This is a genomic window from Olegusella sp. (assembly GCF_057238325.1).
Window position 1 is genome coordinate 115,344 of record NZ_DBHHGF010000001.1, and the last position, 56,383, is coordinate 171,726.

The window sequence follows — 56,383 nt, forward strand, 5'->3', positions numbered from 1 at the left end:
CCTGGAGACCAAGTCAAACCAGGCATTAATTTGCATGTACGCGGAGCACTTTCCTATGTGTCACGTGGTGGTCTCAAGCTGGAGCATGGTCTTGCTTATTTTGGCATTGATCCTACGGGGTTTGCTTGTCTTGATGTGGGCTGCTCTACAGGCGGTTTTACTGATTGCTTATTGCAGCATGGTGCGGCAACGGTGCTTTCGGTGGATGTAGGTCGTGCTAAGTTTTCTTGGGCGTTGCGCAACGACCCGCGCGTGACCCTGCTTGAGGGTACTAATATCGTGGATGTAGCGACTCCTGAGCGTTGTTCCACCATTGACCTTGCTGTATGCGATGTGTCCTTTACCTCTATCGAGACAATCTTGCCTGCCGTGATGGTCCTGCTTAAACCTACAGCTGCTTTTTTGACCTTGGTGAAGCCACAATTTGAGGCTGCACGCGAAGATGTAGGTGAAGGCGGTATTGTCCGAGACCCCGCTGTTCGTCTTGCCGCTGTGCAAAAAATTTCTGATGCCTTTAGCCAAGCGGGCCTTCGTGTGCAGGGAAGCTGTGAAAGTCCCATTACTGGGCGTAAAGGCAACATCGAGTATCTCCTGTACGGTACTCGTAGCCGCTAGTATCTTGCGTTTGATGTCGCCTTTCATTTCCGAAAAAACTCCCAAGCTTTCACGCTGAGTTTCGGTGCGCTGCGAACCCAGCCCGAAAAGGTCCCAATTTTCTCGTTCAATGAATCGTGAATCCTTTTCTGTTGGCAGCAGAGAATTGGAAACCTTTAAGGCGGCGGCGATGGAGGCGGGGAGGGAAATCTTGCGCCCTTTTAGGTGGCGGTACCCAGCATTGGAAGCAGGATCAAAAAGACACTTTTGCGAAAGAGGGTAGGGTGCGGGACGTGGAAAGGCTGGTGGGTGATACACTGCAAATAAGTTGAAACGTTTTCGCAGAACGGTGAAAACGAGTGCGCACTACTCGCTTGTTGCCAAAACTGCGTTGAATGGAGCCGATGTGAAAGTCCTTTTTGTCCCCAATTATTCACGGGAAGCCGCAGTGGAGGGTGCTCGTCAACTCGCCGAGTGGCTGGAAGAGCAGAACGTTGAGGTTGCATGGGCTCCTGATAAAAAGCTCTTCCCCAATGCACCGGCTGATACAGAAGATGTCAACCTTGTAGTCTCGTTGGGTGGCGATGGCACGCTTCTGCGTGCGGCGCGTCTCGTAGGCTATCAGGAGATCCCTATCATGGGTATTTCCTACGGTCACTTGGGTTTTCTTACTTGCGGTGAGCCAGACGAGATGTTCAAACTGGTGGAAGCAGCACTGGTGGGAGAACTGCACGCTTCCAAACGAGCAACTCTCGACATCGAAGTTGAGTTTGAGCAGGAAGATGACTCTACATGTATGGAACATCATTTTGCGCTTAATGATATGGCGCTCACGCATGGCGCGCGTGGTGACATGATTGTCTTTGATGTGGCGGTCTCAGGTCACCATATCGACCGCCTACGTGGCGACGGTTTTGTTGTGTCAACAGCGACGGGTTCGACAGGCTATGCGCTCGCGGCGGGTGGTCCCATCGTAACGCCCGAGTTCAAAGGCATGGTTTGTGTGCCAGTTGCTCCTCATACGCTGATGGCGCGTGCATTTCTTACCTCGCCGTCTGATGTTGTTGAGATTACTATCAGTGATGAGCGCAACGCAGACCGTCTCTTTTATGCTGACGGTCAGCCTATTGGTGATGGTAAACATCGCGGCATCAAAGCGACTGTGCGCCGCGGTCCTTCGGATATTATTCTTCTTGACCATAGTTCTAGGAGTTTTTACGAGTCGGTTTCACGCGTTTTTTATGGTAAAGCAGGACAATAAACATGATTGATGAGTTGCGTGCGCGTGATGTGGCGCTAATAAAAGATGCAACAATCAACCCGGCTGCAACAGGGCTTACGGTACTTACTGGCGAGACGGGTACAGGTAAGTCTGCTCTACTTTCTTCAATAAAGTTGCTGATGGGTGAGCGCGCCGATGCGGGAGCAGTACGTGAAGGCGCGGATGCCCTTGTTGTAGAAGCTCGTCTTTTTCTTGCCGATGGTGATCCTGATGGCATGATTGTGCGTCGGCGTGTTGAGGCTGGAGGCCGGGGTCGTGTAGATATTGATGGGCATATGGCTTCGGTGCGTGAGCTTGCTGAGCAAGTTGGTAGTTCAATTGATTTGTGTGGGCAGCATGAGCATCAACGGCTTATTAGTCAGTCAAGTCACGCCGCAATGCTTGATGGCTGGATTGGGAACGCAGCGTATGAAGCTCGGGATGCATATGGTGAGGCATTAGCACATGCGCGCGCGGTGTCGCGCGAGCTCGAGCGTGTGCGCGAAGATGGGCGCAACGCGACTGAGCGATTAGATGAAGCGCAGTTTACGCTTAATCGCATCAATGCGGTTGACCCTCACGAGGGTGAGTACGAGGAGCTCGAAGAGCAGTTGCCGCGCTTTGAGCATGCTGAAGCGTTGATGGGCGCCGCTTCGACGGCACATCGGGCGCTGACGGGCGATAATGGTGCGGAAGATCAGCTTTCTGATGCCATATCAAATCTGCGCGAGGGTGCGCGCTATGACAAGCAGCTCGCCCAGCTCGCAGACACTCTTGAAAACGCACTGATCGAAATTGAGGATGCGTCGCGTGAGTTGCGTGATTATCGCGATTCGGTGGACTTTAATCCTGTCGAGCTTGATCAAATGCAAAGTCGTATGGCAAGTCTGCGTGGTCTCATGCGCAGCTATGGCCCTGGTATACAAGACGTGCTTGAACGTCGCGAACGCGCGTCGCGTATTGTGGCGGCAGCAGCTGATGGAGGAGAAGCTCTGCGTAGAGCGGAGGCGGCGTTGGCTGCAGCTGAGGCCACACTTGCTCAAAAGGCAGACGCGCTCGATGCGTTGCGCCAGGAGGCAGGACCTCGCTTTGCTCGAGAAGTAAGCGAGCAAATGACCTTTTTACAGATGGGCAGTGCCTCAATAGAGTTGGCTGTAGAACGCTTGCCGCGCTCGCAGTGGAGTAGCGAAGGGCCTAGCCGCGTAACATTGATGTATCGCCCTGCTGCAGGTCTTACCGCGCGACCCCTTAGGCGTATTGCTTCGGGTGGTGAGGTAAGTCGCGTGATGCTTGCCATCAAGGTGGTACAAGGTGAGACGGACGTTAGCGACACGCTTGTCTTTGATGAGGTGGATGCTGGTGTTGGCGGTGCTACTGCCGTAGCACTGGCACAGATGCTTGCGCGCTTGGGCAAAAGCCATCAGGTAATTGTTGTGACTCACCTCGCACAAGTGGCAGTCCTTGCTACACGTCATTATTTGGTGTCCAAGTCCGATGGGAATGTGCCCGAGACGACCATCGAACAAATCACTGGCGAAGAGCGCGTTTATGAGATTGCCCGTATGCTTTCGGGTGATGAAACAGCAGCGTCTCTTGCGCATGCCCGCGAAATGCTTGAGGAAGCAGCGCGCTAGCGCAATGTAGCGATAAGTGTGGGATTGCTTGAAACTTTATAAAGGAAGGAAGCAGCGCACTAACGCAGCGTTGCAATAAGTTGCTGACTACGCTTGGAAACTTGCTCTGCCAATATAGTAGGTTCAACTTTACGTATATTTGCAAGCTGCAGTAGCGCTTGATGTAGTGCATCAGACATGCTCTGTGCAATATGTACTGCGTCTGCCGCATTGTCTCTCGGAGGATAATCAGTTTCAAGTAACAGTCGCTCAGCAGGCAACTGGCGTGCATATTCGCGCCCGCGCTTGGAGGCGAGCATAAGTTTGCCTATTGAAAAAAGACAACCTGCGCGTACGGCTCGTGTGAGTTCGGGACTGCTTGCAGAAAACCAGTGCATGATGCAAACACAACTGCGTACTACATTTGTCTCTTCCAAAATATCTAACACGGTATCTACCGAACGAACCCCATGAATAGACAAGATTGAACCTGGCTGGATATGGTGTGCAAGACGGTTAAATGCTGCAATCTGAGCATCCTTAGAACCCAGGTGAGCGGCCCCAAAATCCAACCCCACCTCTGCGACCAAACACGGTTTTTTTGTAAGCAGATCTTCTGCGGCGCGTAGCTCTGCTTCCTTGCATTGACTAACCCACCACGGATGGAGACCTACGCCCACAGACCAATCGGTTCCTGCAAGTATCTGGGTGACCTCTGTGTGGCGCTCGGGCGTAACCATGCAGCAGAAGCCTCCTGCTATGTTGCGCTGTTTAAGTTTGCGTGTGGTATCTGGGATATTGGCGCAAAAATCTAGATGGCAATGCATGTCATACAAAGGGATAGGCAAATCGAATATGTCGGCAGAAGAACTCTTCATCTTTTTTACTTTCCCGCACCTGCGCCGCCGACTCCAGCATCAGGTCCACCCTTAATACTAGCAATACGACAAATCACATGTCCCGCGAGCATCTGACCCATGATGGGTGGCATAAATGATGCGGTTCCTAGAGGAGAACGCTCACCTGCGGCAGTACCTTTTACACGATTGAGCGGCACTTCAGTTGAGAAAAGCACCTCAAGCTTTTTGACTCCGCGTTTGCGACAAAGCTTGCGCAAGTCTTTACAGAGCGGGCAGGTATGTGTCTGGCTAATATCGGCAAATTGCAGCAGCTCAGGGCGGACTTTGTTGGCAGCTCCCGTGGCGGCTACCAGGGGAAAGCCCCGTCCTTCACGTTCGAGTTTTTGCACAAGATACGCTAGCTCGAGTTTTTGCGAGATGGTATCAATTGCGTCGATAACATAATCGAGCTTGCCGAGGCAGGGTTCAAAAAGCTCGGGCAGATTATCCCGTGTGACAAAAAGATGGTGGGTCTCAACCTTGCAGGCAGGGTTGATGTCGGCAATCATTTGACGCATTGCGTCGGTCTTGGCCATGCCAATTGTGGAATGGAAAGCGAGCGCTTGTCGATTGATATTGCTGGGTTCAACAACGTCGCGGTCGACCAAAATAAGATGTCCGATGCCACCACGCGCAAGTGCTTCCACGCAGCTGGAACCCACGCCACCCAGTCCTATCACCATTACACAGGCGCTGCTAAGTTTTGCGAGTCCGTCTGCACCAAAGACAGGCAGCAGGCGATCTTGTGCTGAACTATTATTTTGCGAACTAAGAAGCTGGCTGGTGGTTATGGCTGTCATGTATATCCTCGATAAACTATTCCGGCAGTTGCAGGCCGCCTACCATTTAAATAGGAAATACCAGCCTGCTGTTTGTAAATATAACTAAAACGATTTGTAATTATTAGCCTAGAGCTGAGTGTTAGGCGAAAACCTTGATTACGTGAACGAAATATTAATAAAAAGTTAGGCCTAGATTTAATAACTTGTATCAATATATAGCTATTACAAGCGGTGCATACACGCTTTAGGTTTGCTCAAAAGTAAAGGCACGCTATGACTGCTCAAGATGTAGAAGCAAAAAAGAGAATTTTTTCATGGCCCGTAGTCATTGTCGTTGATACCGTGATACTCCTTATTGTGGGATATTTGACTTGGAGAGGTATCGTAGACTCTAATCTATTCGGTCTTGTTATAGGAACATTATTTGCCCTCTCAGTCTTTGAAGACGCATGGATGAAAAATGCTGAGGGGGAGCGTGGCACAGCCAAGCTTTTTGTTTGCTTAGGACTCATTGTCTTTGCTGCTGATGTTATCTCCTATATTGTGTTGTCTGGCAGATAGGTTCGTCTGACGATGTAGAACGATGACATGGGATCGGGGTCATCATTAATTTTATAAAGACTTACATCAGAGATTAGCCACTACCATTGTAGGGAGGTAGTAATCCAGCAATGAATCTTGATCAAGCTCGAGATGATTTTTTGGGCTATCTCACTATTGAGCAGGGAAGCTCACGCAATACTACTGCCTCCTATGGTCGTGACTTGCAGCGCTATGTCGACTATCTTGCCAAGCAAAACATCACGGCTCCGGATTCTGTTAAACGTGCAGATGTGGAGACCTATATTGCTACGCTTTCAGATGAGGGCTATGCAGCGCGTTCCATTGATCGAGCCGTATCGGCCATCCGTAGCTTTCACCGCTTTATGGTGGCTGATCAAATTTGTGAAACATTGCCGACAGCAGATCTACCTGCACCTAAGGCTCCACTTCACCTACCCGATGTGGTGTCGCGCGAGCGCATGGCACGTCTTTTAGATGAGCAAAACTTTAAGGTGACACCACGTCCAGGCGAGAAGGAAGAGTCTTTGCGTTTCCGCAAACGAGTTGCCTGTGGTCTGCGTGACAAAGCAATGCTTGAGCTGCTGTATGGCTGTGGTTTGCGTGTCTCGGAGCTCTGCGGACTCGACCGGCGGACAGTCTTTCTGGATGATGAGCTGCTGCGTGTCTTTGGCAAGGGTTCAAAGGAACGCGTTGTTCCCATTATGGGAGCAGCTGCACGAGCGCTTGTGCGCTATTTGCAGGATGGACGTCCCGTGCTGGAGGGTAGTCGCAGTGGAGATGCCATTTTTCTCTCTACAAGAGGAACGCGCATTACGCGCCAGGCGGTGTTTTCGATAGTGGCAGAGGCGGGGGAGCGCGCAGGTATTCCGACTCCCGAAGGTGCTGATGGAAAGCGTCATGGTTTGCATCCGCATACATTGCGTCACAGCTTTGCAACGCATTTGTTGGAAGGTGGTGCGGACTTGCGCGTTGTGCAGGAGTTGCTGGGACATGCGTCGGTTTCGACGACGCAGCTATATACCCATGTCGACCGTACTCATCTGCGCGAAGTGTATCTTGAGGCTCATCCTCGAGCGCATATTAGCTAGTTTTTTGAGCTGTATTATGGCTTTATGGCGGTGCAATAGCGCCGCTTCGCTTCACACAATTTCTGCTTCACAAAAGCGCACTCAAAAAACGTGCTCATCATTCGACAAAGGGTGCTTTATGAACCCGTTGTCTTCCCTTTAATGCAGACGGTTCAAAACCGTACCAAACAGCTCGAGAAAGTGCAGGTAAATTTTCTTCCGAGGGTGCTTCTTGAACCCGATGCATAACGTTTTCCACAGAAGGTTCAAAAGCGTACCAAGTGTGTGGAGAAACCCCAGATAAAAAATGGCGCGAGGGTGTTTATTGAACCGCCTGCAGGGAAAAGGGCGCTTATTGAACCCGTTGTGGGCAAAAGGGTGTTTTGTGAACCGCCTATGGGAAGGTACAGCTGGAAGGGTGCACGGCGGAGCTGGCTGCGACGGTGCATAATGCGTGGCTGGGCACAAAATGTGAGAACGGTTACAGGTACACCATTAAATCTCCACATTGAGAAAAATAAATTTTGCATTGAATTTCTTGTGGTTATCGCAAATATATTCCACTACATATAGTGGTTTAAAAAATTGAAAGTACTTTCTTTTTAAGAAAGTGCAGGATGTGACTGACGCTAATTCTCAATTTCCTGACGGCATTTTTGCCGTTCGGGGCGCTTTAGTAGCTTTCGGCATAAAAATGTCTAATTGTGTCGGAAAGTGTCGGTAATTCCCTCTATAGTATTGCCACGGCCCTTTTTGGGGCGAGTGTTTGTTGTTGAGAAGAACAGCGACGTGTTAGAAGGGAGGCTCAGATGTATCTCACTGGTTCCAAGCGTGCAAACCTTGATTCCAAGTGCCGTCTGACCCTCCAGGCTGACTATCGTCGTGATTTTCCTGACGGCAAAATCAAGCTCGTTCCCGTTCAGGGCGCGTTGTACGGATTCACTCTTGAGGGCTATGTCAGCTGGGTTACCGGCGTCTGCCCCAACGCGAGCGATCCCAAAAGCGCCGACGCCCGTCGTGCCCGTGCGCTCAATTCTCATGCTGTTGAGGTCGACATTGATGCTGCCGGCCGCATTAGCGTGGGCAAGTCGAGCGAGCAGGACCGCGAACGTCTTGGTCTAAAGCGCGAGGTTGTGATTGCTGGTAACGGCGATCACTTCGAGATTTGGGATGCTGCCCGTTGGGATCAGTTGCAGGCGGATGCAGAGGACGAGGAATTTGAAGCATATCTCTTTGGCTAATCCAAGGTTGTATGTTTTGCCGCTGAAGGAGTGAAGGTTTTGACAGAAGAATATCGACACGTACCCGTGATGCTAAACGAAGTCCTCGCCGTGCTTGATCCCAAAGCAGGGGATGTAGTTTGTGATTGCACGCTTGGGGGAGCAGGGCATAGTGTCAAGCTTGCCGAGCGTATTGCACCTGATGGACTTTCAATTGGCATCGATCAGGATGATGCAGCACTTGCTGCAGCAACCGAGCGCTTTGATACTGAGGTGCCGGAAGCTGAGCGCATCTTTCTCAAGGGCAACTTTGACGAGATGGATAGCTTGCTGCTTAAAGCTGGAGTTCCCGGAGTAGATTGTTTCCTCTTTGACTTGGGAGTTTCTTCTCCGCAACTTGACGTTCCCGAGCGTGGCTTTAGCTACCACGAGGACGCACCACTTGATATGCGCATGGATCCGGAAAACAATCCAAAAAACGCAGCAGAGGTCATCAACACTACAAACGAATCCGACCTCGCCCGGATCCTCCGCGTATATGGGGACGAACGCTTTGCCAAACGTATTGCTCACGAGATTTGCAAACGGAGGGAACAGGCGCCAATTGAGACGACGCTTCAGCTGGTAGATGTTATCAAGTCAGCAATTCCTGCAGCAGCGCGCCGCAGTGGTGGACATCCTGCGCGTAAGACCTTCCAAGCGTTGCGCATCGAGGTAAATCATGAACTGGATGCACTCGAGCAGGGCCTGCGCGCGGCAGTTCGTTGGGCTAATCCTGGTGGCCGCATCTGTGTGATTTCGTATCACTCACTTGAGGATCGTATCGTCAAGCATGTGTTTGCCGAGTACTCACATGACAACACGCCGCCTGATATTCCGATTTCGACTTACGTGCCGATACTCAAAGTCACGACCCGCAAGCCCCTCATCGCCACTGACGAGGAGGTTGCCCAGAACGCGAGGGCAAGAAGCGCGCTTCTTAGAGCCGCTCTCAAGCTCGACGAGAAGGGCAAGGTATAGCAACTCCGACCCTCGGGTCGTCTTGCAAGGTGTTATTGCACTATCGCAGCATAAATGAAGTACTACGCAACAGCACAAAGTAGAACGAAGCTTAAACGCACTACCAACGCACCACCAATGAAGTACCACCGCAACACAAACGATGGAGAGCTTAAGCTCTCAGATAGGAAGCAGAACAATGGTTTATGAGGGGGCTGAGGCACTTCGTCTCGAAGGCGCACAAGCACGTAGTGCGCGCCCCTACGGCGCACCAGTTGCTGCCCCCTCCTTCGAAGTTTACGAAGGTGGCGGTCTCGACGCTCGTGCCCGTCAGGGAGTCGATTCTACATTCATCTCTCGTGTACGCATGGTTGCCATTGTGGTGCTTGCCGTTGTTATTGTAGGAGCATTTCGTGTAGCTCTATCTGCGGCAACGGTGAATTCACTTCAGGCTAGTTTAGGCTTGCGGAGCAAAGTTGAGAGTTTGCAAAACATGAACGCTAAACTTGAGATTGAACGTTCAGTAGAGTCTTCCTCACAACGTATTATTGCGATTGCAACTCAGAATTACGGCATGGTATACGCCAGCGATGTGGATACCATCAGGCTTGATCACAAAAGCACAGATACAAGCAGCGCAATCTCTGAAGCCTCGAGTAAAGTCGAGTCCTAAGATGACCCGCTCGAGGGGTCGAGGCTTCGGGGATGTACCCGGAGCCTCTTATGATGAGGCTCGCCGCAATCGTGAAGAAATGCGTCGCCAGCGCTTTGGATCGCAAGGTCAGGGTGCGACTGATTATGGCTTTGCTATTATCTTTCGCTGGTTTTTAGCAGTGGCTATTGTAGTCGCGGCGCGTTTACTTATTTTGCAAGTGATTGATGCTCCCAAGCTTGCGGCTACGGGCAAAGCGCAGCGCACCAATACCATTGCGCTACATGCCAAGCGTGGCACTATCTACGATCGCAATGGTAATGTGCTTGCGGTGAGCGAAGACTGCAAAACCATTTATGCCAATCCTAAAGAAATATCTGATGTACGCAAAGCCGCTCGTGCGTTGGCAAAGGTGTTTGGTGGCATGTCTTCGGACTATATTCCTAAACTGCGCCAAGATGCGAGTTTTGTCTATGTGCGTCGTCAGGTTGATACCAAACTTGCAAAAGAGCTTCAGACCGAACTTGAAAAAAACAAGCTCACTGGCATTTACTTTCTTGATGACACCAAGCGTGTCTACCCCTACAAGGGGGTAGCGGGTCAGATACTTGGTGTTGTTGGTGTGGATGGGGAAGGTCTTTCAGGCCTTGAACTTTACTACGAAGACATTCTGCATGGCAGTGATGGTGAGATGATTATGGAGCGCGGCCTGTATGGCGAGCCCATTGCGGGTGCTACTGCCGAGATTACGCCTGCCAAAAACGGTGCTGACATCATGATTGGTCTTGATATCAATATCCAGCAGGTTGCCGAAGAACAAATTACTGAGGCAGTCAAGACCTATACCGCTGATTCTGGCTCGGTTATGGTGACCGATCCGACAACGGGGGAAATCCTTGCTGCTTGCTCGACACCTCTTCTTGATTTGACGGATCTTTCGGAGGCAGAAGACGCAGCCTATACTCTGCGTCCAGTTACTAGCTCATACGAGCCGGGTTCGATTTTTAAAGTTCTTACCGCTGCTATCGGTGTTGATAACAAATTAATGGAAGACACAAGTACCTGGACAGTGCCTGCTGAGGTCAAAGTAGGCGACAATTATGTTACCGATGTCGATAACCGCGACTACACAATGACCATGAGTCTTCGCGAGATTATGCGTCGTTCGTCCAATACCGGTATGGCTCTCATTGGTCAGCAGGTTATCGGTCCCAAGCGTTTCTCGCAAGGTGTTGATGATTTCCATATTGGCCATAAAACTGGTATTGACTACCCCGGCGAAACCAAAGGCATTGTAAAAACAATGAAGCAGTACGACGGCTCTACTCTGGGCAATATGGCCTTTGGCCAAGGTCTTGCCATTCCGATGGTACAAATGGTTGAGGCGGTGGGCTCTGTTGCCAATGGTGGCACGCTCTATACTCCTCATTTTCTCAAGACCAAAGATGGCAAAGAGGTGGAATGGAAGAGTCATGGCAAATCAGTCTCGTCCAAGACCTGTGCCATGGTGACCGATATCATGCGTACCGTTGTCGATGAAGGTACAGCAATGGATGGTGATGTTGAGGGTTACGATGTTGCAGCAAAAACGGGTACAGGTCAGCAGGTCACCGAAGACGGATCTGGCTACAAGCCCGATAGCTTTGTGTCTTCTCTTATCGGTTTTGCAAATGCTAGTGACCCTCGAGTTTTGGTCTATGTAGGTCTTAACGGTACGGGATATCACGGCTCCGCAGCAGGACCTGCATTCTCGGCTATCATGAGTGAAGCACTTTCTGACATGGGAGTCAGACCGGCGAGTGATGAATAGCGCAAGGAGTGCCGATGCTAGATTTGAACGTCGCAGATATTGCGGCTGCAACTGCTGCAACTATAGTGTGTGGAGATACAGACAAGCAGGTCACAGCAGTAGAAACAGATTCGCGCCGCGTAGCGGCGGGGATGCTTTTGGTTTGCTTTCCTGGTGAGCATGTTGATGGCAATGATTTTGCTGCATCTGCAGTAAAAGCAGGCGCTGCTGCTATCGCTTTGACACGTGAACCTACATTCGATCTTGTGGCTGCAGCTCAGAGTGCCTCCTGTGCGCTCCTGCGCGTTGCGGATGATGACCCTACAGAATTTATGCTACGTCTAGCCGAGGCGTGGCGTCTTCGTAACCCCCAATGGGCTGTTGTAGGCGTAACGGGCTCGGTAGGTAAAACCACCACCAAAGATTTGCTAGCAGCGGGTCTCGGTGCTTGCTGGAAGACACACGCTACTGCAGGTAATTTTAATAATCTGATTGGCCTGCCCCTCACCTTGCTTTCGGCTGATCCCAGCGATGAAGTTGTGGTTTGTGAGATGGGCATGAATCACAAAGGCGAGCTTTCGCGTCTTACCAAAGTGGCACGCCCAACCGTAGCGTTGATTACCAATGTTGGTACGAGTCACATTGGCCTGTTGGGTAGCCGCGAAAACATTGCGCGCGCTAAAGCAGAAATTATCGAAGGCCTCCAGCCCAGCGCAGTGCTGCAGCATGTATCAATCGGTGACGTGCAATCTTGTTTGGTTATGACCAGCGACAATGATTTTGCCTCCTTTATTGAAGAAGAGTTTTGCCGTCCTGCAGCAGTTGAGACGAGCTATGTTGGTGTAGGCGAGAAGAGCGCCCTGAGCTGCGGTTCCATTGCTCTTGACGAGGTGGGGCGTCCTGAGTTTGATGTGAGTTTCCCCGATGGCGCTATACGCCACAGTACGTTACAGGTCCCTGGCGCGGCGGTTGTTTCTGATTATCTCCTTGCTCTTGCTATTGCCGAGCGCTTAGGTGCCAATAGAGATAGGGTCTGCTCTGCTATGGAGCACATGTCTGCTTCTCATATGCGCCTTGAGGTAGTTGGCGGTGGCGAGCAGCCCCGTCTTATTGATGACTCCTACAATGCTAGTCCCACCTCAATGGCAGCTGCTCTCGATGTACTTGCATCTCTTCCTTGCACCGGCAGGCGTATTGCAGTGTTGGGCGAGATGGGGGAGATGGGCGTTGAATCTGCCCGTCTTCATGAGTACGTGGGCTGTTATGCAGCGGCGAAAAAACCTGACCTTATTGTGTGGGTTGGTACAAAAGATGCAGCCCTTATGCGCGAAGCGGCGCTCGTTATGGGGTTTTCTGATGACCGTATGGAATCTTTTTCTGATGCAGCAGCCGCGCTCGCCACTATCAAGCCTATCCTTAATGCCAAAGACCTTGTTTTGGTGAAAGCCTCGCGTTCGGCAGGCCTTGATGCGTTTGTGAAAGGAGTACTTGCCTAATGTTTGGCAGTCCTGCATACCCTAGTTACCGAATCTTTTTAGCAACTGCTATTGCCGCAGTAGTTTCTATAGTGCTCATGCCGTTCTTTATCAAGCTGATGCATCACGAACATGTAGGACAGCAAATTCGTGCTGACGGTCCTGGTACCCATCTTGTCAAGCAGGGCACTCCAACGATGGGTGGCATTATTATTTTGCTTGCTGCCTTAGTAGCGACAGCTATTCAGGCGCATTGGACGCCTGGTCTCAAGCTTGCTGTAATTGCAACTTTGCTTACAGGCTCTTTGGGTCTGCTTGATGATATTGAGTCAGTGGCTCACAAACGCTCACTCGGTTTGACTCCCGGCCAAAAGATGCTTGGGTTAGCTTTGATTTCACTGGGTTTTTGTACCCTTGCGGTGAATTTTTGTTATGTGCGTCCTACAGTGGAATTTCCAGGCGGTTTTACCATTGATTTAGGGGTATTGACTTCTCATTTTTTGATTTTTGGTAAATGGGTTCATTTCCCTTGGCTCTACCTTATCTTTGTATTCTTGCTTATGGCTGGTCTGTCCAATGCGGTCAATCTTACCGATGGTCTGGATGGCCTGGCTGGTGGCTGTTCGATGGTTGTTTTTTTGATTATGGCGCTGGTTGCTTTTTCATATGATGAAGCAAATCTTGCCGTTTTTGCAGGATCTCTTGCTGGCGCTATCGTTGGTTTTCTTTGGTATAACTGCTATCCTGCTCAGATTTTTATGGGTGATACAGGTTCTTTAGGTCTAGGTGCCGCTTTTGCAGCTCTTGCGGTACTTACCAAAACCGAGGTGAGCTCGCTGGTCATGGGAGGTCTCTTTATCGTTGAGGCACTTTCAGTCATGATTCAGGTTGCGTCCTTCAAACTGACGGGAAAGCGTGTCTTTTTGATGGCTCCTCTTCATCACCATTTTGAAAAGAAGGGCTGGTCGGAGACCAAAGTTGTCATTCGTTTTTGGATTGTGTCTGCTGCTTTTGCTGCGCTTGGTTTTGCTCTGTACTTCCAGCTTCGCTAGGGCAGAGTAGAGAAAAAAAGAACTTGTAAGAGACGCGGTTTTAAGCGTCTGCTAATTGCTGGGGGAGTCTTGCAAGATGACAGAAAGCCAAACTGTTCTGGGTCATGTGCTCGTCCTCGGAATGGGGATGACTGGCGAGTATGTCGCGCGTTATTGTGCGGCTTTGTTGGGCGGTCGCGTCTTGTCTGTCACACTTTATGGTGGGGCAAGTTCTGCTAAAGGTGATGCAAGTGAGGCTTTAACGGCGCAAGGTGTTCACTGCGTGCTGGGCTGCGAAGCAGTGGAGGGCAACTATGATCTCTGCATTGCTTCTCCTGGTATTTCTGAATTTTCACCTTTTTTTGTGGCAGCCAAAAACTGCAGCAAGGAGATTATTTCTGAGCCCGAGTTTGCCTGGTGTGAATCGCCACGCAATTGGATTGCTATCACAGGTACTAATGGCAAGACCACCACAACTAGCTTGACGACTGCGATTTTGCACGAAGGTCAGCTTAGGGCAACGTCGGTAGGCAATATTGGCTTTCTTGCGACCAAAGCACTTGCAGGGCGAGCTGACGATGAATGGTTTGTGGCAGAGCTTTCGAGTTTTCAATTGGCCTGTAGCAAGACTTTGCATCCTCGTGTTGCGATGCTGCTGAATGTAACGCCTGATCATATCGCTTGGCATAAGTCGATTGAAAACTACGCCGCTGCCAAAGAGCGCATCTTTGCCAATCTTGAGGCAGATGACCTCGCTATCATCTCTGATACCGATGCGTGGTGCTGTGCTATTGCAGAGCGTCTACAGGCTCGCAATCTGCGGGTTTGTCTGCTTAATCCTGCACGTGATGCAGGTAGTTCTTGTGCTGCTTTTGTGCGAGCGGGGCAGTTAGTAGTTCGCCTAGACGGTACTGAGTACCTTTTGGTGCGTGCCGACGAATTGCAGATAAAAGGTGAGCATAATCTTGCTGATGCACTTGCTGCTGCGGCTGCAGCACTTGAGTTGGGCATTGATGCTGAAGCTGTTAATCGTTGCTTAAAAAGCTTCCATCCGCTTGAGCACCGTATTGAACCCTGTGGTGAGCTTAAGGGCGTTCACTTTGTGAATGATTCCAAGGCTACCAATGTTGATGCCACAGAAAAAGCGTTGGCAGCTTTCAAACCAGGCTCGTTGGTGTTGCTACTTGGTGGCCATGACAAGGGCACTAATCTTGATGAACTGAGCAAACTTGTAGTCAAAACCTGTGCTGGCGTTGTTTGTTTTGGCGAAGCAGGACCGCGTTTTGCAAAGACTATCCGTGCACATGTAAGTAAAGACTCGACGCTGCATCTGCGGACTGTGGCACATCTTGCTGATGCTGTGGATACCGCTTGGGAGCTTGCCCATGATGGTCAGACCATCTTGCTATCTCCCGCCTGCTCTAGTTTTGATGAATTTTCTGGTTTTGAAGAGCGTGGGCGTGTCTTTAAGGACCTTGTAGTCCGCCTCATTGCTGCAGGAGGTTTGCAGCATGAATAGAAGCGGTAGACGTGACGCATCTTCGCGTCAAAGAGGAAGAATCGAGCGGGCTATCAGTGGATGCCCCGAGCGTTTTGTACGACCTTTGACCCTGTTTTTGGTGGCATCCTTTGCGCTTTTTCTTTTTGGCTTGGTGATGATTTATTCTGCCTCGTCCATTATGGCGCTCACGAGTAAAAACTTTAACAACGATACTACTTTTTTTGTTTCGCGCCAGCTTAAGTATGCCGCTATTGGACTTGTGATTTTGGTCTTTCTTGCAAAGGTTGATTACCACATTTGGGGCGTTAAGTTGCTGCCAGTGTTTTGGGTCATTACCTTAGTGTTGCTGCTTATTGTTAAATTCACCTCATCTGGCTCTGATTCTTATGGCGCTACTCGTTGGATTTCCATTGCTGGTTTTAGATTTCAACCGTCCGAGTTTGCAAAAATTGTCATTGTGCTGACGGGTGCCAATCTTGCGCACGCATACTTTGAGGATGACTCTATTCCCTTTAAAAAATTTGTTTGGCTTTCTGTGGTTGGTATTGGTCTGCCCTTGTTGCTCATCCTTATTCAACCTGATAAGGGTACGACGATGATCTGTGCGGCAACACTGCTGGTTATGGTCTATCTCAGTGGCGTACCAGGCAAGCCCCTTGTTATGCTTGCGGGTGTTGGCGTCGTATTTTTCTTTGCCTATTCAATGAAAGATGCTTATTCGCGTCAGCGTATTCTTACGGTCTTGAACCCTTGGTCTGATCCTCTTGTTACGGGGTATCAGATTATCCAAGGTTTTTACGCCTTTGCGGCTGGCGGTATTTTTGGCGTCGGCATTGGAGCAAGTAGGCAAAAATACTCGTATCTTCCCTTTGCCCACAACGACTTTATTTTTGCTGTGGTAGGCGAAGAATGTGGTCTTGTAGGCACTTTGGGTGTAGTTGCAGGTTTTGCAGTGATCTTTTGGGCAGGTATGCGCATATCTCGCAATGCGCCTGACCTTGCCGGTAGGCTTATTGCTGCAGGTAGTGTATCGATGATGGTAATTCAGCTCTTCGTTAATATCTGTGGCGTTTTGGCAATTATGCCCATGACGGGTAAGCCCGTACCGTTCCTGTCTTATGGCGGATCTTCGATTATTTCAACATTGATGACAGTAGGCGTGGTGACATCAGTCGCTCTGCATTCACGCCTGGAAGAGACTGAGTCTGATCGTCGTCGTGAAGATTTCTCACTTGCGTCTCGCGGTCGCGCGCCTCGGAGTTATGAGGATAGCGGTATGGTTGGAGAAGCAGTGCCACGTTCTGTTCGTCCGTTAGGTACGCCTCTAACGCAGAGTACGCCGCTTACATCCAGCTCTGCTCGTCCACGTTTTCAAGTATACGAGGGTGGGAGTGGTAATCCTGTTGCTCAGCCACGTGCCAATCACACAGATTTGCAAAATCGTGGTCGCATTAGCGAAGATGCATATGGTCGCAGAAGAATAGACCTGGGACCGGATGCAGCGGAGCGCCTGCGTCCCAAACGCAATAATTCGGCTCGTCAAAGAAGGAGTGATCGACGTGGAAGATAAGCTCAAGATTGCTATTGCTGCGGGCGGTACTGCAGGCCACATCAATCCTGCGCTGGCGCTTGCCGATGAACTTGCTTCTCGCGGTCATGAAGTGCTTTTCTTTGGCCAGTCAACTCGTCTTGAGGCTCAACTAGTGCCGGCAGCGGGTTTTGATTTTGCACCAATTTGTGTAACGGGTTTTGATCGCAGTCGTCCTTGGACTGCCTTGAGTGCAGTTTGGCATATGCATAAGGCCGAGGGTACGGTAGGCAAGATTGTGGCTGACAAAAGCATGCCCGATGTTGCTATTGGCTTTGGTGCCTACGTTGAGATGCCCTTGCTGCGTTGGTGCACATCACATGGCGTGCCTTATGTACTTCATGAGCAAAATTCTGTACCAGGGCTTGCCAATAAACTCTGTGCCAAGCATGCGTCTTGCCTCTGCTTGTCTTTCCCTGCAGCGCGTGGTGCCTTTGCGGGCAAAACAGGCGAGCAGACCCAAGTGGTGCTTACGGGAAATCCCGTGCGTCGCGCTGTAGTGCAGGCGAGTAGACGTGCAGGCCGTGCCACTTTTGGCATACCTGAGGATGCCACACTACTTTTAGTCTTTGGCGGTAGCCTGGGCGCTCGTCACCTCAATCATCGTATTGCTGAGCTCAAAACACAGTTACTAGCACAGGATAATCTCTATATCATTCACTCGACAGGTGCCAAGGACTATGACGAGACGCTTGCTGCTTTGGATTTGACTGCAGAGGAGAAGGCTCGCTGGCAACTGTTGCCGTACATAGAGGATATGGGAGGAGCACTAGCAGCTGCTGACCTTGTCGTATCTCGCGCAGGCGCTTCGTCCATTGCAGAAATTGCAGCGCTTGCAGTGCCCTCGGTATTAGTTCCTTATCCTTTTGCAACAGAAAATCATCAGGAGACCAATGCTCATTTGCTGGTAGATGTAGGGGCCGCTCTCATGTACATCGATGAGGCTATTGATGAGCAAAGCTTTGCCGATGGCCTGTTAGGATTGCTCGCGGATGCCGATGCTCGCGCTCAGATGCGCACCGCTGCTCAAGGTCTTGGTGGGGCAACTGCTGTTGCAGCTTTGGCAGATCAAGTGGAAGCCACCGCTCGTCGTTAAGGTCGTTGGACACACGGATGCATAGATTGACACAGGTCAGATGCACTTCTGACCTTGAGGTATACTCCGAACCCCATGTTCCAAGCTAGTTCAGAAAAAACGAGGCTATTCGCGAGGCAGTCTCGTTGTTTATGAAATAGCTTTCAGTGGCGTATCCTCCATCCATCTGCACAACATAGTCAGCGCACAATGCGATGAGTTCCAGGTCATGGGTAATGATGAGAGTTGTCTTCCCAAGATTGCAAAGCATCTTCAGTACTTGAGCGGTCTGGCGCATGTGGCGGTAGTCGAATCCACTTGTAGGCTCGTCGAAAATTAGTATCTCCTCATCTGCGGCTAGTGCGCTGGCAATGGCCACGCGCTGTTTCTGGCCACCTGAGAGTGCCATTGGATGTTGCTCCGAAAGGTCTTCCATATCCATGAGTTGAAGCGCCTTGTGTGCCTTTTTCTCGCGCAGATCTTTTGGGATTGCCCCTGGCACACTGATTAACACTTCTTCCAGCACACTGTCAGTGAATAGCTGGTGGTTCACGTCTTGCATGACCATGTAGCAGAAAGACAGCATCTTGCCAATGGGAATTTCTTTTCCGTCTAGGAACACTGTGCCTTTTGCTCGTCTGTTCAACCCGCAAAGCGTTCGTGCCAGCGTGCTCTTGCCGGCACCGTTCCGTCCAACTATGGCTGTGATGTGGCTTTGGGGGAATGCTAAGTCCGGAATATCTATACCGAGCGTGCCTGAGTAATGGAAACAGACATCCTCGAGCCTTATCATGGGGGCTCTACTCGTGCTTCGGGTGGGGAAGGAAACAGAGCCTAGATCTGTCGTCCGAAGACCCATCCCCGCACATTCCCTAGTGGTCATCGCGGCGAATACATCCGCGTCCAGCGACTGGATAATCTCTCCATCGCGGAAGACTAGCACACGATCGGCAAGTCCTTTCAAAAAGAAGAGTCGGTGCTCTGCAATGATGACCGTCTTGCCCTGCTCCTTCCATAGGGCGAGCGTCTTTCGCAGTGCCTTGATGCTCTCCATATCCAAGTTGGACGACGGCTCGTCCAGTACAATTACGTCGCTGCCTGCTACAGCTACGCTACCGCAGGCAATCTTCTGCTTCTCGCCGCCAGACAGTGCGAACATATTCCGTCTCAACAGCGGTTTTAGGTCGAGTAGCTCGGCTGTATTAGCAATGTTATGTTTAATTTGCTTTGGGTCTCGTCCCTGGTTTTCTGCGGCGAAGGCCAATTCACTCGTGGTATCTACATTGAAGAACTGGTTGCGAGGGTTTTGGAAGACGCTGCCCACGCGTTTGGCCGTCTCGTAGAGGGGCTGTGCGGTAACGTTTTTGCCCGCCAGCAGAACCTCGCCTTTCAGATTTCCCTCGAAGTAATGGGGAATGAGCCCGTTGACTAGTCGACAGGCAGTTGTTTTCCCACAGCCCGAGTTGCCAGTGAGGACAACGAACTCACCAGTTTGGATGGACAGGCTCACGTCTTTCAGGGCCGAACGCATCCGAACGCTTCCGTCCGAGTCCGTTACACGATAGGCATAATAGACGTCTTTGAACTCGATCATGTCAAGTCACCACAAACAGAACTAGTACTGCTATGAGCAGTGTCAGCAGGATATAGTCGCGTGCGCGGAAGCCGACCTCGCAGATGTGTGTGCGTCTCACGCTGCCGCCGAGCCCCTTAGTCAATGCTGCCTGCGAGAGCTCGTCGGCGATACGCACGGTACTCATCATGACGGGGACTAGTTCGTACTCTATGCGCTTCACGAAACCTGAATGCATACCGGTAACCTGCCGCATCCGCATAGCATCGGTGATGGCGCTATTCTCTTCGGCGATTGTTGGAAAGAAACGGAACATCACTGATAAGGGAATCGTCACTGTAGACGGTATGCGCATACGTTCCATAGCGGCGATGAACTCGGCAACAGTGGTGCTCTGCATCACACAGTACCCCATCACGATGGGTGCAAGGAATCGTGAGATAAGCCCACCTAATATCATGACAATCATGTTGAGTGCACCGCTGGTTAGTCGGAAGGCTGCACCCTCCATTAATAATGCGAAGACATAGAGCGCTGTGTAAACTGCAGCGAACTGCCAACGTTGGAGTGCCAAGAGCCCGAGCAGCGGCAGGATGCAACAGACTAGACGCAGCCAGAAGTCGATACCGACGATGCTGCCATCAATCATCACGGAACTTACGGTCAGAATGGCGAGCAGTCCAACCCTGGGATCCAGAAGCGAACGCTCGCCAGTGATTTGGAATGTACTTAACTCAGCCTGCATCAGGCCATGCCCGCCTTCCTGAAGTGCTTCTTCAGTACTGCTGAGCCCATAAGACCGCCGATAATGCCGCCCACAAAGCACAGCGCGATCAATACGAACAACGCCCAATCTGGTGTGAGGCTGGCAAGGGTGTCTACGTAGGCTTGACCGTAGCTACTGACAAGGCCGGCAAGGTAGTTGTCGCGATAGCTGAAGAACAAGGGTAGCGCCATGCCTATCATCCACAAGGAAAGAATGCCAGAAGAGAGTACACAGGATTTCACACTCTTGTATTGGCCAGCCTTAAGGATCAGGTCGGCGCACAATCCAGCAGCAATTGCGATGAAGAGTACCGGCCAAGGTCGTCCCATCACCAGCTCCAGCAGGCCTAGGATAAGTGCCATGATGGTTACCATGCCAAATTTCTTCGCCCTTGTGAGGAAGAGCATATACGGGATTCCCGCAACGATGGGGCAGATGGCAGGAAGAAGAACCAACAGGATTGGGATATACCCGATGAAGCTGACGACGAAAAACACCATGAAGTAGAGTGAGGTGAACACGCCAATATTGATGAGGTCCTTTACGGCAAGTTTGTTGTTTTCTTCCATGTTTTTCCTCCTTTTGCTTATTTGTCCATGAAACTACGCATGGAAGCTCTTTTTTGGACCATGTCCGCGTAGATGCCGCCTTGCGTTATGAGCGTCTCGTGGCCCCCGCGCTCGACGATTTGTCCGTCGTTCACCACCAGAATCTGGTCAGCACCAGCGATTGTGTGTAGGCGGTGAGCGATGACCAGCACGGTCTTGTTATTCACGAGCTCAGATATTGCATCCTGGATGTACCTCTCGTTATCCGCGTCTACGCTGGCTGTGGCCTCGTCCAAGACGACGATGGGGGCGTCCTTGAGAATGCAACGCGCAATGGAGATGCGCTGCTGCTCACCGCCGGAAAGTGACATGCCGCCCTCGCCGACCATTGTGTTGAAGCCTTGTGGCAGTGCCATGATAAAGTCGTAGCATCGGGCCTTCTTTGCAGCCGTGTACACTTCTTCTTTTGAGGCGTCCGTGCGACCCATGGCGATGTTGTTATATATCGTGTCTTGGAACAAGTAGACCCGCTGGAATACCATGCTGATATTGTCCATTACCTGGGCAAGCGGTACCTCGCGGATGTTCTTACCGCGAAGTCGTATACTGCCTTCTCGCACATCCCAGAAGCGAGCGAGAAGGCTGGCGATGGTTGATTTTCCGCCGCCAGAGGGTCCGACGAGTGCCGTCATGGTGTTACGTTGCGCTACAAAACTGATTTTGTGAAGGACATCTTTGTTGTCGTAGGCAAAGCTGACGTCCTCAAACTCGATTTCTGGTGAGCCGTTGGCTGGGATTGCCTTGTTGCCGCTGTCCGAAAGCTCTGGTTCAGCAAATATTGCCTCAATGCGATCTAAGCAGGCGTCCATCACGGTGAGCCGAGCTACCTGCCCGTAAAAGGCTTTGAGCGGCCTGAACAGCTCGAACACAAACAGCAGCATACCGATGAAGAAAGCAAGCGATAGAGATTCTCTTTGGTATAGCAGCCACATGGCGCCGAGCATTGTGGCGCTGCCAATCCCGCAGGTAAGGTTGAGCGCCTTCGCCCACGGTTTGAAATCGAATTCGAAGCTCAAGTTCTTGTCGCATGATGCTTGGAAGCTTTCCGTTAACTCCTTAGACTTCTCACCCAGCATGTTGTAGGTCTTGATGATGCCCATGCCCTCAGTGAAGTCGATGACAGCCTCGGTGAGCTGCTGACTTGTTTCTTGGCGCTCGTTGGAGTGTATCAGCGTATTCTTCTTCATAGCCTCACCGATGCAAAACACGATGCTGGTGATGAGCAGGCCAAGCAACCCTAGCCGCCAATCGAAGACGAACAGGAACAGGATGAAAATGACAGCGGAAAAGATGTAACTCATCAAGTCGGCCAGTACCATCATCAGGTTCTCTTCGATAAAGTTCATATCAGTGGAAAGAACGGAGCTTATACGTCCGATGTTGCCCTCCGTGAAGAAGCCCATAGGCATCTTCCGTAGGTGTTCACCTAGCTTTAGGCGCATGTTTGCAAAAATCTCGAAGCCGGCTGCGGACTGGAGCCGATCGGCGATGTTTTGGAACATGCACTGCAATGCGATGCAGGTTACGATCGCGATGCCCGCCCAGAGGCAGCTCATGTTCGTGACGGTGTTATTTAAAAAGCCCATGATCAGGAAGAACATAACCACGATGGGCGCTTTGCCCAGAAGTGCCTTCAAGAAAGAGCACACGGCGGCCCCGTAGATCCTCCTGCGCAAGTCCTGCGCAACCTTCAGGATTCTGCTGATGAATGCGATCATGCCCTTACCTCCCATGCGGCGCTCTCCTGCGCAGCCGCCCACAGGCGTCGGTATTCCTCCGAAGCGTCCAGCAGCTCTTCGTGCGTGCCTTGCGCATCTATGGTGCCGTCTTTTAGCACAACTATCTTGTTCGCCCCTGTAATGGTGTGCAACCGGTGGGCGATGACCAACACAGTCTTGCCCTTTATAATCTCGGAGATGGCGGCGTTCATCTTCTCCTCGTTTTCCGGGTCGATGAATGCAGTTGCCTCGTCCAGCACGATGACCGGAGAATCCTTCAGTAATGCCCGCGCGAGAGAGATGCGCTGTCGCTCGCCGCCGGATAACATCTTTCCACCATCGCCTGCGGGCGTGTCGATTCCTTGGGAAAGACGCGCAAGGAACTCATCGCATTGTGCACGGTGGGCAGCTTCTAACACCTCCTCACGGCTGGCCTCAGGTCGGCCAATGAGGATGTTCTCGTACAGACTGGTGTTGAACAGGAACTGCTCCTGAGAAACGTAGGAGATCTGATCGTTCAGTGCCTCGATGCGCATGTCGGTTAGGTCCTGCTCGCCCAGTGTGATGCGCCCGCTGTCAAGGTCGTAGAAGTGTACCAGCAGCTTTGCCAGGGTGGATTTCCCGCTGCCGCTCTCGCCTACAAGTGCCGTCATGGTGCCTTCATTCAGTTCCAGGTTGATGCCATGGATGACCTCGGTATCCTTGTAGGTGAAGTGCACGTTCTCGAAACGGATATCGTGGTTTGCGCCCTCAAAGCTGCGCTCGGATTGCTTGAGCGCAGGATGCTCAATGAGCTTCTCCAGCTCGTCGATCTTGTAGTTGAGTTGCGGGAACTTACCGCCGAAGCTCATGGCCTTCAGCAGTGGTGACCCCACTGCAAACGACATGCACACAACTAGGATGAGGTTGGCCAGCGTGCTCCAGCCCTGTAACACAAACCAAGCACCGACGGGAATCGTGAACAGTGCCACACAAGGGATGATGCTGGAATAGAGCGCCATCCAGGGCCAGCAGACCTTGTACCACGCCAGCGTGAAGTCGCGGTAGCTCGTGATGTCGGTCTTAAAGCGCTTATAGCTTTCGCCGTCGCGGTTGAAGATCTTTACGACCTCCATGCCGTTGATGTACTCGATGATGGTGTTGTTCATCTTTGCTGCTGAGCCGTAGTAGGCGTCCATGCGACTCATGCCCGCCTTGTACATCATGCCCATGGCCAGCAGGCCCAACGGCAGGGAGGCGATGCATAGCAGGGCAAGTTTCCAGTCCACGAAGAACATGGCTAAAATCACAATAACTGGTACGAGCAAGTTTCCGATGCCTTCGGGAATGGCGTGCGCAAGCAAGATCTCGATGGTTTCGATGTCATCGGTGAACATCTTTTTGATGCGTCCGTTGCCTAGTTCACGAATGGTGCCAAGCGGCTGCATCTCCAGCTTTTGCTGCAGGATGGTGCGGATATTCTTCAACGTGTTATAGGCACAGATATGGGAATATTCAAGGCCTTTCACATACAGTACCGCGTTGCCCGCCAGACACACCGCTGTACACGTCACTATTAGCAGCACGTATCCCATTTCCAGCGATTGTCCTGCGATTAGTGGAACAAGGATTTGATACAGGAAGAAGTATGGGACGACGCCCAACACGATGGCGATGCAGACGCACGCCACTGCCTTGTATGTGTAGCCCATGTATCCTTCCATGTATGGTCGGACTTTTTCAAACACTGAATCACCTCTCTTAGTTAGATTTATCTAACTCGATAGATAAAAAATAAACCCTTCTTCATCAGGCCTTCGGCTCCGAAAAGCCAAGGGCGCGATGCCAATCGATGAATTGGATGGTCAGCTGACAGTGGAGCCGGATTTCCTCGTCGGTGAAATCATGTATGAAAGGTTCGAACATCGTGCTCCAGAATGCGGTTGTCAGCACGTGAAGTTCCCGCGGAGTGATGCCGACTCTGACAAGGCTGCGATCTGCTGCTGCTTGATAACACTTGTAGGTTTCCGCGCATACTTTTTCGACAAGTTCGTGTTGGAAGTCCTGATAGCGCGTTCCCTCCGAGCACTTGACGAGCAGTGTGAAGCCATCTTTTCGGGCGATCATGAATTCGAACCACCAGTCCATATAGCCTTCGGTTAGCGTCCACATGTCGTAGAGCTGATCATCTGTCATTGTGGAGTAATTGATGCTCTTGGATGCAATGACCGCGTCGATATCGTCCACGGTAGGCTGCACCAGTGCTTGGAAAAGGTCTTCTTTTCCACCGTAACGCTTGTACAACGCTCCCGTTGTGACGCCAGCCTTCGCGCAAATTCTACGCAGAGATGCGTTAAGGAAACCCTTTTCTAGAAATTCTTCTTTTGCACTCTCCTTAATCATTGGATCAATTGCTTTATCGAAGGTTGCCATACTGCTCCTATGTGCAGATTTCAAGGGTGATAACATTGTTATCACAGTAAGTTAATGCTTGCTAACTTACATGTCAACCATGATTTTCTTGCGGCATTACGTTGGGACTGTTTGGGCGTTGGACGATATACAGTCTCTTTCGAAATGAAGTCATGACGCGCTGCTGAGTAGGTGACGAGGCAAGATAAGAGGGTCTTTTCATGGCAACTGCTTGCTGCAGCTGCCCGAATATCTTTCTATCCGCTAAAGTATTCAAGAATGTATTTGCAAGAGAAGAGGCTTACATGACTCAAACTACCCAGACACCTAAGTTCTCGAGCGCGCATTTTATTGGTATCGGCGGCGCAGGCATGAGTGGTATTGCGCTTGTTCTTTTTCAGCGGGGTTGCAAGGTTACAGGTTCGGATCTCAAGAATTCGCGTTACGTGCGTGACCTAGAGCATGCAGGTATTGATGTTCGCATTGGTCATCAAGCAGCAACTATTGACGAGCTCAAGCCCGATGTGGTTGTTATTTCTACCGCAATCCCCGAGACCAATCCCGAGCTTGCTCGCGCGCGCGAGCTGGGTATTACCGTCTGGCGTCGCGCTCAGATGCTTTCTGCGTTAGGAGAGGGTGCAAAGACGATTGCCGTTGCTGGCACCCATGGAAAGACCACCACAAGCTCTCTGGTGGCTACGGCTCTTGATCATCTAGGTTGTGACCCTTCCTTCCTCATTGGTGGCATCGTTGAGGAATATGGCACCAATGGTCGCAATGGTTCTGGCGGCTACTTTGTTTGCGAAGCAGACGAGTCTGACGGCTCTTTCCTCTTTCTCAATCCCAATGTGGTTGTTGTAACCAATATTGAGGCTGACCACCTCGATCACTACGGTACGCTCGAGAATATCGAGAAGACCTTTTGTCAGTTCATGGACTTGGTAGGCAAAGAAGGCGCCATTATCATCTTTGGTGACAATCCCCACTATGTTGAGCTCGCCAAGTCTACAGGTCGTAAGGTTGTGACCTATGGTTTTGGCGAAAATGTTGACTATCGTTGTGTGCCCAGTGAGGCTCAGCGAGGTTTGCAGAGTTACTTTGATGTGGTCTGCCCTAGTGGTGTGACATTGCACTCTGGTCTGCATGCCAATCCAGGTAAACATAACATGGCAAATGCGACAGCGGCACTGGCTGTAGCAGGTGTTTTGAATCTTGATCTTGAAAAGGCAGCTGCATCTGTAGCCGAGTTCAGAGGTGCTCACCGTCGTTTTACTCATGTAGGCGATGCAGCAGGTATCACTGTGGTTGATGATTATGGACATCACCCCACTGAGATTGAGGCTACTCTTACGGCTGCTTCCAAACTTGACTTTGAACGTGTTGTCTGCGTTTTTCAGCCGCATCGCTACAGCAGGACTCAGGCGCTGGCTAGTGAATTTGGCACTGCTTTTGATAATGCTGATGTGCTCGTAGTTACTGACGTTTTCTCTGCTGGTGAAATGCCAATTCCTGGTGTTTCGGGCAAGACGGTTGCCAATTCGGTCAAGGGCAATGGGCATGTTCAACAGGTAGAATATCAGCCTAGTCGCCGTAAGCTTATTTCCCAGCTTGTCCAACTATGTCGTCCGGGTGATTTGGTGATTACTCAGGGTGCAGGCGATATCACTCAGGTGGGGCCAGCTTTGCTTGATGCTCTGCGAGAGCGTGATATGGAAGGGACAACCGAGGGCGAGTGAGCGTATTTAATGCCTATATAGCCCTTCTGGGGAAGATAAATGGTGAGGTCAAGCGAGACGTGCCTTTGTCTCGCTTGACTTCTCTGCGCATTGGTGGTGCGGCAGCGCTTTATGTTGCCCCACGTGACTATGCGGCACTTTCACGTACGATAGAAGTGCTAGGCACTCAGAAACTGCCTTGGGTTATTTTAGGTCGTGGGTCATCAATACTTGCTTCTGATGAGGGCTATCGTGGTTGCGTTATTGTCCTGACAGGTGAGTTTGACGAGCTTAGTGTAGATGGTTCAACTGGCATTGTGACTGCGGGCGCCGCCACGCGTCTGGGTAAAACCTGTTCGGCTGCCCTTACAGCAGGACTTTCTGGTATGGAGTTTCTCGCAGGTATTCCTGGTAGCGTAGGCGGGACACTCTCAATGAATGTAGGTACTGAGCGTTGCTGGCTTAATAGTATCGTGCATGATGTAGTGAGCTTTAAGCCTGGTGGGGGGCTTGTTCGTCGCCAAGCCGTAGAGATTGATTGGGGCCGTCGTTGGTGCTCTTTGCCAGCAGATGAGATTATCCTTGAAGTTAGTTTTTCTTTGCAGCCAGCTAAGGCAGAGACGATTGCTCAGGAGATGGAAACTCATCTTGCTGAGCGCAGAATTTTACCTTTAGGTGCTCAGAGTTGTGGGGCGCTTTTTGTAGAACCACACGCTGCTTCGGTACATGAATTGGTGCGGCGCTGTGGTTTGCGCGGAGCTCGTGAAGGTGGCGCACAGCTGCATCCCAGCCAAGCAAATTATGTGGTCAATCGCGGTGGAGCGTGCACTGCTGATGTACTTGCTTTGATGAATCGTGTACATAGTGAAGTCTTGGCGTATAGTTCCGTTGATTTACGTTCCGAGGTTAAGCTCCTCGGTTTTGAGGTATAGGGGAGTCACGCATGGCTCAAGACAACACACCCAAAAAGCCAACTCCTCGCAAGCCTACCCCGCGAAGCAAAGCTTCTGTGACTGTGGGTCGCAAGAAGAGTGCACCTAAGCTTTCGGTACCTGCTAGCAGTACAGGTTCACGCCTACCTAAAGTGGGCAAGCGTTCTGCTCAAACAGGGCGCCTACAAACCCCTTCGACGGCAGTTGCGGCGGCTCCTAAAAAGAAGCAAATCTTTGCCGCCCCATCTCCTGCCGTACGCCGCAAGCAGCGTCAGTCAGCAACACAGCCTGATGAGGGTACGCGGCATACACCAACCCTCAAGGGTGTAGCCATTGCGGTTATTGTAGTGGCCACGCTCGCTGTTATCGCTGTTATTGCGCTTACCATCCTCTCACATACAGCCGTCTTTACTATTAACAATGTGGTTGCGACCTCTAGTGAGCATGTCTCTGATAGCAGTATCGTGCGCCTTGCTCAAGTAGAAGAGGGAGCAACGCTGCTCAATCTTGACGCTGACAAAATTGAGGAAAACATCAAGCGTAATCCTTGGGTTGCTGAGGTACATCTGTCGCGCGTCTTTCCTTCGACCCTAAAGATTACAGTGACCGAGCATAAGGTAAGAGCCTTGGTCATTATGAATGGCAGCGAGGTTGTGTGGTGTTTGGGCGACGGTGGTGTGTGGTTAGAACCCATCTCGGTCAAAGCTGAGAGCGGTGAAAGTTTCAAGGCCGCTGTACTCAAAAAGGCTCAGAGTATGGGAGCTCTGCTTATTGCAGATTCACCTGCAAAGCTCAATCCGCGTGCTGGCTCTAAGGCCACAGCCGAGAGTCTGCAAGCTGCTATCAAATTTGAGGAAGGCTTTACCGAAGAGCTTTCAAAGCAGATCTTGAGCTATTCTGCACCGTCTGCAGCGAGCGTGAGTTGTACGCTCAAGTCAGGCGTTACTGTTTCTTTGGGTAAGGCAACAGATATTACTGCCAAGGAATCAGTTATCTTGGCTTTGCTCAAAAAGCATGCGGGCAAGATTACCTATATCAATGTCCGCGTAGCAAGTAATCCGTCATATCGCATGGTTGACTCGGATAATGTCCAAGAGGGAACTGGAGCCTTAGGTGAAGGCGCCAGTGCTGATGACTCTGTCATTGCAGCAAATTCCAGTGGGTCAAAGACTCAGGATGATGCGAGCTCTGATGAGGGTAGTAGTGATGTGTCTGATGAGAGTGGCCAGAGCCCTGAAGGCGACAATGACAACTCTCAAGCAGATTCAAGTTCCACAGATGAGTCAAGTCCTGAAGCTTAAAGTATCTACCTTGAGACTTTTGGCACATTTGCAGCTAAAGGATTTAAGAGTCCACGTTAAGACTGGACAGATGGTTAAATAAGCCGCTTTTTCCTGCAATTTCCACAATTCAAAAATTTTACTTGACGTGACTCCGTGCATGTGCAAATATAACGCGCTTTAGAACAAACATCGAGGTCAACTTGAGGTTTAGGGTTTCTCGAGCTTTTCTAAAGTGCGTTCTGCCGCGCAAGCGGCGATGCACGGAGGCGCGGCAGAAAGAAGTACTACATGGCAAAAAACAGGAATGTACGTAAACGCAACACACATGCAATACAGGCACAGACGCACCAAAGAGTCGCACAACAAGCAACAGGAGGTCCTACCATGACGAACGACGATAACCTCAACAATTACCTTGCAGTCATCAAGGTGGTTGGCGTCGGCGGCGGCGGCACGAACGCTGTCAACCGCATGATCGAAGAGGGAATTCGTGGTGTCGAGTTCGTGGCCATCAACACGGACGCACAGCAGCTTGCCATTTCCGATGCTGACATCAAGGTCCACATTGGATCCGATTTAACCAAGGGTCTGGGTGCTGGTGCTCGCCCTGAGGTTGGTGCTGAGGCTGCTGAGGATTCTCATGATGAGATCAAGGCTGCACTTGCTGGCTCCGATATGGTCTTTATTACAGCCGGCGAGGGTGGCGGCACAGGCACGGGAGCCGCTCCCGTTGTTGCCGATATTGCAAAAAATGATCTGGGCGCTTTGACCGTTGGCGTTGTAACTCGTCCCTTTACCTTTGAGGGTCGTAAGCGTTCTGCTAATGCCGTTGACGGCATCGAGCAGCTTTCTGAGAATGTCGATACCCTCATTGTTATCCCCAACGATCGCCTTCTCGATCTTTCTGAGAAGAAGACCACGATGCTTGAGGCGTTCCACATGGCAGATGATGTCCTCTGCCAAGGTACCCAGGGTATTACCGACCTCATTACTGTTCCCGGTTTGATTAACCTCGACTTTGCAGATGTCACCACCATCATGAAGGGCGCTGGCACCGCAATGATGGGTATCGGTACTGCTTCCGGTGACAATCGTGCAGTCGACGCTGCCGAAGAGGCCATTTCCAGCCGTCTGCTTGAGAGCTCTATTGATGGCGCTACTCGCGTCCTGCTTTCCATTGCTGGCAACAAGGACTTGGGTATCCAAGAGATTAATGATGCTGCAGACGTTGTCGCTAAAAATGTTGACCCTGAGGCCAACATCATCTTTGGTACCGTTGTTGACGAGAGCCTTGGCGATCAGGTTCGTGTGACCGTTATCGCTACTGGTTTTGATGGTGGCAATGTCCAGGAGAAGCTGCCTGAGATGAATGTTGACCGTAGGTCTTCTCGCTCAAGCCGTCCTGCCACTTCTAGCTCTCGCAGTACTCAGAACACCACCCGCAACTCCACTCCTCAGCAGTCGGGCAATGACAAAGCTTTTGACATTCCCGATTTCCTCAGGAACAGCCGCATCTAGTATGCAAGCGCCGACTCTTTCCCGTCACGAGTCGTATGGTGTGACCCTGCTTGGCGATTTTGCTCGTCCTGGCGGGGTCACGCTTGCATTTACGGAACGCACAGGTGGCCGTTCACTGTCTCCCTTTGCTTCTCTTAACTTGGGGGATGCCTGTGGCGACGAGCCAGAGGTAGTGAACGCCAATCGCAGGCTTGCTCTTGAGGCATTGGGCTGTGAAGACTATGCAAATAAACTCATCAATCCTCATCAGGTACATGGTGATCATTTAGTTGTTTTGAGTGAGAAGGATAACGAAGCGTGGTCTGCAGCTTTTGCCGAGGCGCGAGCCGGTGCTGATGGCGTCATCTGTACCGTACCCAATGTGCCCGTTTTGCTTTGCTTTGCTGACTGTGTGCCTGTCATTCTCGTGTGTTCAGGTGGCTTTGCAGTAGTGCATTCAGGTTGGCGAGGAAGTATTGCGCGTATCTCCCAAAAAGCGGTATCTGTGCTCTGCGCAAAGACGGGAGTGTGTCCCCGCGAAATCAATGCGTACGTGGGTCCGCATATTGGACGGATGGACTATGAGGTGTCCGCTGATTTGGCTAAGCGTTTTATAGGTGAGTTTGGTGAGGCAGCGGCGGCTGACGTGCGCCATTTGGATTTGGGCTTTGCCGTGCGTGCGGCTTTGCTTGATGGGGGAGTTATTCCTGAGCGCATTGTTAGTGTTGAGGAATCAACAGCGAGTACGACAGGTCGCTTCTTTTCGTATCGCGCCGAGCACGGTCACTGTGGCCGCCATGGTGCACTAGCTTTTATGGCTGCAGAATAGCTTTTGTAGAGGAGGGAAGTGTAATGAATCCGCTTATCGATCAGAGTTACCGTGCGTCTGAGGATTACGAAACCTTCCTCATTGCGCGTCGTGCTGAAATCGTAGAGCGTATCGAGGCTGCTGCTCGACGTGTTAATAGAGATGTGGCCGAGATTTCTTCCATTGCTGTCTCAAAAACGGTTGATGTGCCTCAGCTTGTCTCAGCATATATGGCGGGCTATGAATGCTTTGGTGAAAACCGTCCACAAGAGCTCAGGCGCAAATTGGGACTGCTGGCAGATGTGCCTGGCCTGCCGCGTCAGCGCTTTCATATGATTGGCAACCTGCAAAAAAACAAAATCAATCAGGTGCTGGATTGTGATGTTGAGCTTGTGCATTCAGTGTCGTCTCTTGAGCTGGCTCGTGCGATTTCTAAGCGTGCACAAGCTCGGGACAAGCAGGTTGCTATTTTGCTTGAAGTTAACGTATCTGGTGAGCAATCCAAGTCGGGAATGACAGTGGTTGAGGCGCTGATGTGCGCCAATGAAATCGCAGCTCTACCTGCGCTTTCGCTTGAAGGCTTGATGACCATGGCACCGGCAGGAAATAGAGACGAGGCGCGGCAGACTTTCTCGGGTCTACGTGAACTTCGTGATCACCTGCATAAGGTGACAGGGTTGCCTTTAGAGATACTTTCTTGTGGTATGAGCGGTGATTTTGAGATTGCCGTGGAAGAAGGGGCGACCCTGTTGAGATTGGGTCGTGTGGTGTTTAGCCCTGACTTTCATTTGGAATAGTGGGGCAGAGTGGGTACGACCGTCTTGTTTGAGACGTGCTATATGAGTGAATGAGTGAAATTTGCGGCTTGCCGCGTGGAAGAAGGAGTAGGCGATGGGTTTTCTAGACAACTTGAGGGATAAATTCCAGCAGAACCGCGGTGACGAATATTACGATGATCAGGATTACGATGATGGTTACTACGACGATGAGCCCGAAGAGAATACCTCCGAGCACGTAGGTTTGCTTGGCAACTCTCGTCGTCCTGAGCCCGAGAGCGTCTCGGTTTATACTCGCTCTGGTCGTCCTGTTGCAGGAGGTGCCCCCGCTCAGACCGCGCCAGGCTATGGTGACTATCGCAGCGAAGAGCGTAGTGTGACGCCTCGCTCCCATCGTCCCTACGATGAGGACAGTTATGCAGCTCCTACGAGCCGTGACTATGGCATGGATGATAGTAGTGCCAGCAGCAATGTGACTCCTGGCGATTTGGGCGGCAGGACTATTGCTCGTCCGAGCTCTAGCGTACTTCCTCCCTATGTACTCAAGCCTGCAGCGTATGACGATGTTCAGATGGTTGTTCGTCGTGTCCGTACCAACCAGCCCGTTGTGCTGGTTTTCCGTAATACCAATATTGAGGCCGCCAAGCGTATCTTGGACTTCTGCTTTGGGTTGGCCTGTGGTTTGGGCGGTGCCGTTCAGGAATTGGGCGACCGCGTTTTTGTTGTCCTGCCTGCTGGTATTGAGCTCTCTGATTCTGATATCGAGAAACTTGTCAACGACGGCGACTTGGTGAAGTAGCATGTCTCAGCTCGATTTTTCACTTGGGGTTATAGGCGCTGGCTCTATGGGCGCAGCTATTGTGCGTGGCCTGCTGGAAGCGGGAGCACTACCCGCTGAGCGCGTTTTTGTCTGCAACCCTGGTGAAGCAAAGCGTGCAGTTTTTGCTCAGCTTGGCTGCCCTGTGTATGCTGATGCTGCAGATCTTATGGCGGCTGATACCGATGTGGTTATTCTTGCGGTTAAGCCACAAGTGTTACCCGCCGTTATGGCCGAGATTGCCGATAGTGTGGCAGGGCGCTTGCTTGTTTCTATTGCGGCGGGTGTTCCTCTTGCCGTGCTAGAAGCAGCGCTACCTGGTGCGCGGGTACTACGCGTGATGCCCAATTTGCCCATTCAGGTGCGTTCAGGTGCCTCTGCACTCTGTGTGGGTACTTCTGCGACCTCAACTGACGTTGCGCGCGTCTCAGCTATTTTTGAGACGTTGGGCGCCTGTGCACAGATGAGCGAAGTACAGCTTAATGTCGAGGGTGCCGTCGTAGGTTGTAGTCCTGCTTTCTTTGCTTTGGTGATTGACGCGTTTACGCGTGCAGGCGTGCGCGCGGGACTTCCTGCGACGTCATGTCGAGAAATGTTGATTTCTACAATGGAAGGTGTTGCTCGTCAGTTGAGAGAAGGGGAAGAGCATCCCCGTGCATACATGGAAAAAGTGACATCTCCCGGTGGTACAACTGCTGAGGGTTTGCGGGCTCTGGAGCCAGCATTGGTTGAAGGCGCGTATACTGCTGTCGATGCAGCTCTTGCGCGCACGCGAGAGTTGGCTGGATAAGGAGCGCGAATGTTTGCATTTATTTCTTTTTTGATGAGAGTGCTTGATTTTTATGAACTGCTCATCGTTGTGTGGGTTATTTTAAGCTGGATTCCTCTGTCGGGTGATGGCATTATCGGTGACGTGGCAGGGGCGCTCGATAGGATTGTCCGCCCATATGTGGATATCTTTAGGCGTTTTATGCCAGTTGTGGGAGGCTTGGATTTTTCTCCCGTTATTGCGATGGTTATTCTCGAGGTCGTCAAACGCGGTCTTGTGGGTATACTCATATAAGCTTATGAGCATGAGTTTTGTGCTTGTGGGCAGACGTGGGCTTTGCTTGCTTTGTGCGGTATTCAATCCGAGCATGCCCAAGTGTACATGGCAATGTGCATTCGAGTAAAATTGCTGATAGTTTGCCTTGTAAGGCATGTATAGATGAAAGGGATAGAGATGGCAATCACACCAGCCGACATCGAACAACTTACCTTCTCTCCGTCTAAGAATGGTTATGACACCGAGGAGGTTGACGCTTTCCTCGATACACTTTCTGCTGAGCTTGACGCTATGCTGCAAAAGATTGCAGACCTCAAGTCTCGCCTGACCAACGCTGAGTCCCAGCTTGGTGCATCCCAGGCACAGGTTTCCGAGCTGCAGATTCAGCTTGAGAATGCTAATGTCGCCGCTGCCAATGCGGCTGCAGCTCCGGCTCCCGCCCCTGCACTCAATGCACTTGCTGCTTCCGAGAGTCAGATTTCCAAGGTCTTGATTGTGGCTCAGCAGAGCGCAGATAAACTGGTTGCTGATGCTCGTGAAAACGCTGAGTCCATTCGCAATGAGGCCGATCAAAAGGCTCGTGAGGTTATTCGTCAGGCACTTGCTGAGAAGCAGGCCGAGCTTGATGAGATTGATCGTCTCAAGCAGTCCCGTGAGGACTTCCGTGGCGAGTACAAGAAGCTTTTGCAGCACTTCATGGATGACGCTGACTCTGTCTTTCCTGCACGTGCGCTGCCCAACCCCAACGGTAGCGTTGCCGCACCTGTAGCTGCGCCTGTGGTTGCGCCCGTCGCGACTCCTGCCGCCGCTCCTCAGGATGCTGGTGCAACTGTACTTACCAGCAGCATTGGTGCCGCTACCCCTGTGACCTCTGCTGATGATTTCAACGACCTCGACTAGTTTTGGTTTTGACGTAGCGGTGTGGCAGCATTGATATTGTTGTCGCGCTGAAGCAGTTGTGTTGTCTGTGCTGTTGTGGCTACCAGCAGTAATGTCAACGTTCCGACCCCGTTTCTACGGGGTCGTTTCATTTTTGTAGCTCTGCTTCTCCAATCATCATTGTTTTGCTTGCCAAACGCCACACCTTCTTTCAAGCAGCACGGCCCTGCTTGCCAAAAGCCACGTTCTGCTTCAGATTGCACGGCTCCGCTTGCCAAACGCTACGGATTCTTTCAGTTGGAGCAGCCCTACGTGCCAAACGCCACGTTCTGTTTCAGAAAAAATGTCAAAAGCCACATATCTCTTCATTGCCATCGACGTTTGCGCAGGTAAATTTTTTGGACATGAAGAGATGCGTGGCTTTTGGCTAAAAAAGTGAAGTAGAACGTGGCTTTTGGCATTCGGTATGAAGCAGAACGAAGTTACGTGGCTTTGGAGTTGGGTGAGGAATCGTGAATCCTTTTAGAGTCGATGTGTGGTGCCACAAGCTTTTAGAGTCGATGTGTGGTGCCACAAACTGGCATAAGAATTAGGAACCTCGGGCGAGATGAGAGCGTGTGACAAGAAGAAATGCGAAGTGGGCCGATGAGCCGGGTTCTGTCGTGGACAATCATTTATCTACGAACGCCATTACTGGCGTTCTCTAGCACGCTACCCGAGCGCGGTGCGGGCAACACCATGGCGCTCCTATATGCGCTTGCTCCGGAAGGGGCTTGCCAAGCCACCCAGTTGCCCGAGTGCTGGTGGTCTCTTACACCACCGTTTCAGCTTTTCTCTCACTCGCCGAGGCGAGCAGCGGGAGTCTTCTTTTCTGCGGCGCTTTCCGTCGGGTCACCCCGCCTGGCTGTTAGCCAGCTTCCTGCCCTGTGGAGCCCGGACTTTCCTCATGACAGCATTACCGTTGCCGGAAAGCTGCCCCGCGATTGTCTGACCCACTTCGCACGAGCGATGATACCACGCGCAAGGGTGTTACTGCTGTGCAATTATTCACCTGCAGCTAGAGCATACAAATGCGCGAGATGATTAAGAGACGTTACAAAGCAGTTGTGTCCTGAGTTCTGAAATTTTTGGTCCCGGCCTCTATAAGTTATGATGAGTAAGTGCCGATGTGCACCGATCAGCGATTGTGTATGAAAGGGACTGGGAAGATGAGCCTCTTGGATAAATTTCGTAAGACAAATGCGGCAGAAAAGCCCGAGACGATTGCGTTGCAGCTTGCTCCAAATACTGTTGTGGCACCTTGTTCGGGTAAGGGTGTATTGATGGCAGACCTGCCCGATCCAGTTTTTGCGAGTGGAGTTATGGGAGCGTCTTATGGCATTGAACCTGTGGGTGATGTGCTGTATGCACCAGTTACAGGTACGGTGACTGCAACAACTCCCACCTTACATGCGCTCGGACTTGAAAGCGATGATGGGGTAGAGGTTCTGCTTCATATTGGTGTGGATACAGTGACCCTACGAGGCGATGGCTTTGAGTCTTTTGTCTCTCAAGGGCAGCATGTCATTGCAGGTGAGGCACTGATGCGTTTTGATCGCAATAAAGTTAAGGCAGCGGGTTTTGCAGATACCATTATTACTGTTGTCACCAATTCTTATGATTTTGCGCAGGTAGATACCATTGAAGCGCATGATGTTGAGGTTGGGCAGACGATTATACATATCACTCGAGCCGAGGCATAAATGTCGCCTATGTCACGGTCATCATATTTGACTTTGCCTTCTGGGCGAGAACTCAATTCCGAACTCATTGATAAGCGGAGTCGTTTTATTGCTCAGCTCGTTCATGTGGACAACGAACGTGCTGCTGACGAGTTTGTTGAGCAGATCCGCGCACGTCATCACGATGCGCGCCACCATGTACCCGCGTGGATATTATCCGATGGTAGGGAGCGTTGTTCGGATGATGGAGAGCCGCGAGGTACGGGTGGCATGCCAGTGCTAGAGGTACTGCGTGGTGCAGGTTTGGTAGATGCGTGCTGTGTGGTAACTCGCTATTTTGGTGGTACGTTGCTGGGGCCGGGCGGTTTGATGCGTGCTTATTCTGGGGCAACTAATCAAGTGGTTCAGCGGGCGCGCGAGGAAGATGCGATTGTCGAGATGACACTGGTAACCCCTGTGACCTGTGTTATTCCCTATGCGGTTTACGGACGAGTAGAACGTCTTGTTCAAGATAATGGTGGCAAAATTCGCGACAGCATTTTTATGGAAGATGTGCAGCTCAATTGCGTATTTCGTGCGGGAGATGAGATAGCATTTATCGAAGCAATGCGTGAGCTTGCAGCAGGGGATGAGCTTTGTAGTGTTGGCGAGTCTCGCTTTGCCGAGTTTTAGCCTTCAGATGCCGAACGATAGAGTGCCAATATGATTCAATTTCTAAAATTAGTTAATTAAAGTAGGCGGGGACATAGATGTTGGAAGTTGAGTCACTGTCCGATATATATACGGTACGACAGTTAGATAATAAAGATGTTTATAAAGTTTTAGAGCTTGAAAAGGGAAACCCCTTATATTTTGAATTTGCCCCTCCTGCCCCCTCAGTTGATAGCATTCTTGATGATATGAGGGTTCTTCCTCCCAATATGAGATATGAAGATAAATACTATGTTGGATATTTTGATCACGTTTCATTAGTTGCAGTAATGGATATTATTGTCGGCTATCCGCAAAAAGAGACGATTTTTATTGGCTTCTTCATGATGAACAAAGTCTTTTCAGGGCGAGGTATTGGAAGCAGAATAATCGCTTATGCACTGAATAAGTTTTTAGAGATGGGATATTCTAAAGCAAGATTGGGATATATGAAGAATAATATGCAAAGCAAATCGTTTTGGTATAAATGCGGTTTTATTGAGACAGGAGAAGAGGTAGAGATTGACAGGGGGACGGTTGTTGCGATGGAGAAAGTACTGTAGGTGAGTATCAAGAGGTGTTGACTTGTATTAGTGCCTCTCAATTAGGCGCATTTTTTATCCTATAGAGATAAGCAAAAAACCCGCAGGCCACATGTTCTGACCTGCGGGTTTTCTGACTTGTATAGTTTGCTTTTAGGGCTGTAGCTTTTAGGCCTTTGGAGCAACCGCAGCAGCGATAGCCGACCAAGGATCTACATCCGTAGCAGGTGTTTCGTCCCACTGACGCAGAGTTTCGGCGTCGACAAACTCTCGACGTACAGATACCTCACCACCATACAAACGGAACCAATCAGCAGAAACTACCAAGTATCCGTCCTTACAAGCATCCTTACCCCAACTATTTTCAACACGCCAAGCCACGGGTTCGCCCTGCTCATCTAGCTCAACACCCTGGAAGGTCATAGCGTGGGTCAGAGAACTCTCGCGCATGTCGTACATGTCAGCGCGCTCCATCGATAAATCCACATCAAAGAGCGCGTCGTAATCCATGGTATCTAGCGCCAAAATTCCAGGGAAGTCCTCAATGCCACGAGGGAATTCCTGCATGACATCACAAGCCATCTCGCAAGGCACGCCTGCCTTAAGTGAAGCAATGGCTGCCTGCTCAAGCGTGTGCTGATCGACGTTGAGCATGCGAAGTTGCTTTGCACCTTCGACACTATCCATGTAGCGAATATGCCAAGCAGTGCCAAAGGGACGAGTCTCGCCTGGAATTGAAACAAGTTCTACATAGTCCTGAGGGTCTACTGGTACATAGCGCTCGGCAAACTCGCGCGGAGTGATACCACGGTCGCGTAGAACGCGGCGAGGCTTGTCATCGTCTTTATTTTTGCTATCAGCATCGTCTGCAGCTTTTGAGTCATCCTTGCGGTCATCGCCGGTCTGCTCGTATACCTTTGTTTCGTCTACCTTGGCATTCTTTCCTACAGACTGAACAAAGTCAAAGCGCACAGGTGGCTCACCCAGACACACCGCAAGAAGGCGCCATACTTCCTCAAGCATTTTCTCCTTTTCGGTGCGTAATGTTGCCTCGTCAGCACCCTCGGCATGCATCGCACGCAGAATGCTCGCATCGCGATGCAGCAGGCGCTCGAGCTGAGTATTCATTTGGGTGGAATCCTTAGAGCAGGCAGACTCGGGCATTGCATCCTTGGGAACAATGCCCCACTTGCTCACGAGATTCATTGCGTAGGGGTAGTAGCCACCATCACCCACGCCCTCCTCAAGTACAAAGCAGAGCGCGCGGTCATCAATGGGCTTATCTATCAGAGAAATGACATTTTCAAGCATGCTGTTGGACTTCTCTAGCTTGTCGTAGAACATGCCAAATGCTTGCGAAAACTCAAACGTATCAACATCTAGGAGCTTCATCGTGGCGGCACGCAGCACGTTAAATGAGGAAAACATCCAGCAGCGACCAGAGTGGCGTTGGTTGGTAACCTCGCCTGTTTTTGGGCGACTAACCGAGAATGTGTCGTGATAGGTGCGTAGGGTAGAGGCATTACGCGCGGCTTTCATAATGTTGTCAGAAGTAACAGCATTGCGAGCGACGCGGTTGCCGCGATTGGCCAAAAACTCCTCGCGACGCTCGTCAGACCAGCTGGGGTCGATTGCGGATTGAGTCATTTTGAACTCCTCCTTGAGATAAATATTTCATGTAAAAGCGGAGGCACTGCTTATCCTTTTTGACAAGCAGCGCCTCAAGACAGAACTAATTGTTAGTGGCAAAGCGCCAGCGAACCCATGGGATCCCAAGGTGCAAGTACGGTTGCTTCCTCGGTCTCATAGATGGTGCGTTCCTCATCGTTGAGGTACTTCTTGTCCACAACAATTTGGAAGACGTACTCGTTAAACCAGTCGTCAGATAGGGTATCAAAGCCATCGCGACCATGATCTTTGCCCCAGCTATTTTCGACCTTCCAAGACTGGGGTTTACCGTTAGTATCCAGGCGAACGCCTTCAAGCACCATAGCGTGGGTCATCAGGGACTCGCCGTAATCCAGACGTTCTGCCTTGGTAAGACCGCCTTCCACCGTCATGCCAAGCAACCCGTCGATATCGAGAGCAGCGGTATCCATGATGCCCTCATTTCGCAGATAGGACTGGTTGACATCGCAGCCAAACCATACAGGTAGATCGTCGCGCATCTGAGCAATAGCGAGTTCCTTGAGGCGATCGATAGGGAGGTTGAGGTAGCGCACACCGCCCGCCTCGATAACGTTGCCCAGACGTGACACGGTGAAGCTGTGACCAAAGGGCTTATCGGCAGTAGGAGCAGAAATCAGCGAGACATAGTCGGAAACCTCCATGCCTACAGCCGCCTTAAAGAACTCCTGTGGGGTGAAATGACCAGAGATAGCCTCGACCAGCTGGTCGTCTTTGTCGCGAACACGGGACTCAAAGCTCTCAGGAGGCGTGCCCAAGCAAATGGCAAGCAGATGCCAAACCTCAGAAATCATCTCGGTACGCATTGCTTCAAGGTCATCCGTGCTTGCTCCGGCAGCGGCAGTCTCACGCAGTCGCTTGGCGCAGCTGCGCAGGTAGCGAGTTAGATAGCCGTCCATATCGCGGGTATTTTTGGAGCAGGCAGTCTCGGGCATGGCCTCCTTGGGGACAACACCATATTTTTCTACCAGTGCACGGAACATATCCCACTGACCACCATCGCCGATAGGGTCAGTGAGCAGGTAGGACACGAGGCGGCCATCCAAAGGCTCATCGAGCGTATCGAGGATATTGGATAAAAACCAGTTGGACTTCTCCAATTTGTCGAAGAACAGGGGATATGCCTGAGAAAGCTCAAAGGTCTTGAGGTTGTATTTTTTGATGGTGCGGAAGCGCATGGTATTGAGGCTGGCAAACATCCAGCAGCGACCAGAATGCATTTGGTCGCAACGCTCGCCCTGCTTGACTTCAATATCAAAGCCGAGTGCGTTTGCTGCAATGCCCTCGGGTATGCGAGCAGCCTCACGCAGACCCATAGAGCTGGTAGCATTTTTTGCAATCTGAGCCGCGCGGTCAGCAGCGAAATCCTTTCGCGCTTCGCTTAGGGCATCTGCGCCAATGGCGCGTAAACTTTCGTTTTCACTTGCCATATGACCTCCAATAGTCAATAACAGCTGTTGTGAGTACATCCTCAATGAGAATAGCACCAGGCACTAACAACGAGTCGGCGGTATACTGGTTCTACCGAAAATGCAGCGACTTTTTTACGCGCCAGCAACCCGCACTTTTGCTGAGGAAGGAAGTTGAATGCCTCTCGCGACATCAGACATCTCTCTTAAGCTCCCGAGACCTGCTCTGCGTGTAATTGAGGCGCTAGAATCTGCAGGTTTTGAGGCGTGGGCAGTTGGTGGCTGGGTGCGCGATGCCTTGTTGGCAAGGACAAGCCATGATGTTGATGTAACTACTTCAGCTAGCTGGCAGGAGTCAAAACGGGTACTTTTAGCTGCGGGAATGGCAGTGCACGAGACGGGCACGGCGCACGGCACTATTACAACTGTTTGCGATTTTATGCCTATTGAGGTTACAACCTATCGTGTTGAGGGTAGTTACAGCGATCATCGACATCCCGATGAAGTATGCTTTGTCCGCGATGTTTGCGATGACCTAGGGCGGCGCGATTTTACGATTAATGCAATGGCATATCACCCTGTTCGTGGTCTGCTTGACCCCTATGGTGGGCAAGCAGATCTTGAGCGAGGTTTGATATGCGCGGTCGGGGCGGCGAAAGAGCGCTTTGAAGAGGATGCCCTGCGCGTGTTGCGCGCGGTGCGTTTTGCTTGTCGTTTTGGCTTTGAGGTGGAAGAAGAAACGCACGCTGCCTTGGTTGCTTGTGCACCTCAGTTGGCAAATGTTGCCCAAGAGCGCATTGGACAAGAAATGCGTGGCATCGTGGAGTCAGGTCATGTTGACTGGGCATTGATGCATCAGACCGATGTTATGGTGCAGGCAATTCCTGAGCTTGCAGCGATGGTGGGCTTTGACCAATGCAGCCCCTACCATGCCTTTGATGTGCTAGAACACACGGCGCGCGTGTGTCGCGCGGTAGAGGAGTTTGAAGGGGGAGTGGTTGCCCCGGAGCTACGCTGGGCAGCTTTGCTTCACGATATTGCCAAGCCAGCGACTTTTAGCAAAGATGACACGGGACGTGGACATTTCTTTGGGCATCCCAAGGTTGGTGCTGCGATGGCAGAAAGCATTATGCGTCGCATGGCGTTGCCTAGTGAGTTGGTCAACCCTACGCGCATGTTGGTGCGTATGCATGACCATGTGGTTGTGCCTACTACGCGTTCTATCAGACGTACGTTGCGCAAGTTTGAACTTGCTTGTCCAGGTCGTGCGGTGGCGCTGACTTGGCAGTTGATTGATCTTAAACGTTCCGATGCGGTGGCCAAGGTACCTCGAGTGGCGAACTATGCCATAGAGTTGGATGTTATTGCGCGTGCCCTGCGTCGAGAAGTTGCGTCAGTACCTGCACTGACCGTACGACAGCTGGCAATCAGTGGGGCGGATGTCATAGCAGAGATGCAGCTTGAGCCAGGACCAGCAGTGGGTCTTGTGTTGGATACCTTACTGGCTGCTGTTATTAATGATGAAATCCCCAATGAGCGCGAGGCTTTGCTTGCCCAGATTAGGGGAGTATAGGCTCAAAGAAAGTCTGGCTATCGACAGTTGCAAATGATTTATGCGTACGGCGTCGGGATGCTGCATGAGAGTAACAAAAAAGGCCAGAACCGAAGTTCTGACCTTGAACATGGTAGCCCGTACCAGATTCGAATTGGTGATCTCCGCCTTGAGAGTGTCTGAAGGGGTCATGACAGCAACTGTCAGAAATTGAAAACAGTGCTTTGAACAGGCGTTTTGCGATGACACCAGTACCACCCAGTGACACCATATGACACTGGTTTTTTCGCGAAAGTCCCCCGAATGTCCCCCAATCTGGGGGCATGTGGGAGACGGGTTTTATGCAGCTAGGACCATGTTTTATGCAGTAGCGAAATAACCGATACGGAGGTAAGACGATGATGAACGAAAACTGGAACGACCTCTGCCAAGCCGAGGACATGGCATATTTCCGAGCCGACATCTGTCTCAGCTCGCCCGAGAGTTACACGCTTGAGGAGAAGAGCCAAATCTGCGACGACATGATCAGCACAAGCGCCGCCATCCTGGATGCCATGCGCGCCGACTTCGAGACCTATCCGCCCGAGCTCCGTGCAAAGCTGCTCGACGCGCTCTGCAGCTCTGGCACCGAGACGCCCGAGTGGTGGTGGGATGTGCTCGTCGGAGACGGCGACCCGCTGTATAGGGAGCTATTGGCCTAAGCAACGAGTGTTGGGCGGTATGTCATCAGTTGAAGGGCATGCCGCCCATTTCTTTGGCTCAGCCGGAAGCCGTCAGTCAAAGACAAGCACGTAGCCTTCAGTCACATCGAGAAACGTCTTGTCAACCTCGTCGTAGACCAAGGCCAGCTCCTCGTCGGTCTTCCCTCTCACGTACGCATCGCGAGCCGCAGGTTTCTTGAAGATCACCCACTTGGCCTGAGAATAGGAATACTTTGCAAAGGCTAGCCATTGCGGATAGTTGATGTCCATCGGGTTCTTGGAGAAGTAGACCTTGCCTGCGTTGACGGCAGTCGCTGCCGTGTGCCCAATGAAGAGCATGGTGGCAAGCTTTGGATGCTTTGTCCTGTCAAGCGAAAACGGTATCGAGTCCCTGACCTTATGCCCCTCTTTGATGCGCTTGAATGCATAGCCGAGCCGTACAACCACTTCCGTGATCATCACAGGTATCGATTGCGCACAGAAGTGGATGAAGTCGTAGCCTTCGTAGTACATACCTTGAACGATTTCCGCAACAGTCTGCTCCGCTTCGCCGATGCTGCCAAATTGCAGCAGGTTGAAAAGACCCATCAGCGGGGCTGGCAACCCCATGGAAGTCGTTATGTCAGACTTGAAGTGGATGATCTGCTTGGCGATGGCGGCGAAGATGTCCGCTTCGGTCCTGTCTGCGTAGTTCGCCATAACCTGGACAACGACTTTGCCAGTCTTGTCCACGGTAGTCATCGTCCCGTTCATTATGTCAGCAACCCCGAAGACAAAGCCAAGAATCGGATCATGCCCGAGCGAAAGCAGCCGGTGGTAGTATGCCGAGAGCCCTTCGACGCGGATGGTGGTATTGCGGTTATCCTGCGCGTCAAAAGGTACTTTGCTGACCTTGGAGTTTGCGAGCTGCTGCATGTCGGCTTCGGGAAAGCGCTTGTCGAAGTAGTCCCTCACGTAGTCCGAGAGCGGCGCTGACCTAAGTCCCGTAGTGGTCCTGTGAGGTACGCCAACGAGAAGGATGTCCACCAAGGCGGATATAAGACCGGCGACGGCGCTGATGGCCACGTCGTAGCGGTCGAGCCTATGCAGGGTGTTGTACTCGTCGTTGAGCATGCGCACGGCGAGCTCATTGCTGGCGAGTTCTTCCGGAGTGAACAGATCCTCGAGAGCTACTTCCCCCTCTATCTCTCGATCAGACTCCGCGCATAGCTCTTCCCACGAAGGCACGACGAGGGTCTTCTGCGTTCGCGGCGAAATCGACTGTGCGGGCTTCGCGGAACCAGGGTCGATGCCAAGCTTTCTGAGTAGCTCCTCGGAGCTGGCTATGCTTTCGTCGACAGAATGGAGATCTGGGAAAGAAATACCATCCAGTTCTCGAGCCTGGTGCTTCAGAACCTTGTTTGCCTGTCTCTCGAGCTCGTTGTACTGGTATCTGCTCATGCCGCCGACTTGCCAAGGTCGCTTGCGAGATCCTTTATCGCCTGCTGGAGCAGGATGTTCAGCCCCTGCAGATACTCGATACGCTCCTTGCTCGCGTTCGCCTCGTTCTTGAGTGCCCTGATGATTGCTTCGTGCTTCTCGAGTGCGGCTTTGTAGAGGCGCTCTTTCTCCTGTCGTAGCTGCTTGTTCTTCAGATGACTGGCAACGCCAACCCCGACTGCCGCCAACACGGCCACGGGAGCGGCGAGCACAAAGACGCCCGCAACCATCCCGCCGCCAACAAGTGTCCCAGCTGTCGCAAGGCCTGACGTGATCCCGGCGGCGGACAGACCCACCGTTCCTGCGCCGTAGAGTGCGGCGAACGAGATTGCTCCGCCACCGACGGCGCCGACGGCACCTCCGACAACCTCCGGGATGGCGCTCTCTCGAATCATCCGGCTCTTATCGTTGAGTGCTGCGTTTGCGTCGTTTACAACGTTGACAACCTGCTGAAGCGAGTCAACGCTGGGGAAGTTCATGTCCTTCTTATTGGTGACATATTTGCCCATGGCGTCCTCCGTGGTAGCGTGGGGAACTACGTTAACTTCTTATTTTACTACCCTCGGACCGCACCATCATTAGCTCACAGCGGTGAGATATCCAGCTGTCCCAGTGGCATCAATTCTCATGTAAACATAGCTCGTGTTAGAGCTCGACCACGCCGTCCCGTTTCCACCGACAAGCGCATTGCAGCTGTAGAAGCACTGCGAGCCCGAGATGCCGCTCGAAGGCAACGCCCAGGTGGCGTCTGCGTAGATCGTCGTGATGTTCCTTGAGTCCGAGAAGCAGTAGAACAGGTCAGTCAGGTGCGACGGGTCGAAGCCCCTGAAGTCAAGCGATGTGAGCCCCGTGCACGATGCGAACATGTAGCGCATCTTCGAGACGTTGCGCAGATCGCCAAGGCCGGACACCGAGGTGATCGCGCTCATGCTGTAGAACCAGTAGCACATGTTCAGAGAGGCCACATCGGCCATGTCCTCGGCGAACGTCACCGTCCTCATGCTAGACCTGTTGTCATACTAGGGCATCGCGCCTGCGGACTGGTAGACCGCATTGGCGCAGAGACGTCCGCCGGCAAGCAGCGAACGTGCGGAGTCAGCGCTGGCGGAAGCCTGAACGACGAGTTCGCCATCGGAGTAAAGATACCCGTAGATCCACGTGCGCTGGTCAGCTGCGGGATTGGTAAGAAGCCCGCCGTCATCGAGCTTACAGTAGGTCGCGCTCCCGCTGTAGGGACACCCAGTGCCCGTGCCTCCCACCAACTTGTTGCAGCTGTAGAACATCAGGTAAGAGCTCGTGATGGTTGACGCGTCGAACTCCGTCGCCCAGATCGTCTCAAGCTGTGTGCAGGAAACGAAGCATTGCTTGGCGCTCGTCGCTCCCTGCAGGTATTGAAAGCCAACGACCTCCGTGATGGACTGCATGCCGTTGAACCAGTAGTCGATATTGGTGACACCCACGCTTGCAAATGAAGAGTCGATGACAACGCGCGTCAGATCGAGCCTCACGCCGTCCCACGGCCTCGCGCTCGCAGAGGCATATCCAGTAGGATCTACCTCGTACGCATTCACGGGCGTGCCGCCGATGGTGTTCTGGCGTCCGTCGAGGTAGTTGAACTCAAGCGTGCCGTCGGAAAGAAGGACAGTACGAGGCTTCAGGCCGGTATCCCAGCTCAAGGCAAGAATGGCAGCTGCCATGTCCCCAGGCTTGTATACCGTCGCGGACCCGTTCTGCCCGCGTATGGCGGCGCCGATGCGCGTGAAGTGCCCAGAGCCCAGCACGCCGGTATCAGTGCCCGTGTATCCAACGGTCAGAGGGCTACCAGCGTTGGTGCCATCCAAGGCGGCTATGGCTGCGGGCATGTCGGCGGGCTTGTAGCGCGTCTGTGTCCCGTTCTGGGTTCGAATGGCGTCGGCGATGTCGTAGAGCACCTTCTTTTCGATCTTCTCGGCAGTCATAGCTAGAACTCCATCCCGCTCAGGTCCATGATGCCGGAGAGGTCGACCGAGAGCACCCCGTCTGCATCGACCGCCAGCCCCGACCCGAGCGTCTTTACCGTGCTGGACCCAAACACCAAACCGCCATCGGCGGTCATCGTCCCGGCGACCCACTCGTTGCCTTCCCAGTCGAGCGTCCGCGCGTTGGATCGCGCGGTGGAGGCGGTCCCGTTGCCTATGATCTCCGCGTAGGTGCCCGCCGAGTCCGACACGTTGTACTTGCCCGAGACGTGCTGGTAGTCCGACTGCGCTGACGTACCGCAACCCTCAGCATGCGACCCCGCGCCAGACGCGGTGCTGCTGCCTGACCCCTCGCAGTGAGCCCCGAGTACAGCAGATGCCTCAGATTCGAGAGACCCGCCATATCAAGTGCTGCGTGCGAGTCCAGGAAAAGCCTCACGCGAATCGTCCTCGGCGCGATCCTGCCAACCAGCAGTAGCGCACCAGCCCTGCCGGGAATAACCTGTGAAGTCGGTACGACTGCATGCGGCCCCTCGATAACCTCGCACGTCGTGTACGGCGAGAAGTCGTGCCCGTTGTAGGTGATGGAGCTCACAACAGCCCCCTCGCTCTCCCGTATGCGATGGACCGTCGCTGCGTCTCAAGCGACAGCTCGTCGAGAGACTTGAAGCCCACCTCAGCCTTCTTCTGGTTTTCAGCGTCGTCCTTGTCGGCAATCGCATCCTTCGCTGCCACAAGGTGTTCTTGAGTCTTCCCACGAGATCTCTTTGTGCTCATGATGGCCTCGCAATCGTTACGTAGACCTTGAAGTCCCAGAGGTATCGCCCAGAGCCGTCACGCCCGCGAAACTCGGGCGCGTCGGTGTCGATGCCGGTGATTCTATTGAGGTAAGCCCCAGCACGCGTGTCCCACTCAGCCGTTCGTAGCGCCTGCTCACACGCAAGTGAGACAGCCTCTGCCACGGCGTTGACCTCTCGGCATACGATCACGTCCAGCACGCGCTCACCACGTTCCGCGCCGACCTGCTCGGAATCCCTGTCGTAGCTTCCAACAAGAACGACAATCGGCTCCGGACACACCGCCGCGCTCAAAGATTGTGTGAAAACGTTTGTGAATTCGGCATCTACCAGCAGGTTTGCAACCTGCGTTGCCACAGAGCCGCCAGCTGCGTCATATGCCGCAACAACCGATTCGTCGCTCATCGCACCGTCAGCTCCCAATGATGCACGCGGCCACCGAACCCCTCGCACCGCTTGCAAGCGACCACGATAAGCGAAGCGCCATCGATTTCGACACACGACCCAGCAGGCACCTCGAAAGCGTCAGCGCTATTCACTGCATCGACGTAGACTTTGCCAGCCCCAGCATCGGCCGATCTGCGCGCGTCATCCACCACACTCTGCGTCCTGGAGAACCGCACGTTTCGCACAACCATGCCCTCGGAGAACGTCCCGTCCGCATTCTGCGTGCGCACGACCATCGTGTCCGGCAACGCTCGTCTGGGTATCGGCTTCAGGGCAATCATCAGCGCACTCCCGTGAAGGAGAGCCCCGTCCCGTAGAGCTCGGCCACGGCGGCAGCAGTAGCCTGCTCGATGCCGGTGCCTACGCGGTCGCTCACGTACTGAGACACCCTGAAGTCGCCTATGGAGAACCCGCCGACCTTGTTCCTCGCCGAACTCAGCGAAGGCGTCGCACGCCGCGCACAGCGCCCTGTTGTAAGCCGCATAGGCTTCATCATCACCGTCTGCGTCGATGGAAGCACCTCCCGTGATCTGTACGAGTACGCGCAACACAGCGGGAAGCACGGAAGAGAAGGACTCCACCGGAAGCTCCCCGCCGTACGTGTCACGGTAGAACTCGTATGTCACCGAGGCGGCGCTCATGGCGAGCCTACGAGGTCGCCTTGGACACGTAGATGCCTGCGAGCTTCTGGTCAAAGAGCTCGACGATTCCGTACTTGCGATACTTCATCATGTAGGAGTCAAGACTCTCCAGCTCGTCGGGACTGAACACGCGGCTCGCCACGTGCTTGTCGAACTTGATCACGGCCGACTTCTCAACCACCATGTAGTTGATGTCCTTGCCCGTGGTCGCGTTCTTCGCGTAGCCGAAGTTCGTATCGCCGCTGTTCAGTGTGATATTCGTGTAGAAGCGGCTCTGGGGCACCTCCACGATGCGGCTGAAGCGCGAGAGCACGGCGTTGCTACGGTTCGGGTTCGCCAATGAGAAGTCATCGAGCGTGCCCTTCAGAGTAGGTGTGATGAACAGAATGCGCGACCCCGTGGAGACTTCGGCCTCGTCCATTGTGTTTGTCACGTCGCGCAGGTTGCCCAGGATGTCCTCGGCTGTTGCCGCACTCAGGTCCTCTTCCACAGGCGTCACGCCCGTGTGTGAGGCGATGGCCGCGAAGGTGAACGCGTCGCCCTCGGGAGCCACCTGCGTGCGCTGTAGCTCGCTGCCCGCCTCGACGAAGCAGTCCAGAATTCCCGCCTCTTCCACGTCCATGACGTCTGCAAGCAGGCGCACGCCGCGGTCGTAGTTGAAGGTCTTGGTCTCGAACTCGTACGTGATTGCGCCGTCCTTGTAGCCAACGTTGCGGGTGTAGTCGCCCAGGCCCGTGACGGAGATCTTCGGGATCATAATCTCTTTCGCGTTGCGACCGGCGCGCATCATGCGACGTCCGCTGTTGAGCACGGTCGAGCACGCCGCCTTCTTGTAGACGGCGTCCAGGATGGTCGTGTAGTTCTTGATGTACTCGATGCTGTTAGGCATGGTCAGCCCCCTTATTCGTCATCGGATTCGTCGAGGCCGGCGAGCCTGCGCCAGCGCTTCATGGTCGCGTCCTTGTCCTTGGCGACGCCTGCGGGTTCCAGGCCAGTCGTGCCGGTTGTTGCCGCGGACTTCGCGTTAGTGAAGAGCCACGGCTCCGCCTTCTTTAGAGCAGCAATGTCGCCGTCGTGATCGCCCAGGAGCGCCTTGGCAGCCTTCACGTTGCGCACGCCAGCGAGCTTCAGCTGGAACTCCACGCGCTCGTCTGCTGCCTGCGCCTTCACCTGCTCGATTTCGGCGGTCAGCTTGTCAGCGTTCTCCTTGGTCTGGGCAGGCCTCGGCCACCTGACCTTCTAGCTCCTTGATGCGTGCGTCCTGCTTGGCGAGAAGTGCCTTGAAGTCCTCAGCACCGTCATCGGTGCCCGTCAGCACTTCCTCGTCCGCTTTGTGTTGCGCCGCCTTGTCTTTTTTGCCTTCCGGCTGCTCGACCTGCGTTTCTTCGCCATGGCTCTCAACCTCCATGTCATCCGCCTTCCAACGTCGTGAGGCAGACATGAAGAAACCCGCCTCGATTGCTACTCCAAGTAGCCTAGGTGGGCGTCGCAAAGTGAAGCAAGATGGGCAGTGAGATACTGTTTACCGGCAAGTTTTCCACCGTTTATCACGTGTCAAGCTTGCATACAACTTATACACAACATAGAAATTCAGCAAATAACCGTGTTTATCAGGGATTTTGTGAATAATTTGTCGGTTTCCAATAATTAATCATTGCTGTTAAGAACTCGCTCTTTGAAGCATCTACCTGCGATAACGCAAACATCAAAACCATCAACGTATACCTCGTATCTTGCGTATATTGACCGGGTCTCACCAGGGGCGTAAAATCTTGTGCAAGCACAAGGGTGCGAGGTATCGGTGCCACGCCTAGGGGTGATTGACATGATTCAGGTCAGCTCAGACGCCTATGCTGAGATGCTCGGGAGCATTGATGCAAAGGCCTTGATTACTTCGGTGAAGTGCGTCAGCCAGTGCACTGGCTGCATGTGTAACTGCCGCTGCTCTTGCTCCGGCGGTCTTATTTCTGACTTCGAGTGGGAGGAGCTGTAACATGAGTGCAAGCTTTAGCGATTACCAGGAGCTCTTTGGAGCTATCGAGTCGGACCCCGTTGTGATGGCACGTTGCGCTTGCGTCGCATGCAATTCCTGCACGTGTGCTTGCTCCTGCCGCGCTTTCCCCGAGCAGGATGAGATTGAGTGGTAGTCAAGCGACTCCACAAGTAAGAAGTAACGTGGCCCGTCTTGCTGCCAAGCAGGACGGGCTTCTCGTTTTGTCGAATAGATTCACCGGTTGCCCCGGTTTGGTTCATTAGTCCTGCAGGAGGAATTCCAGATGGTTGCCATGTCTCGCTTCACGCACGTCTTCGATTTCGGCAAAGATGTTGCGCTGTACCATTCGCTGAGGATGAAACCCGTCTACCTCACTAAAGAGACGTACGAGACTCTTTGCACGTGGCTGCAAAACGCTCAGAACGGCAGCATCGAGGATTCTCCGCAAGATATCAGCGCTGAGGTGAGCGAGCTCGCTAAATACAAGATTCTCGTTCGTGCCGCGGATGAGGACGATCGAGTGCTCCAATTCGTTCGCTCGAAGATACCCGCACCCGCCACGAACGTTTGCTACATGATCCTCAGCGAGCAGTGCAACCTGGCTTGCAAGTACTGCTTCCTCGGCAACAACGACGAAGTAAAACGTAAGAACTTCCTCTTGGAGAACATGTCCGAGGAAACCGCCGATAAGGCTCTCGACTTCTTCATCCGGCAGATCAAAGCTTCCGGACTCGACACCGAGACGAACGAGCCGGTGCTCATCTTCTATGGTGGCGAGCCGCTTATCAACTTCGAAGTGCTTGAGCATGTTGCAGAGAGGGTCAACTCACTTCGCGAGAGCGTTCCCTGCATCAAGAACATGGAGATGTCGATGGTCTCCAACGGGCTTCTGCTCACAGAGGATCGCATTCTCCGTCTCCAAGAACTGGGTGTCGGCATCGCAATTTCTATTGACGGGTTCACCGTCGAGGCAAACCAGATGCGTGTCGATCGAGCAGGCAACAAAGTGTTCCCCCGAATTCTCGAGAAGCTCGATCTTTGCAAGAAGCTCGGAGTCGATGTGTCGCTCTCGGTAACCATCAGCGAAGAGACCTTGAAGAACGAACAAGATGTTCTGAGGCTCATCGACGAGTACAACATCAAGGGGCTCGGCTTCAACATCATGATGTCGGATGAGAAGTTCACGCTTCCCCAGAGCTACAACGAGGCCGCAGCCCAATTCATCATCGATGAATTCGTCGAACTCAGAAAGCGCGGCATATACGAAGACCGCATCATGCGCAAACTCAAGTCGTTCTCGAAGGCGCAAGTCTACTTCTCCGACTGTGCAGCAACCGCTGGCGGGCAAATCGTCATCGCCCCTAACGGTAGGGTCGGTATATGCCACGGCTGCCTCTTCGACAAGGAGTATTTTGTCGCAACGATTGATGACGACGACTTCATTGCCATCCAAGATCCTAACTTTCTAGAGTGGTCACAGCTGACTCCTCTCAACCACGAAGAATGCTACGATTGCCAAGCACTCGGCATTTGCGGAGGTGGCTGTCCGATCAATGCACGAAACCTGAAGCCAGAGAATACCATCCACTCAATCGACGAGCGGTTCTGCGTGCACGCGAAGAAGACGCTTGAGTTCTTCATCGCCGACCTCTACCGCATCATCCTCAAGAACCGGGCAGCTCAATGAGCGACCACATCGACATATGGGGCGTAAAGACCAATAACCTGAAGAGCATCGACGTCTCCATCAAGAAACATGCAATCAATCTTATCATCGGCCCATCGGGCAGCGGCAAGTCTTCACTCGCTTACGAAACCATTGCGCAGATTGGTCAGCACGAATACGCCTCGATGTTTGCAGACAACGTAGCAGAGCCCACATACCGTGTGGACGGCTATTCGAACATGATCGCCTCGGTACCAATTCGGCAATCGAACTTCAACAACAACATGCGTTCCACCATAGGCACCTATTTCGGCATTAATCGAAGCGTCGCTCTCGTGTACGCAACACGTCTGGGATTGCAGGAAAACTTCTTCACTCTCAACAAGGAAGGAAATCTCTGCGAAGAGTGCCATGGCCTTGGTTACATTTCCACGCTTGATCCCAATCGCGTCATCGATTACGACGTGCCCCTAGCGAAAAACCCGGTCAAATGCTGGAACAGATACAAAGACTTCTACTGTCAGATCATCAAGGAGTACTGTGTTGAACGAGGGATAGACCCGAGCAAGACCTTTAGGGATTTGTCGGAGAGCGAACGTCATGAGTTCCTGTATGGAGAAAGCGCAGGCAAGTTCTCCATCCGGTACAAGAAAACCGGCTCGTTCTCACGCAGGACCACAAAGTTCTACGGAATCATGACCAGCTCACCGATGATGGTCGGTTTCACTCCCGCGAAACGCTTCTACAGCGACGTCACATGCGACAGTTGCCACGGTAAAAGGTATGCACCCCTCTTCAATGACTACAAGGTCGCAGGTTTGTCCATAGGCGAATTCATGACCATGCCGTTTGAGACCCTCATGGCCCATGTAGAAAGAATCAAGGACGATGGCAGTTCCTCAGGCGCGGCATTCGCCATCAAGCGCATCCACGCTTTTCTCTCAAAAGCGGTGGAGCTTAATCTGGGACACCTGAGTTTGAACCGCTCAATCCCAACGCTGTCGGGTGGCGAGTTACAACGCCTAAGGATGGTGCAGCTCTTCAACGCACAGCTGTCCGACATGCTCGTCGTGCTCGACGAACCGCTTGCAGGTCTATCGGGCGAAGAGCGAGACTCGGTATTCGACAACATCGTGAACCTCGCCTCCAAGCACACGATTGTAGTCGTGGACCACAGCGAGATATTCGTCAACCATGCCCAGAACATCATCGCCCTCGGCGAGGGTGGCGGGAGGAATGGCGGAAAGCTCATAGACGTTGAAGCATTTCTTGAGCGCCAGAGAAAGCCCCTCAGCCTTACGGTCGTCAAGCCAAAGCGTATGATCCAGCTGGTATCTCACAATAGCGTCTACAATTTCACAGGCATCGATGTCTCGATTGGAGAAAACGCACTCAACCTCGTGTCGGGTCCCTCGGGCGTCGGAAAATCGACACTGCTGCGCGAGTACCTTCCGCAGCATTTCGACCACTACCTCTACGTCAACCAAAGGCCCTTAACGGGCAACAAATACTCCCATGTTGCAACGTTGCTTGATATCTTTATACGCATAACCGAGCTCTTTGCTGCTAAGTACAAGAAGGACAGGAAGTACTTCACGAACCAACTCGGCTGCGACGGGGCCTGTCCTGTCTGCTCGGGAGCGGGATATCTCGATTATGGTGATGGCACGTCAAGGTCTCGCATCGAATGTGGTGAGTGCGGTGGCACAGGCTTCCACAAGAGGCTCGTCAAATACGCACTCGACGGAAAGACGATGTCAGATATCTGGAGAATGACCATCGATGAGGCAGCAGAGTTCTTCCGCGACAAGGACAAACGCATATCCGAGACCCTGGGTGCAGCTTCAGACCTGATGCTCGGCCACTTGGTGCTCGGCCAGTCGTCAGAGTCCCTTTCGGGTGGTGAGAATATCCGCATCAAGCTACTCAAGTCGATGGGCACTGCCTCAAAGTTCATCGGTGTCGATGAACCATTCAAGGGGTTGAGCAATGAGGAAATTTATCGAGTAGCTGAGTATCTAGACGCGCTTCGTGCCAAAGGAAAGACGGTTATCGTTGTCGACCACACTGATAACGCTGTGAAATACTTCGGAACGCGCATCGTTCTCGCCAATGTAGAGGGAATCCTGCAAGGCTAGAAACAGGTGCCGCGCCTTTCATGCCTTCTCGCGGCGAATTTCTCGGTGACTTTGAAGCAGCGTGATACCATTCATGCTGGAGGAGCCATGGATACGAAATCAGTATATAGTACGGAAGAGGCGCAGGCTGCTAAGCAGCTCTATGATGCATACTCCACTGTGCACTCCGAGACCAAGCTCGCCTCAATCCTGAGCAGCATCCTAAACGGTGCCGTTGCCGATTTCACCCCAGCGAAGTCCGCGCGTGATGCTATCAACCAGATCGTCCTGCGCTACTACCCGAACGAGGCGACAATAAAGGCGAACTTCATCAATCGCGAGCTCCTGCCCCTCAACCCAAAGAACATCTCGATCTTCGAGCTCCCCATCGGCAAGAGCCGCGTGGACATATGCAAGGTCAACGGTCACAGCGCCGCCTACGAGATTAAGACCGAGCTCGACACTTTCTACCGCCTTGAGGGCCAGCTTGCAGACTATTTCGATGTATTCGAGACGGTCTACGTTGTAGTTTCCGAGACCCGCGTTAACGAGCTGCCGGCCTACGTTCCGGAAGCGTGCGGCATCTACACGTATCGCCAAGAAGATATTGACGGCAGCTACGTCTTCCATGTGTACCGAAAGGCGATAAAGAGACATGACTTGGATCCGGTGAAGCAGCTGAGCGCGATGCCCAAGAAAGACCTCTGCAGGCTCTTCGGGCTCGACGGTAAGGGAGTCACAAAGACGGCGCTTATCCAGCAGTGCGTCGACGCGTACTCCCCAAAGTGGATAAATACCCAGTTCAAGCGCTATCTCAAGCAGCGTTATGGCGCGTACTGGAGTCGCTTTCGTGAGAATTGTTCTGATATGTATGAAATAGACTATGAGTGGTTTTACCGAAGCCGACTTGAACCCAGTCTTATTTACTAGGCAAAGAGCGGCCTCCAAGTTGCAATTTGCTGAATATAACGCGTGAGCGTGTACTCAATCCAGAGTGCGTAGGTTCCCTCTTTACCAGCATGGAAGCTCTTCGTTGCAGCGTTCAGTGCAAGGCAGGTGCCATCAGGATTGAGCTCCGGATCCGCTATCACCTTGGGCAAGACAACCCGGAAGCCTTTAGAGCCCTTCTTCACATCATCGCAAACGAATGATTTAAAGGTGTTGAGCTGAGCGATGTACATGAGTATGAGCGCTCTTCCGTTTGTAGCGACTCCGCCAGAAGGAAGCTTGTCACGAAGGCCACCGTAGTCACCGACACTGTCAAACCCATAGCTCTTGTAGCAGTCAAGATGACTGTTGTTGATGAACTTTGCGTATGCACCGTTCGGGAAATCTTTGCCCGCTGCATCACGAGGCCGAGGTGAGCAGAGTGCGATTTTATGTGCATCGAGCTGCATCTTCTTGAGCTTCATGCACTCATCAGGCTTTGATCGTATCGGCGTTTCATTGAAGTCATAGATAAGGAAGTCTTTGGCAGTGAGGACCTCCTTTATTACGTCCGCATAACCATCAAGCCCATCGATTCTAATGGCAATGCTGCGGTTAGAGTTAATAAGCCTAATCTGATCGACTATTTCACGAATATCGCTAGGAGACAGCATGTCGATACCGTGTTTGATGGTAATTACTGGGATGAGATTGCTGTATTCAAGGATACCAAGAAGCTTCTTCTTGTAGCGCTCAAGACTAAGCGTGAGCTCTACAACCAATCCGACTTCCTCAGCATCGTGCTCATACTTGCTCAAATCGCATCTAAAGTAGTCGACAAAAACCTGTCTATCAGGAAACAGTTCGCTAATCATCTGGAGTGTTCTTGCATTGTGAACGTCTGGGTCTTTCACTTTCTCGTGTCTGATTTTGCCGCCCTTAATCTTCTTTGGGTACCTTAGGTACTCACCAGTATTTGGGTCTCTCATGTAATCAAGCTCTTCCCTGATGACCTCGACAAGCGGCATCATGTCATCACGCAGATAACCGTTTGCTATGAGTTTCGTCATAGCCAGCCGCTCGCACTGCCGATTTTTCATGGCGATTACATACAAGACAATACCCCCTAATTCATACGA

57 protein-coding genes and 1 other RNA gene (2 of these 58 only partly in view) are annotated in these 56,383 nt (G+C 52.2%); 34 read left to right on the top strand and 24 right to left on the bottom strand.

Features of this window, described 5'->3' with window-relative positions:
* The 3 genes from ACO5JD_RS00485 to ACO5JD_RS00495 form a co-directional block, all read left to right on the top strand.
* A protein-coding gene (locus tag ACO5JD_RS00485; protein WP_484986947.1) for a TlyA family RNA methyltransferase crosses the window boundary here: on the top strand, nt 1–615 show its 3' portion. It extends 120 nt beyond the left edge of the window; 615 of the gene's 735 nt are visible here — the last part of the coding sequence; its start codon lies off the left edge, out of view; its stop codon occupies nt 613–615.
* Between the two features lie 385 nt (nt 616–1,000).
* Nucleotides 1,001–1,855, top strand: coding sequence for an NAD(+)/NADH kinase (locus ACO5JD_RS00490; protein ID WP_484986949.1), 855 nt, complete (start codon nt 1,001–1,003; stop codon nt 1,853–1,855).
* Nucleotides 1,856–1,857: 2 nt separating this feature from the next.
* On the top strand, nt 1,858–3,489 hold the full coding sequence (locus ACO5JD_RS00495) for a DNA repair protein RecN (protein WP_021625996.1): 1,632 nt from the start codon (nt 1,858–1,860) through the stop codon (nt 3,487–3,489).
* A gap of 59 nt (nt 3,490–3,548) precedes the next feature.
* Here the strand turns inward: ACO5JD_RS00495 and ACO5JD_RS00500 are convergent, their stop codons facing one another.
* Nucleotides 3,549–4,346 carry a TatD family hydrolase gene (locus tag ACO5JD_RS00500; protein ID WP_484986951.1) on the bottom strand — a complete coding sequence of 266 codons (798 nt, stop codon included), beginning with the start codon at nt 4,344–4,346 and terminating at the stop codon, nt 3,549–3,551.
* Between the two features lie 5 nt (nt 4,347–4,351).
* Nucleotides 4,352–5,167, bottom strand: coding sequence for a tRNA threonylcarbamoyladenosine dehydratase (locus ACO5JD_RS00505; RefSeq protein WP_484986953.1), 816 nt, complete (start codon nt 5,165–5,167; stop codon nt 4,352–4,354).
* A gap of 255 nt (nt 5,168–5,422) precedes the next feature.
* On the opposite strand from ACO5JD_RS00505, the gene ACO5JD_RS00510 reads away from it, so the two are divergent.
* The 11 genes from ACO5JD_RS00510 (at nt 5,423) to ACO5JD_RS00560 (ending at nt 18,131) form a co-directional block, all read left to right on the top strand.
* Nucleotides 5,423–5,710 (top strand): hypothetical protein, encoded by a 288-nt coding sequence (locus tag ACO5JD_RS00510; protein WP_021625999.1) that lies wholly within the window; start codon nt 5,423–5,425, stop codon nt 5,708–5,710.
* A 110-nt stretch (nt 5,711–5,820) separates the two neighbouring features.
* The gene (locus tag ACO5JD_RS00515) at nt 5,821–6,801 is read left to right on the top strand and encodes a site-specific tyrosine recombinase (RefSeq protein ID WP_484986955.1); all 981 of its coding nucleotides are present in this window, start codon (nt 5,821–5,823) and stop codon (nt 6,799–6,801) included.
* 788 nt (nt 6,802–7,589) lie between these two features.
* Complete coding sequence (locus ACO5JD_RS00520) at nt 7,590–8,021, top strand: division/cell wall cluster transcriptional repressor MraZ (RefSeq protein ID WP_484986957.1); 432 nt, start codon at nt 7,590–7,592, stop codon at nt 8,019–8,021.
* 39 nt (nt 8,022–8,060) lie between these two features.
* Complete coding sequence (gene rsmH / locus ACO5JD_RS00525; protein WP_084170328.1) at nt 8,061–9,020, top strand: 16S rRNA (cytosine(1402)-N(4))-methyltransferase RsmH; 960 nt, start codon at nt 8,061–8,063, stop codon at nt 9,018–9,020.
* Between the two features lie 178 nt (nt 9,021–9,198).
* Complete coding sequence (locus ACO5JD_RS00530) at nt 9,199–9,672, top strand: FtsB/FtsL family cell division protein (RefSeq protein WP_484986959.1); 474 nt, start codon at nt 9,199–9,201, stop codon at nt 9,670–9,672.
* 1 nt (nt 9,673) lies between these two features.
* Entirely contained in the window at nt 9,674–11,461 is a 1,788-nt protein-coding gene (locus ACO5JD_RS00535) for a peptidoglycan D,D-transpeptidase FtsI family protein (protein ID WP_484986961.1), read from the top strand.
* A gap of 14 nt (nt 11,462–11,475) precedes the next feature.
* Nucleotides 11,476–12,936, top strand: a complete 1,461-nt coding sequence (locus ACO5JD_RS00540; RefSeq protein WP_484986963.1) for a UDP-N-acetylmuramoyl-tripeptide--D-alanyl-D-alanine ligase — start codon at nt 11,476–11,478, stop codon at nt 12,934–12,936.
* Nucleotides 12,936–13,967 (top strand): phospho-N-acetylmuramoyl-pentapeptide-transferase, encoded by a 1,032-nt coding sequence (gene mraY, locus ACO5JD_RS00545; protein WP_021626009.1) that lies wholly within the window; start codon nt 12,936–12,938, stop codon nt 13,965–13,967. The genes ACO5JD_RS00540 and mraY overlap by 1 nt, the downstream gene beginning before the upstream one ends.
* Before the next feature lie 76 nt (nt 13,968–14,043).
* Complete coding sequence (murD, locus tag ACO5JD_RS00550) at nt 14,044–15,465, top strand: UDP-N-acetylmuramoyl-L-alanine--D-glutamate ligase (RefSeq protein ID WP_484986965.1); 1,422 nt, start codon at nt 14,044–14,046, stop codon at nt 15,463–15,465.
* The gene (locus tag ACO5JD_RS00555; RefSeq protein WP_021626011.1) at nt 15,458–17,017 is read left to right on the top strand and encodes an FtsW/RodA/SpoVE family cell cycle protein; all 1,560 of its coding nucleotides are present in this window, start codon (nt 15,458–15,460) and stop codon (nt 17,015–17,017) included. Before murD ends, ACO5JD_RS00555 begins: the two co-directional genes overlap by 8 nt.
* Nucleotides 17,007–18,131 carry a UDP-N-acetylglucosamine--N-acetylmuramyl-(pentapeptide) pyrophosphoryl-undecaprenol N-acetylglucosamine transferase gene (locus ACO5JD_RS00560; protein WP_484986967.1) on the top strand — a complete coding sequence of 375 codons (1,125 nt, stop codon included), beginning with the start codon at nt 17,007–17,009 and terminating at the stop codon, nt 18,129–18,131. The genes ACO5JD_RS00555 and ACO5JD_RS00560 overlap by 11 nt, the downstream gene beginning before the upstream one ends.
* Before the next feature lie 85 nt (nt 18,132–18,216).
* Here ACO5JD_RS00560 and ACO5JD_RS00565 read toward each other — a convergent pair whose 3' ends face one another.
* From ACO5JD_RS00565 to ACO5JD_RS00590, 6 genes are all read right to left on the bottom strand, one after another.
* Entirely contained in the window at nt 18,217–19,704 is a 1,488-nt protein-coding gene (locus ACO5JD_RS00565) for an ABC transporter ATP-binding protein (RefSeq protein ID WP_021626013.1), read from the bottom strand.
* 1 nt (nt 19,705) lies between these two features.
* Complete coding sequence (locus ACO5JD_RS00570; protein WP_021626014.1) at nt 19,706–20,428, bottom strand: energy-coupling factor transporter transmembrane component T; 723 nt, start codon at nt 20,426–20,428, stop codon at nt 19,706–19,708.
* Nucleotides 20,428–21,018: an MptD family putative ECF transporter S component gene (locus ACO5JD_RS00575; RefSeq protein WP_021626015.1), complete on the bottom strand. Its 591-nt coding sequence runs from the start codon at nt 21,016–21,018 to the stop codon at nt 20,428–20,430. The genes ACO5JD_RS00570 and ACO5JD_RS00575 overlap by 1 nt, the downstream gene beginning before the upstream one ends.
* Before the next feature lie 17 nt (nt 21,019–21,035).
* The gene (locus tag ACO5JD_RS00580; RefSeq protein WP_484986969.1) at nt 21,036–22,775 is read right to left on the bottom strand and encodes an ABC transporter ATP-binding protein; all 1,740 of its coding nucleotides are present in this window, start codon (nt 22,773–22,775) and stop codon (nt 21,036–21,038) included.
* A complete protein-coding gene (locus ACO5JD_RS00585) occupies nt 22,772–24,502 on the bottom strand; it encodes an ABC transporter ATP-binding protein (RefSeq protein ID WP_484986971.1) in 1,731 nt (576 codons plus the stop codon). Before ACO5JD_RS00585 ends, ACO5JD_RS00580 begins: the two co-directional genes overlap by 4 nt.
* Before the next feature lie 61 nt (nt 24,503–24,563).
* The gene (locus tag ACO5JD_RS00590; protein WP_484986973.1) at nt 24,564–25,187 is read right to left on the bottom strand and encodes a TetR/AcrR family transcriptional regulator; all 624 of its coding nucleotides are present in this window, start codon (nt 25,185–25,187) and stop codon (nt 24,564–24,566) included.
* A gap of 284 nt (nt 25,188–25,471) precedes the next feature.
* On the opposite strand from ACO5JD_RS00590, the gene murC reads away from it, so the two are divergent.
* From murC to ACO5JD_RS00640, 10 genes are all read left to right on the top strand, one after another.
* Nucleotides 25,472–26,902 (top strand): UDP-N-acetylmuramate--L-alanine ligase, encoded by a 1,431-nt coding sequence (gene murC / locus ACO5JD_RS00595; RefSeq protein WP_484986975.1) that lies wholly within the window; start codon nt 25,472–25,474, stop codon nt 26,900–26,902.
* A complete protein-coding gene (gene murB / locus ACO5JD_RS00600; protein WP_484986977.1) occupies nt 26,899–27,813 on the top strand; it encodes a UDP-N-acetylmuramate dehydrogenase in 915 nt (304 codons plus the stop codon). The genes murC and murB overlap by 4 nt, the downstream gene beginning before the upstream one ends.
* 11 nt (nt 27,814–27,824) lie before the next feature.
* A complete protein-coding gene (locus ACO5JD_RS00605) occupies nt 27,825–29,114 on the top strand; it encodes a cell division protein FtsQ/DivIB (protein WP_021626021.1) in 1,290 nt (429 codons plus the stop codon).
* 366 nt (nt 29,115–29,480) lie between these two features.
* Nucleotides 29,481–30,614, top strand: coding sequence for a cell division protein FtsZ (gene ftsZ / locus ACO5JD_RS00610; protein ID WP_035438487.1), 1,134 nt, complete (start codon nt 29,481–29,483; stop codon nt 30,612–30,614).
* Between the two features lies 1 nt (nt 30,615).
* Nucleotides 30,616–31,422, top strand: a complete 807-nt coding sequence (locus tag ACO5JD_RS00615) for a purine nucleoside phosphorylase YfiH/LACC1 family protein (RefSeq protein WP_021626023.1) — start codon at nt 30,616–30,618, stop codon at nt 31,420–31,422.
* A 23-nt stretch (nt 31,423–31,445) separates the two neighbouring features.
* On the top strand, nt 31,446–32,198 hold the full coding sequence (locus ACO5JD_RS00620; RefSeq protein ID WP_021626024.1) for a YggS family pyridoxal phosphate-dependent enzyme: 753 nt from the start codon (nt 31,446–31,448) through the stop codon (nt 32,196–32,198).
* Nucleotides 32,199–32,292: 94 nt separating this feature from the next.
* Nucleotides 32,293–32,976, top strand: a complete 684-nt coding sequence (locus tag ACO5JD_RS00625) for a cell division protein SepF (RefSeq protein ID WP_021626025.1) — start codon at nt 32,293–32,295, stop codon at nt 32,974–32,976.
* A gap of 1 nt (nt 32,977) precedes the next feature.
* Entirely contained in the window at nt 32,978–33,784 is an 807-nt protein-coding gene (proC, locus tag ACO5JD_RS00630; protein WP_021626026.1) for a pyrroline-5-carboxylate reductase, read from the top strand.
* 9 nt (nt 33,785–33,793) lie between these two features.
* On the top strand, nt 33,794–34,057 hold the full coding sequence (locus ACO5JD_RS00635) for a YggT family protein (RefSeq protein ID WP_021626027.1): 264 nt from the start codon (nt 33,794–33,796) through the stop codon (nt 34,055–34,057).
* A 159-nt stretch (nt 34,058–34,216) separates the two neighbouring features.
* Entirely contained in the window at nt 34,217–34,939 is a 723-nt protein-coding gene (locus ACO5JD_RS00640; protein WP_484986979.1) for a DivIVA domain-containing protein, read from the top strand.
* 609 nt (nt 34,940–35,548) lie between these two features.
* Here ACO5JD_RS00640 and rnpB read toward each other — a convergent pair.
* Nucleotides 35,549–35,917, bottom strand: an RNA gene (rnpB, locus tag ACO5JD_RS00645) — RNase P RNA component class A.
* 209 nt (nt 35,918–36,126) lie between these two features.
* On the opposite strand from rnpB, the gene ACO5JD_RS00650 reads away from it, so the two are divergent.
* From ACO5JD_RS00650 to ACO5JD_RS00660, 3 genes are all read left to right on the top strand, one after another.
* Entirely contained in the window at nt 36,127–36,660 is a 534-nt protein-coding gene (locus ACO5JD_RS00650) for a PTS sugar transporter subunit IIA (protein ID WP_035438489.1), read from the top strand.
* A 9-nt stretch (nt 36,661–36,669) separates the two neighbouring features.
* Nucleotides 36,670–37,311: an IMPACT family protein gene (locus ACO5JD_RS00655; RefSeq protein WP_035438582.1), complete on the top strand. Its 642-nt coding sequence runs from the start codon at nt 36,670–36,672 to the stop codon at nt 37,309–37,311.
* Between the two features lie 77 nt (nt 37,312–37,388).
* Nucleotides 37,389–37,892: a GNAT family N-acetyltransferase gene (locus ACO5JD_RS00660; RefSeq protein ID WP_021626032.1), complete on the top strand. Its 504-nt coding sequence runs from the start codon at nt 37,389–37,391 to the stop codon at nt 37,890–37,892.
* Nucleotides 37,893–38,039: 147 nt separating this feature from the next.
* On the opposite strand, the gene ACO5JD_RS00665 is transcribed toward ACO5JD_RS00660, so the two are convergent.
* Both ACO5JD_RS00665 and ACO5JD_RS00670 read right to left on the bottom strand, forming a co-directional pair.
* Nucleotides 38,040–39,518: a C1 family peptidase gene (locus tag ACO5JD_RS00665; protein ID WP_021626033.1), complete on the bottom strand. Its 1,479-nt coding sequence runs from the start codon at nt 39,516–39,518 to the stop codon at nt 38,040–38,042.
* Nucleotides 39,519–39,610: 92 nt separating this feature from the next.
* Nucleotides 39,611–40,987, bottom strand: coding sequence for a C1 family peptidase (locus tag ACO5JD_RS00670; RefSeq protein WP_484986981.1), 1,377 nt, complete (start codon nt 40,985–40,987; stop codon nt 39,611–39,613).
* Between the two features lie 157 nt (nt 40,988–41,144).
* Here ACO5JD_RS00670 and ACO5JD_RS00675 point away from each other — a divergent pair, with 157 nt between their 5' ends.
* Together ACO5JD_RS00675 and ACO5JD_RS00680 are read left to right on the top strand one after the other, a co-directional pair.
* Complete coding sequence (locus ACO5JD_RS00675; RefSeq protein WP_021626035.1) at nt 41,145–42,539, top strand: CCA tRNA nucleotidyltransferase; 1,395 nt, start codon at nt 41,145–41,147, stop codon at nt 42,537–42,539.
* 377 nt (nt 42,540–42,916) lie between these two features.
* On the top strand, nt 42,917–43,219 hold the full coding sequence (locus tag ACO5JD_RS00680; protein WP_021626036.1) for a hypothetical protein: 303 nt from the start codon (nt 42,917–42,919) through the stop codon (nt 43,217–43,219).
* A 72-nt stretch (nt 43,220–43,291) separates the two neighbouring features.
* Here ACO5JD_RS00680 and ACO5JD_RS00685 read toward each other — a convergent pair whose 3' ends face one another.
* The 11 genes from ACO5JD_RS00685 to ACO5JD_RS00735 all read right to left on the bottom strand — a co-directional run bounded on the left by ACO5JD_RS00685 (nt 43,292) and on the right by ACO5JD_RS00735 (nt 49,982).
* On the bottom strand, nt 43,292–44,659 hold the full coding sequence (locus tag ACO5JD_RS00685; RefSeq protein ID WP_021626037.1) for a hypothetical protein: 1,368 nt from the start codon (nt 44,657–44,659) through the stop codon (nt 43,292–43,294).
* A complete protein-coding gene (locus ACO5JD_RS00690) occupies nt 44,656–45,207 on the bottom strand; it encodes a hypothetical protein (RefSeq protein WP_484987370.1) in 552 nt (183 codons plus the stop codon). The genes ACO5JD_RS00685 and ACO5JD_RS00690 overlap by 4 nt, the downstream gene beginning before the upstream one ends.
* Nucleotides 45,208–45,276: 69 nt before the next feature.
* A complete protein-coding gene (locus ACO5JD_RS00695) occupies nt 45,277–45,699 on the bottom strand; it encodes a leucine-rich repeat domain-containing protein (protein ID WP_021626039.1) in 423 nt (140 codons plus the stop codon).
* Nucleotides 45,700–45,717: 18 nt separating this feature from the next.
* The gene (locus ACO5JD_RS00700) at nt 45,718–46,656 is read right to left on the bottom strand and encodes a hypothetical protein (RefSeq protein ID WP_021626040.1); all 939 of its coding nucleotides are present in this window, start codon (nt 46,654–46,656) and stop codon (nt 45,718–45,720) included.
* Nucleotides 46,657–46,658: 2 nt separating this feature from the next.
* Nucleotides 46,659–46,907, bottom strand: coding sequence for a hypothetical protein (locus ACO5JD_RS00705; RefSeq protein ID WP_021626041.1), 249 nt, complete (start codon nt 46,905–46,907; stop codon nt 46,659–46,661).
* 340 nt (nt 46,908–47,247) lie between these two features.
* On the bottom strand, nt 47,248–47,391 hold the full coding sequence (locus ACO5JD_RS00710; protein WP_156894167.1) for a hypothetical protein: 144 nt from the start codon (nt 47,389–47,391) through the stop codon (nt 47,248–47,250).
* 38 nt (nt 47,392–47,429) lie between these two features.
* Nucleotides 47,430–47,858, bottom strand: coding sequence for a hypothetical protein (locus tag ACO5JD_RS00715; protein ID WP_021626043.1), 429 nt, complete (start codon nt 47,856–47,858; stop codon nt 47,430–47,432).
* Nucleotides 47,855–48,541, bottom strand: a complete 687-nt coding sequence (locus tag ACO5JD_RS00720) for a putative minor capsid protein (RefSeq protein WP_021626044.1) — start codon at nt 48,539–48,541, stop codon at nt 47,855–47,857. The genes ACO5JD_RS00715 and ACO5JD_RS00720 overlap by 4 nt, the downstream gene beginning before the upstream one ends.
* A gap of 7 nt (nt 48,542–48,548) precedes the next feature.
* A complete protein-coding gene (locus ACO5JD_RS00725; RefSeq protein WP_021626045.1) occupies nt 48,549–49,430 on the bottom strand; it encodes a hypothetical protein in 882 nt (293 codons plus the stop codon).
* An 11-nt stretch (nt 49,431–49,441) separates the two neighbouring features.
* Nucleotides 49,442–49,711 (bottom strand): hypothetical protein, encoded by a 270-nt coding sequence (locus tag ACO5JD_RS00730; RefSeq protein WP_021626046.1) that lies wholly within the window; start codon nt 49,709–49,711, stop codon nt 49,442–49,444.
* Between the two features lie 25 nt (nt 49,712–49,736).
* The gene (locus tag ACO5JD_RS00735) at nt 49,737–49,982 is read right to left on the bottom strand and encodes a hypothetical protein (RefSeq protein ID WP_021626047.1); all 246 of its coding nucleotides are present in this window, start codon (nt 49,980–49,982) and stop codon (nt 49,737–49,739) included.
* A gap of 384 nt (nt 49,983–50,366) precedes the next feature.
* Between ACO5JD_RS00735 and ACO5JD_RS00740 the strand changes: the two genes are divergently transcribed.
* The 5 genes from ACO5JD_RS00740 to ACO5JD_RS00760 all read left to right on the top strand — a co-directional run bounded on the left by ACO5JD_RS00740 (nt 50,367) and on the right by ACO5JD_RS00760 (nt 55,247).
* Nucleotides 50,367–50,534: a FibroRumin family radical SAM-modified Cys-rich RiPP gene (locus ACO5JD_RS00740; RefSeq protein ID WP_084170329.1), complete on the top strand. Its 168-nt coding sequence runs from the start codon at nt 50,367–50,369 to the stop codon at nt 50,532–50,534.
* A gap of 1 nt (nt 50,535) precedes the next feature.
* Nucleotides 50,536–50,688: a FibroRumin family radical SAM-modified Cys-rich RiPP gene (locus tag ACO5JD_RS00745; protein WP_021626049.1), complete on the top strand. Its 153-nt coding sequence runs from the start codon at nt 50,536–50,538 to the stop codon at nt 50,686–50,688.
* A gap of 129 nt (nt 50,689–50,817) precedes the next feature.
* A complete protein-coding gene (locus ACO5JD_RS00750; protein ID WP_021626050.1) occupies nt 50,818–52,221 on the top strand; it encodes a FibroRumin system radical SAM peptide maturase in 1,404 nt (467 codons plus the stop codon).
* Entirely contained in the window at nt 52,218–54,338 is a 2,121-nt protein-coding gene (locus ACO5JD_RS00755; protein ID WP_484986983.1) for a hypothetical protein, read from the top strand. The genes ACO5JD_RS00750 and ACO5JD_RS00755 overlap by 4 nt, the downstream gene beginning before the upstream one ends.
* 87 nt (nt 54,339–54,425) lie before the next feature.
* On the top strand, nt 54,426–55,247 hold the full coding sequence (locus ACO5JD_RS00760; protein ID WP_051317791.1) for a sce7726 family protein: 822 nt from the start codon (nt 54,426–54,428) through the stop codon (nt 55,245–55,247).
* Here the strand turns inward: ACO5JD_RS00760 and ACO5JD_RS00765 are convergent.
* Nucleotides 55,244–56,314 carry a hypothetical protein gene (locus tag ACO5JD_RS00765; protein WP_035438492.1) on the bottom strand — a complete coding sequence of 357 codons (1,071 nt, stop codon included), beginning with the start codon at nt 56,312–56,314 and terminating at the stop codon, nt 55,244–55,246. The two genes, ACO5JD_RS00760 and ACO5JD_RS00765, sit on opposite strands and share 4 nt — an antisense overlap.
* A gap of 56 nt (nt 56,315–56,370) precedes the next feature.
* A protein-coding gene (locus tag ACO5JD_RS00770) for an XRE family transcriptional regulator (protein WP_035438493.1) crosses the window boundary here: on the bottom strand, nt 56,371–56,383 show its final stretch. Its footprint extends 1,058 nt past the window's final position; the window shows 13 of its 1,071 coding nt (coding positions 1,059–1,071); its start codon lies beyond the right edge, outside the window; its stop codon occupies nt 56,371–56,373.

Coding starts and splice junctions, on each gene's coding strand:
- ACO5JD_RS00495 (WP_021625996.1), top strand. CDS start 1,858: ATGATTGATGAGTTGCGTGCGCGTGATGTGGCGCTAATAAAAGATGCA.
- ACO5JD_RS00500 (WP_484986951.1), bottom strand. CDS start 4,346: ATGAAGAGTTCTTCTGCCGACATATTCGATTTGCCTATCCCTTTGTAT.
- ACO5JD_RS00505 (WP_484986953.1), bottom strand. CDS start 5,167: ATGACAGCCATAACCACCAGCCAGCTTCTTAGTTCGCAAAATAATAGT.
- ACO5JD_RS00510 (WP_021625999.1), top strand. CDS start 5,423: ATGACTGCTCAAGATGTAGAAGCAAAAAAGAGAATTTTTTCATGGCCC.
- ACO5JD_RS00515 (WP_484986955.1), top strand. CDS start 5,821: ATGAATCTTGATCAAGCTCGAGATGATTTTTTGGGCTATCTCACTATT.
- ACO5JD_RS00520 (WP_484986957.1), top strand. CDS start 7,590: ATGTATCTCACTGGTTCCAAGCGTGCAAACCTTGATTCCAAGTGCCGT.
- ACO5JD_RS00530 (WP_484986959.1), top strand. CDS start 9,199: ATGGTTTATGAGGGGGCTGAGGCACTTCGTCTCGAAGGCGCACAAGCA.
- ACO5JD_RS00535 (WP_484986961.1), top strand. CDS start 9,674: ATGACCCGCTCGAGGGGTCGAGGCTTCGGGGATGTACCCGGAGCCTCT.
- ACO5JD_RS00540 (WP_484986963.1), top strand. CDS start 11,476: ATGCTAGATTTGAACGTCGCAGATATTGCGGCTGCAACTGCTGCAACT.
- mraY (WP_021626009.1), top strand. CDS start 12,936: ATGTTTGGCAGTCCTGCATACCCTAGTTACCGAATCTTTTTAGCAACT.
- murD (WP_484986965.1), top strand. CDS start 14,044: ATGACAGAAAGCCAAACTGTTCTGGGTCATGTGCTCGTCCTCGGAATG.
- ACO5JD_RS00555 (WP_021626011.1), top strand. CDS start 15,458: ATGAATAGAAGCGGTAGACGTGACGCATCTTCGCGTCAAAGAGGAAGA.
- ACO5JD_RS00565 (WP_021626013.1), bottom strand. CDS start 19,704: ATGATCGAGTTCAAAGACGTCTATTATGCCTATCGTGTAACGGACTCG.
- ACO5JD_RS00570 (WP_021626014.1), bottom strand. CDS start 20,428: ATGCAGGCTGAGTTAAGTACATTCCAAATCACTGGCGAGCGTTCGCTT.
- ACO5JD_RS00575 (WP_021626015.1), bottom strand. CDS start 21,018: ATGGAAGAAAACAACAAACTTGCCGTAAAGGACCTCATCAATATTGGC.
- ACO5JD_RS00580 (WP_484986969.1), bottom strand. CDS start 22,775: ATGATCGCATTCATCAGCAGAATCCTGAAGGTTGCGCAGGACTTGCGC.
- ACO5JD_RS00590 (WP_484986973.1), bottom strand. CDS start 25,187: ATGGCAACCTTCGATAAAGCAATTGATCCAATGATTAAGGAGAGTGCA.
- murC (WP_484986975.1), top strand. CDS start 25,472: ATGACTCAAACTACCCAGACACCTAAGTTCTCGAGCGCGCATTTTATT.
- ACO5JD_RS00605 (WP_021626021.1), top strand. CDS start 27,825: ATGGCTCAAGACAACACACCCAAAAAGCCAACTCCTCGCAAGCCTACC.
- ftsZ (WP_035438487.1), top strand. CDS start 29,481: ATGACGAACGACGATAACCTCAACAATTACCTTGCAGTCATCAAGGTG.
- ACO5JD_RS00615 (WP_021626023.1), top strand. CDS start 30,616: ATGCAAGCGCCGACTCTTTCCCGTCACGAGTCGTATGGTGTGACCCTG.
- ACO5JD_RS00620 (WP_021626024.1), top strand. CDS start 31,446: ATGAATCCGCTTATCGATCAGAGTTACCGTGCGTCTGAGGATTACGAA.
- ACO5JD_RS00625 (WP_021626025.1), top strand. CDS start 32,293: ATGGGTTTTCTAGACAACTTGAGGGATAAATTCCAGCAGAACCGCGGT.
- proC (WP_021626026.1), top strand. CDS start 32,978: ATGTCTCAGCTCGATTTTTCACTTGGGGTTATAGGCGCTGGCTCTATG.
- ACO5JD_RS00635 (WP_021626027.1), top strand. CDS start 33,794: ATGTTTGCATTTATTTCTTTTTTGATGAGAGTGCTTGATTTTTATGAA.
- ACO5JD_RS00640 (WP_484986979.1), top strand. CDS start 34,217: ATGGCAATCACACCAGCCGACATCGAACAACTTACCTTCTCTCCGTCT.
- ACO5JD_RS00650 (WP_035438489.1), top strand. CDS start 36,127: ATGAGCCTCTTGGATAAATTTCGTAAGACAAATGCGGCAGAAAAGCCC.
- ACO5JD_RS00655 (WP_035438582.1), top strand. CDS start 36,670: ATGTCACGGTCATCATATTTGACTTTGCCTTCTGGGCGAGAACTCAAT.
- ACO5JD_RS00660 (WP_021626032.1), top strand. CDS start 37,389: ATGTTGGAAGTTGAGTCACTGTCCGATATATATACGGTACGACAGTTA.
- ACO5JD_RS00665 (WP_021626033.1), bottom strand. CDS start 39,518: ATGACTCAATCCGCAATCGACCCCAGCTGGTCTGACGAGCGTCGCGAG.
- ACO5JD_RS00670 (WP_484986981.1), bottom strand. CDS start 40,987: ATGGCAAGTGAAAACGAAAGTTTACGCGCCATTGGCGCAGATGCCCTA.
- ACO5JD_RS00675 (WP_021626035.1), top strand. CDS start 41,145: ATGCCTCTCGCGACATCAGACATCTCTCTTAAGCTCCCGAGACCTGCT.
- ACO5JD_RS00680 (WP_021626036.1), top strand. CDS start 42,917: ATGATGAACGAAAACTGGAACGACCTCTGCCAAGCCGAGGACATGGCA.
- ACO5JD_RS00685 (WP_021626037.1), bottom strand. CDS start 44,659: ATGAGCAGATACCAGTACAACGAGCTCGAGAGACAGGCAAACAAGGTT.
- ACO5JD_RS00690 (WP_484987370.1), bottom strand. CDS start 45,207: ATGGGCAAATATGTCACCAATAAGAAGGACATGAACTTCCCCAGCGTT.
- ACO5JD_RS00695 (WP_021626039.1), bottom strand. CDS start 45,699: ATGAGGACGGTGACGTTCGCCGAGGACATGGCCGATGTGGCCTCTCTG.
- ACO5JD_RS00700 (WP_021626040.1), bottom strand. CDS start 46,656: ATGACTGCCGAGAAGATCGAAAAGAAGGTGCTCTACGACATCGCCGAC.
- ACO5JD_RS00715 (WP_021626043.1), bottom strand. CDS start 47,858: ATGAGCGACGAATCGGTTGTTGCGGCATATGACGCAGCTGGCGGCTCT.
- ACO5JD_RS00720 (WP_021626044.1), bottom strand. CDS start 48,541: ATGAGCGCCGCCTCGGTGACATACGAGTTCTACCGTGACACGTACGGC.
- ACO5JD_RS00725 (WP_021626045.1), bottom strand. CDS start 49,430: ATGCCTAACAGCATCGAGTACATCAAGAACTACACGACCATCCTGGAC.
- ACO5JD_RS00735 (WP_021626047.1), bottom strand. CDS start 49,982: ATGTCTGCCTCACGACGTTGGAAGGCGGATGACATGGAGGTTGAGAGC.
- ACO5JD_RS00740 (WP_084170329.1), top strand. CDS start 50,367: ATGATTCAGGTCAGCTCAGACGCCTATGCTGAGATGCTCGGGAGCATT.
- ACO5JD_RS00745 (WP_021626049.1), top strand. CDS start 50,536: ATGAGTGCAAGCTTTAGCGATTACCAGGAGCTCTTTGGAGCTATCGAG.
- ACO5JD_RS00750 (WP_021626050.1), top strand. CDS start 50,818: ATGGTTGCCATGTCTCGCTTCACGCACGTCTTCGATTTCGGCAAAGAT.
- ACO5JD_RS00755 (WP_484986983.1), top strand. CDS start 52,218: ATGAGCGACCACATCGACATATGGGGCGTAAAGACCAATAACCTGAAG.
- ACO5JD_RS00760 (WP_051317791.1), top strand. CDS start 54,426: ATGGATACGAAATCAGTATATAGTACGGAAGAGGCGCAGGCTGCTAAG.
- ACO5JD_RS00765 (WP_035438492.1), bottom strand. CDS start 56,314: ATGACGAAACTCATAGCAAACGGTTATCTGCGTGATGACATGATGCCG.